The organism is Salipiger sp. H15, assembly GCF_040409955.1.
Lineage (GTDB): Bacteria > Pseudomonadota > Alphaproteobacteria > Rhodobacterales > Rhodobacteraceae > Salipiger.
On the sequence record NZ_CP123385.1, the window covers coordinates 333,244 to 390,045 of the forward strand.

The window sequence follows — 56,802 nt, forward strand, 5'->3', positions numbered from 1 at the left end:
GCCGGTCATGGCGATGTCCTTGCGCACCGGCAGGCCGGTCAGCACCGAGACGATCGCCGTCACCATCGCGAGACCGGCCGAGGGGCCGTCCTTGGGCGTGGCGCCATCGGGCACGTGGACGTGGATGTCCCACTTGTCGAAGCGCGTCGGCTTGACCCCGATCTGCGGCGAGATCGAGCGCACGTAGCTCGAGGCCGCCTCGATCGACTCCTTCATCACCTCGCCGAGCTTGCCGGTGGTCTTCATCCGGCCCTTGCCCGGCAGGCGCAGCGCCTCGATCTGCAGCAGGTCACCGCCCACCGAGGTGTAGGCGAGGCCGGTGACGACACCCACCTGGTTCTCTTCCTCGGCAAGCCCGTAGCGGAACTTCCGCACGCCGAGGAAGTCGTCGAGGTTCGCCGAGGTCACCTCGACATGCTTGGTCTCGCCCTTGACGATCTTGGTCACGGCCTTCCGCGCCAGCTTGGCCACCTCGCGCTCGAGGTTCCGCACACCGGCCTCGCGCGTGTAGTAGCGCAGGATGTCGGTGAGCGCCTCGTCGGTGACCGAGAACTCGCCCTTCTTGAGCCCGTGCGCCTTGATCTGCTTGTCGAGCAGGTGACGCTTGGCGATCTCGAGCTTCTCGTCCTCGGTGTAGCCCGAGAGCGGGATGATCTCCATCCGGTCGAGCAGCGGCCCCGGCATGTTGTACGAGTTCGAGGTCGTCACGAACATGACGTTCGACAGGTCGTACTCCACCTCGAGGTAGTGGTCGACGAAGGTGCCGTTCTGTTCGGGGTCGAGCACCTCGAGCATTGCAGAGGCCGGGTCGCCACGGAAGTCCTGGCCCATCTTGTCGATCTCGTCGAGCAGGATGAGCGGGTTCGTGGTCTTCGCCTTCTTCAGCGCCTGGATGATCTTGCCCGGCATCGAGCCGATGTAGGTCCGGCGGTGGCCGCGGATCTCGGACTCGTCCCGCACGCCGCCCAGCGAGATGCGGATGAACTCGCGCCCGGTGGCCTTGGCCATCGACTTGCCCAGCGAGGTCTTGCCGACGCCCGGCGGGCCGACGAGGCAGAGGATCGGGCCCTTCAGCTTCTGGCTGCGCGCCTGCACCGCGAGATACTCGACGATGCGTTCCTTGACCTTGTCGAGGCTGTAGTGGTCGTGATCGAGGATCTGCTGCGCAAGGCCGAGATCCTTCTTCACGCGGCTCTTCACGCCCCACGGGATCGAGAGCATCCAGTCGAGGTAGTTGCGCACCACGGTGGCCTCTGCGGACATCGGGCTCATATTGCGCAGCTTCTTGAGCTCGGCCTCGGCCTTTTCCTTCGCCTCTTTCGAAAGCTTGGTGGCCTCGATCTTCTCGGCAAGCTCGTTGATCTCGTTCTGGCCGTCCTCGCCGTCGCCGAGTTCCTTCTGAATGGCCTTCATCTGCTCATTCAGGTAGTACTCGCGCTGGGTCTTCTCCATCTGCGACTTGACGCGGGTCTTGATCTTCTTCTCGACCTGCAGGACCGAGAGCTCGCCCTGCATCAGGCCATAGACCTTCTCGAGCCGCTCGGAGATCGGCAGCGTTTCGAGAAGCTCCTGCTTCTGCTCGACCTCGATGCCGAGGTGGCCGGCGACGAGGTCGGCGAGCTTGGCCGGGTCGGTGGTTTCCGAAACGGCGGAGAGCGCCTCCTCGGGGATGTTCTTCTTGACCTTGGCGTAGCGCTCGAACTCTTCGGCCACGGTGCGCACCAGCGCGGTGATCGCGGCGGGATCACCCGGCATCTCGGAGAGATACTCGGCCTTGGCCTCGAAGAAGCGGGCGTTGTCGACATATTCGGTGATACGCACGCGCGCCTGGCCTTCGACCAGCACCTTCACGGTGCCGTCGGGCAGCTTCAGCAGCTGCAGCACGTTGGCGAGCACGCCGGTCTTGTAGATGCCGTCGGAATCGGGGTCGTCGACGGCAGGATCGATCTGGGCGGCAAGCAGGATCTGCTTGTCGTCCGCCATCACCTCTTCCAGCGCGTGCACCGATTTCTCGCGCCCTACGAAGAGCGGCACGATCATGTGCGGGAAAACGACGATGTCCCGCAGCGGCAGCACCGGATAGGATGTGTTGAGAGGCTGTTGCATACGCATTCCTTGCTACTGGCAGGACGGCCCGGCCCCGGATATCGGCGACCTCTGCCGTCCCCTGTCGAGGTATTCAGGTGGGGCGTTGGCGTTAACTTTTCAAGCACGCCGGGCCCGGTTCCCACCAATGTGACGCTCCGCTGCGCCGGGCGCAAGCGGGCAATTGGCGGAAGGCAGGAGATTGCGGGGGGCGCGGCATCAAAACCTTGCAACAGCCTTAACGGCAGCACGATGAACCTTCGCTGCCGCGCTCCCCGCCGCCGTGTCAGGCGGCTTCGGTCAGCGTCGGGTAGTCGGTATAGCCTTCCGCCCCGCCGCCGTAGAAGGTGCCCTGATCGCCGGCGTTCAGCGGCGCGGCGGTCTCGAGACGGGCCACGAGGTCGGGGTTCGAGATGAACGGACGGCCGAAGGCGACGAGGTCGGCCTTGCCCGAGGCCACGGCCTCGATCGCCATCTCGCGGTCATAGCCGTTGTTGCCCATCCAGACGCCCTCGTAGAGCGCGCGCAGCGCGTCGAGGCTCTCGCCCTCCTGCAGCGCGCGCGGCCCGCCGGTGGTGCCCTCGACGATGTGCAGGTAGGCCAGATTGTAGCCGTTCAACTTCCTGGTGACGTATTCGAAGAGCGGCTGCGGGTCGGCGTCGCTGATGCCGTTCGCGGGCGAGAAGGGCGACAGGCGCAGGCCGGTGCGATCCGCGCCGATCTCGTCCGTCACCGCGTCGAGCACCTCGAAGAGGAAGCGCGCGCGGTTCTCGATCGAGCCGCCGTAGCGGTCCTCGCGGTGGTTGGCGCCGGTCTTGAGGAACTGGTCGATCAGGTAGCCGTTGGCGCCGTGCACCTCGACCCCGTCAAAGCCTGCCTCGATCGCGGCGCGCGCGGCGTGGCGGTAGTCGGCGACGATGCCGGCAATCTCATCGGTCTCCAGCGCGCGGGGCGTGGAGGTCTCCTCGAAACCGTTCAGCGTGAAGGTCTTGCCGCCCGCCGGGATCGCCGACGGGGCGACCGGGGCCTGGCCGCCGGGCTGCAGCGAGGTGTGGCTGATCCGGCCGACGTGCCAGAGCTGGATGACGATCCTGCCGCCCTCGGCGTGGACCGCGCCCGTGACCTTCTTCCAGGCCTCGACCTGGCCCTGCGAGTAAATGCCCGGCGTCTGGATGTAGCCCTTGCCCTGCGGCGAGATCTGCGAGGCCTCGGTGACGATGAGCCCGGCGCCGGCGCGCTGGCGGTAGTACTCGACGTGCAGGTCATTCACCTCGGCGGTGACGTTGTCCGCGCGGTTGCGGGTGAGCGGGGCCATCACGACGCGGTTGGCCATCTCGATGGCGCCAGCGGTGAAGGGGGTGAAAAGGGCCTCGGTCATGGGGTCTCTCCCTTGCTTGGGATGTGGAGGGTCCGGGGTCTGCCCGGCATCGGAGTGCAGAGATAAGGGCCCGCCGCGCTGCGGCAAGCGCGCAGAGCGCTGTGCGGGAATGCACGGAGGGAATGTCTGCGTGCACAGGAGCGGAAAGGCAGAAGTGGCGCCGCGTTTCCACGGCGCCACCCAGGCATCTGAGAAATCTGTGCAAATCGCCCCGGTCAGAGCGGCGGGATGTCGCCCTCGGCGCGCTGCGCGTGGAACTCCGCCTCGAAGGCGGCAAACGTCCCGGCGGCGATCGCGTCGCGCATCCCCTGCATCAGCTCCTGGTAGTAGTGCAGGTTGTGCCAGGTCAGCAGCATGCCCGAGATCATCTCTCCGGCGCGGTAGACGTGGTGCAGGTAGGCGCGCGAATAGCTGCGGCAGGCCGGGCAGGTGCAGGCCTCGTCGAGCGGGCGCGGATCGTCCTGGTGCCGGGCGTTCTTGATGTTGACCATGCCGTGCCGGGTCCAGGCCTGGCCGGTGCGGCCCGAGCGCGAGGGCAGAACGCAGTCCATCATGTCGATGCCGCGCTTGACCGCGCCAACGATGTCGTCGGGCTTGCCGACGCCCATCAGGTAGCGCGGCTTGTCCTCGGGCAGCTGGCCCGGGGCGAAGTCGAGCACCTTGAACATGGCCTCCTGCCCCTCGCCCACCGCGAGCCCGCCCACCGCGTAGCCGTCGAAGCCGATCGAGGTCAGCGCCTCGGCGCTCTCGCCGCGCAGGTCTTCCTCGAGCCCGCCCTGCTGGATGCCGAAGAGCATGTGCCCCGGCCGGTCGCCGAAGGCATCGCGCGAGCGCTGCGCCCACCGCATCGACAGGCGCATGCTCTGCTCGATCCGCGGACGGTCGGCGGGCAGCGCCGGGCATTCGTCGAAGCACATCACGATGTCCGAGCCGAGCAGGCGCTGGATCTCCATCGAGCTTTCCGGCGAGAGCATGTGCTTGGAGCCGTCGACGTGGCTCTTGAAGGTGACCCCCTCCTCGGTGAGCTTGCGCAGCCCCGACAGGCTCATCACCTGGAACCCGCCCGAGTCCGTGAGGATCGGCCGCTCCCAGTTCATGAACTTGTGCAGCCCGCCAAGCCGTGCCACCCGCTCCGCGCCGGGGCGCAGCATCAGGTGGTAGGTGTTGCCGAGCAGGATGTCGGCGCCGGTCGCGCGCACCGATTCCGGCAGCATCGCCTTGACGGTGGCCGCGGTGCCGACGGGCATGAAGGCGGGGGTGCGGATCTCGCCGCGCGGGGTGGAGATCACCCCGGTGCGCGCCGCTCCGTCCCGCCCGTGAAGGGTAAAGGAGGTCTGGCTCATGCCGCTCCTCTGCCCCAAAGCGCGGGATTTGCCAAGAGGCCAGCCGGTCGCTGCGCGGCGCGGCGCCGGGACCGCGTTGCGCCGCGCGGTTTGCCTTGCCCTGCCCCGGCGCGCAGCTAAGCTTGGCGCTGACGCGGGGACATGCGGGCCGACCGGAGCGGAGGGGCGCCTTGAGGAACCTGGATTTCAGCTCCTGGGAAGGGCTGCTCAGCACGCTGCTGGGGCTCGTGCTTTTCACGATGCTCGCCGTCGGCATGCGGGTCTTCATGATGCTGACGCTGCAGCAGCGCCAGCAACGGATGAACCGCCAGATCAACGAGCGGCTTAAGACGCTGATCGCCGCCTACAAGGTGCTTGGCGGCTCCTTCACCGGGCAGCTCGAAGTCGATCCCAGCCACATGCGCGAGATCCGCGAGCGCAGCGCCGAGGCCGAGGCGGGTATGCCGGGTTCCGGCTCCGACCGCCCCCGCCGCATCCGCGACGCGGTCGAGGCGGCGCTTTCCGACATCCTGCTGCTGGGCACGGACGAGCAGGTGCGGCTCGCGGCGCAGGCGGCGAACCAGATGGCCGCGGGTCAGCCGATCCGGACCGGCGAGCTCGTCGTCTCGCTGCGCGATTACATCCGCAAGGCGCTCGACCTTTCCGAGATCCCCGGGGACGTGACCATCCCGCTGCAGGGGCCGACCCGGCCGGGTTCCGGCTCGGGCAAGTCCGGCAGCCGCGAGAGCGGCTCGGGCGGCAAGTCCGGCGGCGGTGGTGGTGGTGGTGGCGGCATGGGGATGGGCATGGGGCTCGGCATGGGCGGCGCGGGGCGCCACGCCGACGACGAGGGTTCCTGACCCGCCCTCCTGCCTCCGCCTGACCTCAGGCCTCCTCCGCCACGAGGTGGCCACCGCCGACATCGCGCAGCGCGAGCCGCGCCGGCGCATCCCCCAGCGCGCGGATCGGCGAGGGCATCTCGCCGGCGGGACGCACATGCGCCCGGCCCCGGCGTGCCGGATCGGGGATCGGCACCGCGTCGAGCAGGCGCTGCGTGTAGGGGTGGCGCGGATCGCCGAAGACCTGATCGCGCGTGCCCATCTCGACCACCTGCCCGAGGTACATGACCGCCAGCCGGTCGACCACGTTCTCGACCACCGCCATGTCGTGGCTGATGAACAGGTACGAGACGCCCATCTCCTCCTGCAGCTCCTCGAGCAGCGCCAGCACCCGCGCCTGCACCGACACGTCGAGCGCCGAGACGCTCTCGTCGCAGATGATCAGCTTCGGCTTCAGCGCCAGCGCCCGGGCAACGCAGATGCGCTGCCGCTGGCCGCCGGAGAACTCATGCGGGTAGCGGCTCATCTGCTCGGGCGTGAGGCCGACGCGCTGGAAGAGGTCGGCGGCGCGGGCGCGGCGCCCCTCGGCGCTGCCGACGCCGTGGATCAGCAGCGGCTCGGCCACCGCCTCGCCGACGGTCATGCGCGGATCGAGCGCCGCCATCGGGTCCTGGAAGACCATCTGCACGTCGCGGCAGATCTCCTTGCGGCCCTGCGCGGTCAGCTCCGAGAGCTTCCTTCCCGCGACCTCGATCAGGCCGTGATGCGGCACGAGCCCCGCAAGTGCCTTGGCGATGGTGGACTTGCCACAGCCGGACTCGCCGACAAGGCCGAAGGTCTCGCCGGGGCGGATGTCGAAGCTCACCCCCTCGACCGCGTGCACGCGGTGGGTCGGGCGGCCGAAGAAGTTCGCGCCGATGTCGAACCGCACCTGCGCATCGAGCAGCCGGGCGACGGGCACCGGCGCCTCGGGCGGCAGCGGCGCGGCGCGCTCGGCCCCTGCCCCGAGCCGCGGCACGGCGGCCAGCAGGTCGCGGGTGTAGGGCTCCCGCGGGGCCTCGAAGATCTGCGCCACCGGGCCGGATTCGACCACGCGGCCTGCCTTCATGACGACGACGCGGTCGGCGGTCTCGGCCACCACTCCCATGTCATGGGTGATGAGGATGATGGCGGTGCCGGTCTCGGCCTGCAAATCGCGCAGGAGGTCCAGCACCTCGCGCTGCACCGTGACGTCGAGCGCGGTGGTGGGCTCGTCGGCAATCAGCAGCGCCGGGCGCATGGCGAGCGCCATGGCGATCATCACCCGCTGCCGCATGCCGCCGGAAAGCTCGTGAGGGTATTGCCCCATGCGCCGCTCGGGTTCCGAGATGCGCACCCGCCGCAGCGCCTCGACGGCGGCGGCGCGGGCCTCGCGCAGGGGCAGCGCCTCGTGCGCGCGGATCGCCTCGACGAGCTGCGTGCCGATGCGGTGCACCGGGTTGAGCGAGGTCATCGGCTCCTGGAAGATCATCGCCACCCGCGCTCCGCGCAGCCCGCGCATCTCGGCCTCGGGCAGCGACGGCAGGTCGGTGCCCTGCAGCAGCGCCTGCCCGGCGGTGACCGAGACGTTGTTCGGCAAGAGCCCCATCAGTGCCAGCGAGGTGATCGACTTGCCCGAGCCGCTCTCGCCGGCGATGGCCAGCGTCTCGCCCGCGGCAAGATCGAAGCTCAGCCCCTCGACCAGCGGGCGCACGACGCCGCGGTCGCGCACCGAGACCGTCAGGCCGCGCACCGACAGGAGCGGCGTGGCGGCCGCCCCCGGGACGGGAGCAGCCATGGTTTGCGCCAGCATCATTCGAAGACCGCGCGCGGGAAGTAGAAGGACACCACCCAGTTCGGCGCGTCCACGATCTCGGAGATGCGCAGGTCGCCGCAGGTCGAGACCAGCATGTAGGCCTCGACCGCCGACATGCCGTGCTGCGCGCAGAGCAGGTCGACCATCCCGGCCACCGCGTCGCGCGCCCCGCTCATCAGGTCGGGCCCGACGCCCGTGGTCACCTCGTAGCCCTTGGCGTCGAGGTGATTGGTCACCGGGCCCGGCGTGGTGAAGCGCGGCATCTTGAGGTTCGCGCCCTTCACGAGGTCGAGCGTCAGCGTCACGTCCATCGGGCTTTCGATGGCGGTGCCGCAGACCTCGCCGTCGCCCTGCGCCGCGTGGGTGTCGCCCACGGAGAAGAGCGCCCCCGCCACCTCGACCGGCAGGTAGAGCACCGTGCCCGTCGAGATGTCGCGGATGTCGAGGTTGCCGCCGGTGCGCCGCGGCGGCACGATGGAGTGCAGGCCGGGCTCGGCCAGCGCGACGCCGATGGTGCCGGTGAAGGGCTTCAGCGGCACCTTGCCGGTGCTGCCCCAGAGCGCCGGGGCCATGGTATCGGCGTCGTACTTCCACATGGTCAGCGCCGGGTCGGTGAACTGGTCGGCGAGCAGGCCGAAGCCCGGGATGTTCGCCGTCCAGCCCCAGCCCGAGCCCTCCTGCACCCGCGGGGCAAAGCCCTCGAGGGTGATCTTCAGCGCGTCACCGGGCTCGGCCCCGTCGATGTAGATCGGGCCCGAGACCGGGTTGATCTTCGAGAAGTCGAGCGCGGCCACGTCGGCCACGGTGCTCGACGGGCCAAGCTGGCCCGCCGAAGAATCCATGCAGTTGAACAGGATCGTGCTGCCCGGCGCGACCGTCAGGGCCGGGGCAACGGAGTTGTCCCAGCCGAAATGGTGCTGCGCGCCGTGGATCGTGTAGTCGCAATGCTTGCACATGGGATCACTCGGTCACGTAGACGTAGTCGTAGTTCACCGGGATCGACACCGGATCGACGTAGAGCGCGTCATCGCCGCCCATGCGCTCGGACTTCATGGTGTAGCGCTGCTCGTTGAACACCGGCACCCAGGGCGCCTCTTCCATGACCTTCATGTAGACGTCGGACCACATCTTCAGCCGCTCGGGTGCCGAGGGATCGGTGAAGCTGTCGGCCTCGGTGGCCATGGCGTCGATGCTCTCGTCGCAGAACTTCGACCAGTTCCAGCCGCCCTCGCCCGCGCCGGCGCAGCCGAGGATCGGGCCGTAGAAGTTCGAGGGATCGGGGAAGTCGGCGATCCAGGCCATGCCGCCGGACCAGATCATCGGGGCCTCGCCCGCGCCGCCGGCCTCGATCACGTTGGCCTGCGCGAGCGAGCGGATCTCGACATCGACGCCGATCGCCTTGAGATCCTGCTGGATCGCCTGCGCGATGCGCGGGTTGGGATCGGTGTTCATCACGTAGAGCTCGGTCGAGAAGCCATCCCCCAGACCCGCCTCGGCGAGCTTGGCCTTGGCGCCCTCGACGTCGTAAGGGTAGCCCACGTATCCCTCGGTGTAGCCCGGCATCGACGGCGGCAGCGGCTGGGTCGCCGGCACGGCGCGGCCGTTGATGATCTGGGTGATGCGCTCCTTGTTGATCGCCATGTTGATGGCCTCGCGCACTTCGAGCTTGTCGAGCGGCTCCATGCCGACGTTGAGGGTGATGTAGCCGGTGTGAAGCTGGCCGCCCTCGACGACGCGCGCGGCCTGCGCCGGATCGCCCATGACCTCCTGGAACTTCGCCGGGGGGATGCCGTCGCCGGGCACGTCCACCTCGCCCTGCTGCAGGCGCAGCAGCGCCACGATCGGCTCCTGTCCGACCTCGAAGGTCACGCCGTCAAGGTAGGGCACGCCGTCACGCCAGTAGTCGGCGTTCTTCTCGAAGACGAGCCGCTGGCCGATGGTCCACTCGCCGAGCTTGAAGGCACCGGTGCCGACCGGGTGCTTGCCGAAGTCGGCGCCGAATTCCTCGACCGCCTCCGACGGCACGACCGAGGCGAAGTTCAGCGCCATCACGTGCAGGAAGGTGGCATCGGGGCGCGAGAGGGTGATCTTCACCGTCAGCGGATCGACCACCTCGACACCCGAAAGCGTGTCGGCCGCGCCCGAGGAAATCTCGTCGAAGCCCGCGATCGAGGCGAAGAAGCCCGCGCCGGGCGACTGGGTCTCGGGGGTGGTGACGCGGTCGAGCGAATATTTCACGTCCTCGGCGGTCATCTCGCGGCCGTTGTGGAACTTCACGCCCTCGCGCAGCTTGAAGGTGAAGACGGTGCCGTCCTCGCTCACCTCGTAGCTCTCGGCAAGGCCGGGGCGCAGCGTGGTGGTGCCGGGCACGTAGTCCATCAGCCCGTCGAAGAGCGACTTGATCATCGACCAGTTCTGCCAGTCGTAGCCGATCGCCGGGTCGAGCGTGGCGACGTCGTCCTTGTAGGTGACGGTGATCGTCCCGCCCGCCTTGGCGTTGGGATCGGGCGTGTAGTCCTGCGCGAGCGCAGGGATCGCCGAGGCGAGCAGGATCGCGGTGGAGGTCAGCAGTGCTTTCATCTTGTCGTTCTCCCTGTTGGTTTTCTTGACCGTTGTCCGTGAGTGGTGGCGCGGGTCGTTTTGCTGAGTGGTGGTCGGGTCGTGAGTGGTGGTCGTCTGGCCCCGGAAAATGCCGGGACTTGGGGTAATGGGGTCAGCGCAGGCGGATGCGCGGGTCGATGAAGGGCGTGATCAGGTCGGCCAGCAGATTGCCGAGCACGATGGCGGTGGCCGAGACCATGGTGACGCCCATGATGATCGGGATGTCGACGCGCTGGATCGCCTGCCAGGCAAGCTGGCCGATGCCGGGCCAGCCGAAGACGCTCTCGACCACGACGATGCCCCCCATGAAGATGCCGATGTCGATGCCGATCATCGCGATGATCGGCAGGATGGCGTTGGGCAGCGCGTGGCGCAGCAGCACCCGGCTGCGGGTCAGGCCCTTGGCGCGGGCGGTGCGGATGTAGTCCTGCCGCAGCACCTCGACCATCGACGAGCGCATCATCCGGCTGTACCAGCCCGAGCCCATTATCCCGAGCGTGACGGCGGGCAGCACGAGATGGGCAAAGGTGCCGTACCCGCCGATCGGGAACCATCCCAGCTGCACCGCGAAGAGATAGAGCAGCAGCAGCCCCACCACGAACTGCGGCGCCGAGACCGCGACGAAGCTGGTCACCATGAGCCCCTGGTCGAGCGGGCGGCCGCGGAACACGGCGGCGACGATGCCGAGCGTGAGCCCGATCAGCAGCTCGCAGAAGATGCCCCCCGCCATCAGCAGCAGCGAGGCCGGCAGCCGCGCCGAGATCAGCGAGGCGACCTCGGTCTTCTGCAGGTAGCTGCGGCCCATGTCGCCTTGCAGCAGGCCGGTCAGGTAGCGCCAGTATTGCACCATCAGCGGTTGGTCGAGCCCGAGCTGGTGACGGATGTTCTCCACCGTCTGCGCCGTGGCCGAGCGCCCGGCGATTTGCCGCACCGGGTCGGCGGGCAGCACGTAGAGCAGCAGGAAGGTGATGAAGCTCACCCCCAGCAGGATCAGCGCGGACTGGATCAGGCGGCGTGCGAGGTAACCCGGCATCAGTCGTTCCCCCTCTGGGTCGGGTCGAGCACGTCGCGCAGTGCGTCGCCGACGAGGTTGAAGGCCAGCGCCAGCAGCAGGATCGCGGCACCGGGGATGAAGACCAGCCAGGGCGCGGCCTGGAAGTAGGTCTGGTTCTCGAAGATGATGTTGCCCCAGCTCGGGGTCGGCGGCTGCACGCCCACGCCGAGGAAGCTCAGCGTCGCCTCGAGCAGCACGGTGACCGAGATGCCGAGCGTGCCCCAGACGATCAGCGTCGGCACGAGATGCGGCAGGATGTGGCGAAAGAGGATGCGGGTCTGCGAGGCGCCGAGGGTCTTCTCGGCGGCGATGAACTCGCGCTCGGCAAGGCTTGTGGTCTCGGTATAGACGACGCGGGCGGTCTGCACCCAGTTGACCAGCGCGATCACCATGGCGACGATCCAGAGCGAGGGCTGGAAGATCGCGGCGAGGCAGATCGCCAGCAAGAGCGCCGGGAAGGCCATCATCAGGTCGGTGAAGCGCATCAGCAGCGCGCCGAGCCAGCCGCGCACGAAGCCCGCCAGCACGCCGACCAGCGTGCCGATCACCAGCGCCACGCCATTCGCCACCACGCCGATCACCAGCGAGGTGCGCGCGCCGTAGAGCATCCGGCTGAAGAGGTCGCGGCCCAGAAGGTCGGTGCCCATCACGAACGGACCACCCGGGGGCAGCGGCTCGCCAATGAGCGTCAGCCCGTCGAAGAGCTGCTCCTCGGGCGGAAAGGGCGCGATCCACGGCGCGAGAAGCGCGCCGCCGACCACCAGCACGATGATCGCCAGCCCGAAGAGCGCCAGCTTGCGCCGCAGCAGGCGGCGCAGCGGACCCGCCGGTGCGGCCGGGACGGAAGGGGCTGCGGTGTCAGCCATGGATGCTGTCCTCGTCTTTCGGAGGGTTGGAGGCGGCGACGATCCGGTCGGCCGCCTCTTCGAAGCTGATCCGCCAGGCCATCGCCATGGAGCGCAGCTGCTCGTAGGCCTGGTCCTCGGTCTTGCCGCGCGCGGCCAGCAGCGCGACGGCGCGCACCACGGTCTGGCGCTGGCCGAGGCGGCGGCGCAGCGTGTCGATCTCGCCCGCCAGCTCGACGCGCGCGTCGAAGGTGGCGCGGGCGATGAGCAGAGCCGAGTAGACGCCGCCGTCGCCCACGGGCTTGAGAATCTGCGCATCGGCGCCGAAGTTCATCAGCCACTCGATGCGGCCCGGCGCCTCCGACCCGATCAGCGCGATGGTCGGCAGCGGCGCCTCGCCCGGCTCCCAAGGGAACTGCTCGTCATAGGCGGTGTCGACGTCGATGAAGAGGTAATCCGCCCCGCGCGCCGAGGCCGGCAGGTCGGGCCAGTGGCAGCTCACCTCGAGCCCGATCGCCTGCAGCTGGCGCACCAGCGCGGTCACTGTCGCATGCGGGCGGTGCAGGATCGCGGCCCGGGCGCCGCCCAGCTCGGGAATGTGCAGCCGCCGTCTCATTTGACCACCCGCAGCCGGGTCGGCGCGGTCTCGCGCTCGCGCGTCAGGTAGGGATCGCCCTCGACCGGCGCGCCGGTGCGCAGCGGCACGAAGGCCCCGTCCCGCACCTGCGCGATGGCGACCGGCAGGCGGGTGTGGTGGGTGCGCGCGCTCAGCCCCATGCGCGCCGCGCGCGGCTGCGCCAGCAGCTCCGACAGCGGCAGCGCCTCGGCGCCGGGCGTGCCCGAGAGCAGCCGCGCCAGCATCATCACCGAGGCATGGCCGGCCGCCTCGAGCGAGGAGCCGAAGTCCTCGCGCCCGAAATTGCCGGGCAGCGCCGGGTGTTGCCCGCGGAACCACGGCCCCGCCGAGATCAGCCCCTCGGCCGCCGCGCCCATGGCCGCAAGCTCGCATTCGGTGACGTTGCACGACAGCACCGGGCAGTTCCCGGCGCCGAAGTACGGATCGCGCTGCCGGAGTTCGGCCATCGCCGACAGGAAGGCGTATTGCGACGGGCCGATCAGCTGGTTGAGCACGAAGTCGGGCTTGAGGTCGGCGATCTCCTCGACGATCCGCGTGATCTCGGTGGAGCCGAGCGGCAGGTAGCGCTCGCCCAGCACCTCGCCCCCGGCGCGCATGCCGATCTCGCGCGCCAGCCGGTTCATCTCCCAGCCCCAGATGTAATTCGAGCCGGTCAGGTAGCTGCGCGTGCCGAACTGCGCGAAGACGTAGTCGAGCAGCGGCAGCAGGTGCTGGTTCGGGCAGGCATGGGTGTAGACGATGCGGTCAGACGCCTCGAACCCCTCGTAGGGCGTCGGGTACCAGAGCGCCCCGTCCATCCGCTCGAGCGCCGGGATCACCTCCTTGCGGCTCCACGAGGTGGTGCAGCCGATGACGTGGCGCGCGCCGCTGCCCTGCAGGATCTCCTCGCAGAGCGGGGCATAGGCGTCGATGTTGCCCTGCGGGTCGCGCTCGATCGGGCGGAAGGTGATGTCCAGCGACGGATCGGCGTTCACCTCGGCGACCGCCTTCAGCGCGCCGGTCCTGCTCGCCTCGGCAATGAGGCTGTAGGTGCCGGTGCGGGAAAACAGGATCCCAAGGTCGATCTCGCGCGTCACGCTGCCTCCAGAAACGAAAAAAGCCCCGCTGATCCCAGCCGTCCAGAGGGACGGAATGCGGGATCGCGAGGCGCTTTTGCCAACTATGTTCGGTAGCTTGATCCGCGCAGGAGCCGTGCCGTGTCAATGCCACGTGGGTCTCCGTCGCGGCATTATGGCAGAATTCCGGCCCTCATGCCCGAAAATTAGGCAACAGGCGTTACGTGGCGCTGCCTTCGGTCAAGTAGCGGGAGATGAGCGCCTCGTAGCGTGCCGCCTCGCTTAGCTCGGACATGAGGTCCTCGGGCTTTCCGGCAGCCGCTGCACCGGGCGTGGCGGCGAGGCTGTCCCAGGCGGCGGAGACCGCAGCGGGCAGGGTCCGGTGCGGCGTCAGGCAGATGCGCACGCCGAGCGCCGCGAGATCGGCCCCGGCCAGCGCGCCCTTCGGCTCGGGGATCACCAGCGGCAGGCGCGCCGCGGCCCGCGCGCTGGCGAGCAGCCGCGGATCGCGCGCGCCGGTGACGAAGAGCGCATCCGCTCCCGCCTTCCCGAAGGCGCGGGCGCGGGCGATCAGGCTGTCCTCGTCCTGCAGCCGCGCGTCGGTGCGCGCAATGATGACGAAGGACGGATCGCGGCGCGCGGCGAGCGCCGCCGCGATCTTGGCCGTGGCCTCGGGCAGCGACACGAGGCTGCCTCCCGCCGCGCCGAAGGGCCGCGGCAGGCAGGTGTCCTCCAGCGTCATCCCCGCGACCCCGGCCGCCTCCAGTTCCTCGACCGTGCGCATCGCGTGCAGCGCGGGTCCGAACCCGTGGTCGGCGTCGACGATCAGCGGCAGCGCCCCCACCCGGCAGATCCGGCGGCAGAGCCCGGCGAACTCGTCGAGCGAGAGCAGCGCATGGTCCGGCGCGCCGAGCACCGCCAGCGCCGCGACCGACCCGCCGAGCATCCCGAGCCGGAAGCCGAGCCGCGCGGCGGCGCGGGCCGTCAGCGCGTCATAGACGGACGCCGGGCGCACGCAGTCCCCGCCCGCGAGAATGGCCCGCAGCCGGGCCCGCGCCTCTGCCACGTTGATCGTGTCGTTCATGGTCCCTCTCCCGCGTCAAACCAATGAATACCATGGTGTACAATTGTGGAAACGGTTCAAGAGCTTCCTTCGAGAGGCCGTTTCGGCAGCGACATCCGGGTCGGTGAAGACGGGGACGCGAGGCGTTTTTCGTGTTATCAAGTTGATCTTGCTGGAGAAAATTTGCCGAGACTTGGGCAGGACGTGACCGCGACGCCCCCGCGTATGCGGCGAATCCTATGAGGCCATGGATAAGTTTCATGCATGCAAAGTTTCCTTATATAAATTTGATTTGAGAGACTCCCACTGACATCCTCCCCCTGTCGCCCGGCCTCGGCCACGGCGATCCCGCGCACGGGAGAGCACGGGGAACATTCGGGAGGAAAACATGAAACGTACCGCATTTGCCGGGACCGCCGCGGCGGCCCTGATGGCGACCGTGGCCTCGGGCACGATGGCCGCCGACTTCTCTGGAAAGACAGTCGAATACACCATTCCCTTCGCGGAATCCGGCGGCTCGGCGCAATGGGCGAACTTCTTCGCCCCGCTGCTGTCCGAGGCGCTGCCGGGCAAGCCGACCGTGGTCGTGCGCTACCGCCCCGGCGCGGGCTCGACCGAGGGGGCCAACTGGTTCCAGGGCGAGCAGGACAAGGGCGACGGGCTGACCATCTTCGGCGATTCCGGCTCGACCAAGTTCCCCTACCTGCTCGGCGATCCGCGAGTGCGCTACGATTACACCGGCTGGCAGCCGGTGCTCGCCTCGGCCACCGGCGGCGTGGTATACCTGCCGCCCGACCTCGGCGCGAAGTTCGACGGCGACATGGACGACCTCGGCGGCGAGATCTACCTCTACGGCTCGCAGGGCGCGACCACGCTCGACCTCGTGCCGCTGCTGGCCTTCAAGATGCTCGGGCTCGACGTGGACCCGGTCTTCGGCGTCGAGGGGCGCGGCGACGGGCGGCTGATGTTCGAGCGCGGCGAGTCGAACATCGACTACCAGACCTCCTCGGCCTACATCGCCAACGTCCAGCCGCTGGTCGACGACGGGCTGGCCGTGCCGATCTTCACCTGGGGCGCGCTCGACGACGCGGGCAACATCGTGCGCGACCCGACATTCCCCGACCTGCCCTCGTTCAAGGAAGTCTGCGCGGCGACCGCCGCCTGCCAGACCGAGGGCGTGGCCTGGGACGCGATCAAGGCCTTCATCATCGCGGGCTTCGGCAACCAGAAGACCATCTTCCTGCCCGCTTCGGCATCGCAGGAAGTGGTTGACGCCTACACCGAGGCGCTGCGCTCGATCGTGACCGCCGACGGCTTCGCCGACGCCGCGGCCGAGGTGCTGGGCGTCTACCCGCAGCTGGTCGGAGACGGCGCCGTCTCGGCCACCGAGCAGGCCACCGCGATCAGCCCCGAGGCCAAGCAATACGTCCTCGACTGGCTGCAGGAGGATTACGGCATCACGATGCAATGAGCCATCGCGCCGTGATCTGACCGCCCGCCCGGGGGCTTTCCGGGCGGGTCCGTCCATCCTCTACCAGTGGAGTCTCTCGTGGACACGATCCTGCAGGCCCTGCCTCACATGGGGCAGGCCTTGACCCTTATTTTCCAGCCGAAACAGCTGATGTACCTCGTGTGCGGCGTGCTGCTCGGCCTCTCGATCGGGGTTCTGCCCGGTCTCGGCGGCATCGCCGGCCTCGCGCTGCTGCTGCCCTTCATGTACGGGATGGAGCCCGTCGCGGGCCTTGCCCTCATGGTCGGGCTCATCGCGGTCATCCCCACCTCGGACACGTTCTCGTCGGTTCTGCTGGGCATCCCCGGCTCCTCGGCGAGCCAGGCCACGGTGCTCGACGGCTTTCCGCTGGCCAAGCAGGGCCACGCGGCGCGGGCGCTATCGGCGGCCTTCACCGCCTCGCTCTTCGGCGGGCTCTTCGGCGCGGTGATCCTGTCGTTCTTCATCCTGATCGCGCGGTCGCTGATCCTTGCCTTCGGGCTGCCCGAGATGCTGATGATCACCGTGCTCGGCATGTCGATGGTGGCGATCCTCGCCGGCCGCGTGCCGCTCAAGGGTGTCGTCGCGGCGGGTGCGGGGGTGCTCTTCGGCACCATCGGCGCCGCCCCGGCGGGTGGCAGCCTGCGCATGTCGACCTACGACATCCCCTATCTCGTCGACGGCTTCCAGCTCGTCATCGTCGGCCTCGGCATCTACGCCGTGCCCGAGATCGTCTCGCTGCTGCGCCAGGACCGGCCCATCGCCGAGGGCGGCACGCTGGGCGACGGCTGGGGCCAGGGCGTGCGCGACTGGTGGCAGCACAAGTGGCTCTCGGCGCGCTGCGCGGTGATCGGGGTGATCGTCGGGGTGATCCCCGGCCTCGGCGGCTCGGTCGTCGACTGGCTGGCCTACGGCTCGGCGGTGCAGACCGCCAAGGACCGCTCGAAATTCGGCCAGGGCGACATCCGGGGCGTCATCGCGCCGGAAAGCTCGAACAACGCCAAGGAGGGCGGCGGGCTCGTCCCGACGCTGATCTTCGGCATCCCCGGCTCGGGCTCGATGGCGATCTTCCTCGGCGGGCTGGCGCTGCTCAACATGACGCCCGGCCCGCAGATGGTGCGCAACAACATCGACATCACCTACACGATCGTCTGGTCGCTGGCGCTGGCCAACGTGGTCGGCGCGGGCCTGTGCATCCTGCTGTCGAAATGGATCGCGAAGATGACCACGATCCGCTTCACCATCATCGCGCCCTACCTCTTCATGATCATCGCCTTCGCCGCCTTCCAGTCGCGGCAGTCGGCGCTCGACCTCGCGGCGCTGGTGTTCATCGGCATCATCGGCATCATGCTGCGCCGCTTCGACTTCTCGCGCCCGGCCTTCCTGATCGGCTTCGTGCTGTCGCGGCAGACCGAGATCTTCGTCAACCAGGCCTACCAGATCTCGGCCTCGCGCTTCCACCGCTCGGCGGCGATGGGCTGGGACTACATCCTGTCGCCGATCACCATCGGGTTGCTGGTGCTGACCATCCTGTCGGTGGTCGTCGGCATCCGCGCCTCGAAGAACATCCGCGAGAACATCGACGCCCCCACGGGCGGCAAGCGGGCCCCGGCGATCTTTCTGGGGATCCTCGTGGCCTATGCCGCGCTCAGCACGATCGACGCCTGGGGCGTGGGGCGGCTGCAGGACCGGATCTTCCCGCTCACCATCGGCCTCGTGACGCTGGTCGGCGGGCTCTTCCTGCTGCTGCGCATGGCGCGGTCCCCGGCCACCGACGACGTCTTCATTGACATCGAGCGCGGGGCCGAGGGCGAGGCGCCGATGGGGCTCTGGTCGACGCTGGCCTGGTTCGTGGCGCTTGTCGCGATGACCTTCGCCTTCGGCCTCTTCATCGCGCTGACGCTCTTCCTGCTCGCCTTCTTCCGGGTGCGCGGCCGCTTCGGCTGGCCCGGAACTCTCCTGGCGACGGCCATCGGCCTCGCCTTCATCACCGGTCTTGCCTGGGTGCTTGGCCGCGATCTGCCGCCGGGCTGGCTGCAGACGCTTGCCGACCTGCCCTGGCCGCTCACCTGAGGAACGCTCCATGACGCAAACCGCGATCCCCTATCACTTCCTGCGAGGCGGCACGTCGCGCGGGCCCTACTTCCGGCGCGAGCACCTGCCCGCCGACCGCGAGACCCTGACCGAGGTGCTTCTGGCCGTGATCGGCGCGGGCCACCCGATCAACATTGACGGGCTCGGCGGCGGCAGCGCCGTCACCACCAAGGTCGCGATGCTCTCGCCCCCCAGCCGCGACGACTGCGATGTCGACTTCTTCTTCGCGCAGGTGGCGGTCGACAAGCGCGAGGTCGACTACCGGCCGACCTGCGGCAACATCCTCGTCGGCGTCGGCCCGGCGGCGATCGAGATGGGTCTCGTCCCCGCCCGCGACGGCGAGACGGTCGTGCGCGTCCACGCGGTCAACACCGAGGCGGTGATCGAGACCGTGGTGCAGACGCCGGGAGGCAAGGTCGCCTACACCGGCGACTACGCCATCCCCGGCGTGCCCGGCACCGCCGCGCCGATCCGGCTCAGCTTCATGGAGGCTGTCGGCTCGGTCACCGGCGCGCTGCTGCCCACCGGCAGGCTGCGCGACGTGATCGACGGGATCGAGGTCACCTGCATGGATGTCGCCATGCCGGTGATGATGGCGAGGGCCGAGGACTTCGGCCTCACCGGCTACGAGACGCAGGCCGAGCTCGACGCCAACGGCGCCTTCTTCGAGCGCGCCGAGGCGATCCGCCTCCGCGCCGGCGAGATGATGGGGCTCGGCGACGTGTCGAAATCGGTGACCCCCAAGATCGCGCTGCTGGCGCCGCCGCGCAACGGCGGCACGATCACCGCGCGCTACTTCATGCCCTGGGCCTGCCATCCCTCGATGGCGGTGACCGGCGGGCAGTGCATCGCCACCTGCACCATCCTGCCCGGCACCGTGGCCGACGGTCTTCCCGCCGGGCTGGGCGCGCTGCCGAGCCCGGTCCCGGTCGGCATCGAGCACCCCTCGGGCACCTTCGAGGTGGTGGTCAACCACGAGCGGCAGGGCGACGGCATCGCCGTGCAATCCGCCGGCGTGGTGCGCACCGCGCGCCTGCTCGCCCGCGGCGAGGTGCTGATCCCCGAGGCGGTCTGGCCCGGCGCAGGCTGAGCCGGCCTCCCCCGCGCGGTCGGCCCGCCAGCGCCGCGCCGCGCGGGACCCTCTTCCGGACCCGTCCACGCGCCCGCCCCGCGGCGGCGCGCCGGAAAGCGTGTCCGCTCCCGCCACCGTAAGGCGCCGCCGGACCCATGGCGCGCGCCGCACAGACCCACCGATCCAGAGGACAGCCGGCCATGGCCCTGCACGTTTTCGAACATCTCGCCGACTGCTTCGCCGCGGAACAGGTCGACACCTGCTTTGCCCTCCTTGGCGACGCGAACATGAACTTCGCCGCGGCGCTCGCGCAGCGCGGCACCCGGATGATCTACGTCCGGCACGAGCATTGCGCCGTCGCTGCCGCCTCGGCGTACGCGCGCAAGGCCGGCAAGGTCGGGATCGCCACGGTCACCTGCGGGCCGGGGCTGACGCAGGTGCTCACCGCCCTGCCCGCCGCGGTGCGCGCCCGCCTGCCGCTGGTGATCTTCGCCGGCGAGGCGCCAATCGGCTCGGCCTGGTACAACCAAGGGCTCGAGCAGGCGCCCTTCGTCACCGCCTGTGGCGCGCGCTATCACCGGCTGCACCACGTTCCGCGCATGGCCGAGGCGATCCGCGACGCCTTTGTCGAGGCGCAACAGGACCGCGTGCCGGTGGTCATCGGCGTGCCTTTCGACCTCCAGGCAAAGACCCTCGACGCCGCGCTGCCGCGCCCCGCGCCCTCGGCCGAGATCCTGCCCGCGCTGGCCCCGCTGCCGCCGCATCCCGACGCCGTGCCGACGCTCGCCGCACGTATCAATGCGGCGCGGCGCGTGGTCATCATGGCCGGGCTCGGCGCGGCCGACTCCGGCGCGGCGGGGGCCTGCCGCGCGCTCGCCGAAAGGACCGGCGCCCTCCTCTGCACCACCCTGCCCGCGCGCGGTCTCTTCCACGGCGAGCCCTATTGCCTCGGCGTCGCGGGGGGCTTTTCCTCGACGCTCGCGCGCGGGCTCTTCGCCGAGGCCGACCTCGTGCTCGCCTTCGGCTGCCGCCTCACCCAGCACAACCTCGACAAGGGCAAGCTCTTCCCCGCCGCCGACATCGTGCAGATCGACGTCGCGCCGCGCGCGGTGAGCCAGGGGCTCGTCGCCGCCCGCCACCACCTGCGCGGCGACGCGCGGCTGACGGCCGAGGCGCTGGTGGCTGCCACAGAGCCGCGCCCCGGCTGGCGCAGCCCGGCGCTTGCCCGCGCCATCGCCGAGGCCCCCGCCGACACCGCCAGCTTCCCGCCCGAGGAGGATGTGCTCGACCCCCGCGACGTGGTCGCCGCGCTCGACGCCGCCCTGCCGCGCGGCTGGCAGATGGTGAATTCCTCGGGCCATTGCTCGTTCTTCTTCGCGCACATGAAGCGGCCCCATGCGGAGTTCCTGACGATCCGCGAGTTCGGCGCGATCGGCAACGGCATCTCCTACGCCATGGGTGTCGCCGCCGCCCGGCCCGGCGACACGGTGGTCATGTTCGATGGCGACGGCTCGCTGCTGATGCACGTGCAGGAGCTCGAGACCTTCCGCCGCCACGGGCTCAACATCCTGATCTGCGTGCTCAACGACGGCGCCTATGGATCCGAAATCCACAAGCTGCGCGACGAGGGCCTGCCCGAGGACGGGGCGGTGTTCGGGCGCACCGACCTTGCCGCCATCGCCCGCGGCTTCGGCATCGGCGGCGAGCGCGTCACCGACCTTGCCGCGCTGCCCGCGCTCATCGAGGCTTTCGCCCGGCGCGGCGGTGCGGCAGTGTGGGACTTCCCGGTCTCGGACCGGGTCGTCTCGCCGGTGATCCGCCGCGCCCATCCGGGCGGGCACAGCGGCACCGAACATCCCGTTTCGCTGGAGGGCCTGCTGTGAAGGTTCACATTCTCGACGATTGGTACGATTCCCTGCGAGGCCTGCCATCCTTCGCGCTGCTGGAAGGCCATGAGGTGACGGTCTGGACCGACCGCGCGCCCGATGCAGCCACTCTGGCCGCGCGGCTGAAGGGGGCCGAGGCGGTGGTGCTCTTCCGCGACCGTACCGCGATCACCGCCGAGCTGGCCGCGGCGCTGGACGGGGTGAAGCTGATCGCCATGCGCGGGCAGCACAACCACGTGGACGCCGAGGCGCTGAGCCGCGCCGGGGTGCTCTTCTGCTCGAAGACCGGGCGCGAGGCGCCGTCGACCTCGACCGCCGAGCTGACCTTCGGGTTGATCATCGCGGCACTGCGCTACCTGCCCGAGCAGATCGCCTCGGCCCGCGCCGGGGCGTGGCAGGGTGAGGCGCCACTCGGGCGCACCGTGGCGGGCAGGACGCTCGGGCTCTACGGCTACGGCGGGATCGCAAGGGCGGTCGCCGGCTACGCCCGTGCCTTCGGCATGGAGGTGCAGGTCTGGGCCTCGGATGAGGGCCGTGCCCGCGCGCGCGCCGAGGGCGTGAGCGTCCCCGAAAGCCGCGAGGCGTTCTTTGCCGGCTCTGACGTGGTCTCGCTGCACAAGCGCCTGACGCCGGAGACCAAGGGCGAAGTGACGGAGGCCGACCTGATGGGCATGAGCCCCGACTCGGTGCTGGTGAACACCTCGCGCGCCGGGCTGATCGCGCCGGGCGCGCTGCTCGCGGCGCTGGAGGCCGGGCGGATCGGCCGCGCCGCGCTTGACGTCTTCCCCGCCGAGCCGGTGGAGAACCCCGCCGATCCGCTGCTGTCGCATCCGCGGGTCATCCCCACCCCGCACGTGGGCTTCGTCACCGCCGAGACGCTCGACCTGCAGTTCGGCGACATCTACGGGCTGGTCAACGCCTATGCCGCGGGGGCGCCGGTCGAGATGATCAATCCCGAGGTCTGGACGCCCGTTCCGAGCTGAGCGCGACATGCGCGCGGAACTTCTTCAGCAGCTCCCCCTCGATCCGGTCGAGCAGCGCCGCCGCGTTCTCCGAGATCGGCACCCCGCGCCGCGACACGATGCCGAGCGTGCGCTGCAGCCGCACCCCGCGGAAGGGCACCGCGACGAGCGAGGCGGGCGCCATGGCGATGGCGCTTTCGGGCAGGATGGTGAGCGCGATCCCCGCGCTCACGAGGCGCATCGCCAGCGTCGCGTTCTGCACCTCGAAATGCCACAGGATGCGGTCGCGCATCTCGCCGAAGGCCGACTCGAGCAGTTGGCGGTTCTTCGACTGCGAGCGGATGCGCGCCAACTTCAGCCCCGCGATATCCTCGAGCGTCACATGACTGCGCCGCGCGAAGTCGTGGTCCCCGGGCACGAAGAGCTGGTAGTCCTCGTCGACCAGCGGCCGCAGCCGCAGGTCCGACAGCTCCGCCGAGACGATGGTGATGCCGAACTCCGCCGCGCCGTTGCGCACCGCGCCCGAGATGCGGTCCACCGGGATGTCGAGCACCTCGAAGGCGATGTCGGGGCGCTCGCGGCTCAGGGTCTGCAGCACCTGCGGCATCACCGCGTTGGCGATCGACGGCAGGCAGGCGAAGGCGAGGTTCCGCGCCTGCCTCTGCGCCCCGGAGCGGACAGACTCGTAGGTGTCGTAGAGCGATTTCAGCAGCGCCCGCGCCTCGGGCAGCAACCCCTGTCCGATGGCGGTCAGCGACACCTCGCGGCTCGAGCGGATCAGCAGCGGCGAGCCGAGATCGTCCTCGATCTTGCGCAGCCGGTGCGAGAGCGCGGCCTGGCTGAGGTTCAGCGCCTCCGCCGCCCGCTGGAACGAGCCGTAATCGGCGATGGCGACAAAGGCCTCCAGCCCCAGGTAATCAACCCGCATCCCTTGTTCCCCCCCGCAATAGGTGAGACCCTACCGCACCTTACCTCAAGAGCAAGCCCGACATGATCCCTTCCCTGCTGCTGCCCGACGGCATGGCCGAAACCGTTTTCGCCGTGCTCATCGGCACGAGCTTCGCCGCCTCCTTCATCACCGTGGCCTTCGGCATCGGCGGCGGCGGCATCCTGCTGGCGGTCATGGCGACGCTGGTGCCCCCGGCGGCGCTCATCCCCACGCATGGGGTGATCCAGATCGGCTCGAACTTCGGGCGCGCGGCGCTGACCTTCCGGCACATCTTCTGGCCCGCCATTCCCGCATTTGCGCTGGGATCGGTGATCGGCGCGGCGGCGGGCGGCGCCATCGCGGTGACCCTGCCGCCCTCGATCATGCAGATCGGCATCGGCGTCTTCGTCATCTACTCGGTCTTCGCCACACCGCCCAAGGGGCTGCGCGACTGGCCTGCAATCGTCGGCGCGGTGTCGAGCTTCCTGACCATGTTCTTCGGCGCGACCGGGCTCTTTGTCGCCACCTTCACCAAGTCGCACAACCTGCCGCGCCATTCCCATGTGGCGACCCACGCCGCGCTGATGACCGTGCAGCACGGGGTCAAGACCATCGCCTTCGGGTTGCTCGGCTTTGCCTTCGCGCATTGGTGGGCCTTCATCGTCGCGATGATCGCGGCGGGTTTCGTCGGCACCATGGCGGGCAAGCTGCTGCTCAACCGGATGGACGACAAGCGCTTCCGCCTCGCGCTCGACGCGATCCTGATCCTGCTGTCGGTGCGGCTGATCTACGCCGGGCTGCGCGACCTGCTGGCCTGATCAGCGGCCCTGCGCACCGGCGGCGATCAGGTCGTGCAGCTTCTGCGCGTCCGGCGAGAGCCGCGCCTTCAGCCGCGTGACCTGCCAGAAGCCGCGCGTCACCTCGGGCCCGGCCAGATCGCAGAGCGCGTAGTCCTCGCCCCCGGTCAGCGGCACCGCCGAGAGCGGCAGCGGCGCGATCCCCAGCCCCGAGCGCACCATCTCCAGCGAGGTCGCTGTGCGCTGCACCTCGTAGCTCCAGTGCAGGCTGATCCGGTGCCGCGCCATCACCCGGTCGATCAACGCGCGGTTGCCGCTGCCCTGCATCGGCAGGATCAGCCGCTGGCCGGAGAGGTCGCGCCACTGCACCGGCCCCTTGTCGGCGAACGGGTGCTGGCGCGGCACCGCCAGCACGATCCGGTCCTCGAGCAGCGGCTCGAAATGCAGCCCCGGCTCCTGCGTCGTCAGCGAGCTGAGACCGAAATCCGCCTCGCCCGCCAGCACCGCCTCGGCGACCTCGTTGGCCAGAAGGTCGAGGATGCGCAGCCGCGCCGAGCCCGCGACGGTCGAGAAGAGCCCCGCCGCCGGGATCAGCAGCCGCGGGATCGAGCTTGGCACCGCGGCGACGGTGACGATGGTGGCGGTCTGGTGGCGAAAGCGCGCGGTCTCGTCCTGCATCTCGCGCAGGCTCTCGCGCGCGTCGTCGAGCATGGTCTGCGCGCGGGCCCGGAACCGCTTGGCCGCGAGCGTCGGCCGCACCGAGCGCGTCGTGCGCTCGAAAAGCGGCGTGCCGAGCTCCTCCTCGAGCGACCGGATCCGCCGCGTCAGGGTGGATTGCGAATGCCCGAGGTGCCGGGCCGCCGCGACGAACGATCCGGTTTCGCACAGGACGAGGAAGGCTTCGAGATCGGCGAAGTCGAAATTGATGCGCATGACGGCATAATCTCTCTGACAATTGCAATTATCAAGAGAGATCGCGGTTGCTAGCCTTTTCCCTGCAAGAGGAAGCACATCGTGACGACACAAGACGACAGATACGACATCGTGGTGCTGGGCGGGGGCAATGCCGCGCTCTGTGCCGCGATCACCGCGGCGGAGGATGGCGCGAAGGTGCTGATCCTCGAGGCCGCGCCGAAATCCTACCGGGGCGGCAACTCGCGCCACACCCGCAATTTCCGCTGCATGCACGAGGCGCCGATGTCGGTGCTGGTCGAGAGCTACGGCGAGGAGGAATACCTCGCCGATCTCCTGAGAGTGACCGGCGGGCGCACCGACGAGGGGCTGGCCCGCATGGTGATCCGCCAGTCGCAGGAGTGCCTGCCGTGGATGGAGGCGCATGGCGTGCGCTTCCAGCCCTCGCTCTCGGGCACGCTGTCGCTGGCGCGGACCAACGCCTTCTTCATGGGGGGCGGCAAGTCGCTGGTGAACGCCTATTACCGCACCGCCGAGGCGCTCGGGGTCGAGGTGCTCTACGACGCTCCGGTGCGCCATGTCGCGCTCGAGGGCCAGCGCGTCACGCGGGTCGAGTATGAGCACGCGGGCAAGCTCCACACGCTGCGCCCGCGCGCGGTGGTCGTCGCCTCGGGTGGCTTCCAGGCCAACATCGACTGGCTGACCGAGGCCTGGGGACCCCCGGCGCGCAACTTCCTCATCCGCGGCACGCCCTACAACCGGGGCACGGTGCTGAAGGACCTGCTGGATCAGGGCGTGACCTCGGTCGGCGATCCCACCCAGTGCCACGCCGTCGCCATCGACGGGCGCGCGCCGAAATACGACGGCGGCATCGTCACCCGGCTCGACTGCGTGCCCTTCTCGATCGTCGTGAACAAGAATGGCGAGCGCTTCTACGACGAGGGCGAGGACGTCTGGCCCAAGCGTTACGCGATCTGGGGCCGTCTGGTGGCGGCGCAGCCCGATCAGGTCGGCTATGCAATCATCGACTCGCGCGCCCTGCCGCTCTTCATGCCCTCGGTCTTCCCGCCCATCGAGGCGGCCACGCTCGACGAACTGGCGCGGAAGATGGAGCTGCCCGAGGAGAAGCTGCTTGCGACGGTCGCGGCGTTCAACGCCGCCTGCGGCGACACCTCAAGCTTCCACCCGACCGAGCTCGACGGGGTGGCCACCACCGGCCTCACCCCGCCCAAGACCAACTGGGCCCGGCCGATCGCCGAGCCGCCCTTCTACGGCTACTCGCTGCGCACCGGGGTCACCTTCACCTACCTCGGTCTGAAGGTCGACGAGACCGCGCGCTGCAGCACGGAGACGGGCCGGATCGAGAACCTCTGGGCCGCCGGCGAGACCATGGCCGGCTCGATCCTCGGCCAGGGCTACCTGGCCGGGTACGGAATGACCATCGGAACGGTGTTCGGCCGCATCGCCGGACGGGAGGCAGCGCGCCATGTACGATAACCCAATCGAGGAAGCCCGCCGACAGGCACAGATCTGCAACGCCTGCCGCTATTGCGAGGGCTACTGCGCCGTCTTCCCGGCGATGCACGCGGGGCGGTTCTTCTCGGACGGCGACCTGACGCAGCTCGCCAACCTCTGCCACAACTGCCAGAACTGCCACTACGCCTGCCAGTACACCGCCCCGCACGAGTTCGCGCTGAACCTGCCCGGCGTGCTGGCCGAGGTCCGGCAGGAAAGCTGGGAGGAGACCGCCTTCCCCGCCCCCCTGGGCCGGGCGTTCCACCACAACGGCACGCTCATCGCGGGGGTTGCCGTACTCGCCATGGCACTGCTCTTCTGGGCCGCGCGGCACCTTTCCAGCGGCGGCACGGGCTTCTACGCGGTGATGGCGCATGGCGCGATGGTGGCGATCTTCCTGCCCGCCTTCCTGCTGCCGCTCGCCGCGATGGGCGTGGGGCTGCGCCGCTACTGGCGCCGGGTCGGGGGCGGTCCGGTGACGCTGGCCGACCTGCGCGCCGCCTTCGGCTCGGCCGCCACCATGCGCAACCTCGCGGGCGGGCATGGCGACGGCTGCAACTTCGAGGAGGAGGACGTCTTCTCGCAGCGCCGCCGCGTGATGCACCAGCTGGTGATGTACGGCTTCCTGCTCTGCTTCGCCGCCACCGCGACCGGCACGATTTTGCACTACGGATTCGGCATCGAGGCGCCCTACCGGCTGCTGTCGCTGCCCAAGCTCTTCGGGGTCATCGGCGGGCTCATGCTCTGCGCCGGCACGCTGGGGATGATGCACCTAAAGGCAAAGGCCGCGCCCGACCTGCAGGCGCCCGAGGTGCGCGGCGGCGAGTTCGGCTTCATCGCGCTGCTCTTCACCGTGAGCGCCTCGGGGCTCGCGCTCTACGCGCTCGGCGGCACCTCGGCGCTGGAGGTGCTGCTGGCGCTGCATCTCGGGGCGGTGCTCGCCTTCTTCCTGCTCATGCCCTACTCGAAGATGGCACATGGCTTCTACCGCCTCGCCGCCCTCGTCCGCGACGCGCAGCGCAAGCGATGACGGCGGGGGGTGAGGCGGATCGGGGCATACCGAACGCTTATAGCCGTATCGGGATTTCGTTTTTGGCGCGATCACCCAAGCCCGCTAACACTGGACGAGACCCCGGAACCCCATCGCAAGCCACGAGAAATGTCGCTTGATCCCACCCCGACACAGACCGGCAGCGCGGCATCGGACCAGCCCCGTCCGGCGCTGCCGGAGCGCGTCGACCTGATCGTGCTCGGGAGCGGCGCGGCGGGGCTCGGCGCCGCGCTGACCGCGGCGCTCGGCGGGCTCGACTGCCTCGTGCTCGAGCACCGAGGCACCCTCGGCGGCACCTCGGCCCGGTCCTCGGGCACGGTCTGGGTGCCGGGAAATCCGCAGTCGGGCGGCGATGCCGATCTTGCCGAGGCGGTGCGCTATCTCGATGCCCTCGTCGGTGACAAGGCCCCGCGGGAGATGCGCGGCGCCTTCCTCGACAGCGCCCGCGAGATGCTCGCCGATCTCAGCACACATGCCGGGCTCGCGCTGCGCCCGCTCACCGCCTCGCAGGACTACCGACCCGAGCTGCCCGGCGCGGCGCCGGGATCGCGCGCGCTCGAGCCGCTTCCCTTCGACGGGCGGCAACTGGGCAAGGACTTCGCCACGCTGGCCGAGCCGCTGCGGGAACTCATGCTCTTCGGGCAGGTGATGGTCACCCGCGCCGAGGCGGCGCAGTTGCTCCGGGCCGACCGCTCCGCGCGTGGCGCGGGACTTGCGCTGGCGCTCATGGGTCGCACCGCCGCCGACCGGCTGCGCGGCTACCGGCGCGGCACGCGGCTGGTCATGGGCAACGCGCTGGTCGCGCGGCTCTACCGCGCCTGCCGCGACCGCGGCGTGCGGGTCCGGACCGGGGCGCATGTCACCGCGCTGACATCGGACGCAGGGCGCGTCACCGGCGTCACTCTTGCGGACGGCCAGCGGGTCACGGCGGCGCAGGGCGTGGTGCTTGCAGGCGGCGGTTTCCCGGCAAGCGCCCGGATGCGCGCCGAGCAGATGCCGGAGCCCGTGCCCGGCTTCACCCCCGCCGCGCCCGGCTGCGACGGCTCGACCCTGAAGCTCGGGCTCGAGGCGGGCGGACGGCTCGGCCCGCCGGGCGCCGACAATGCCCTCTGGTTCCCGAGCTCGATCTTCACGCGCGCCGACGGCAGCCACGTGCCCTACCCGCATATCGTGCTCGACCGCGCCAAGCCCGGCGCGATCATCGTCGGGCAGGACGGCCGGCGCTTCGCCAACGAGGCACTGCCCTACCACTACTTCGTCCGCGCCATGTACGCCGCCAACACGAACGGCCAGACCATCCCCGCATGGATGATCTGCGACCGCGGCTTCATCGCGCGCTACGGCTTCGGCGCGATCCGCCCCCGCACGCCCCATCTCGGGCGCTACATCGCCAGCGGCTACCTGATCACCGCGCCCGACGCCGGAGCGCTGGCACGCAGGCTCGACCTGCCGGCCGAGGCGCTGGCCACGACGCTGGCGCAGGTCAATGCCGATGCGGAGACCGGCACGGACAGCGCCTTCAGCCGCGGCGAAAGCGCCTATGACCGCGCGCTCGGCGATCCGGATCACGCGCCCAACCCCTGTTTCGGCAGGATCGGCCCCGGCCCGCTCTATGCGCTGCGGATCGAACCCACGCCGCTCGGCACCAGCCGCGGGCTGGTCACCGACACCCACGCCCGGGTGCTGGATGCCGCGGGCATTCCCATCCCCGGGCTCTACGCCTGCGGCAACGACATGCACTCGCCCTTCGGCGGCGAGTACCCCGGCGCGGGCGCCCAGCTCGGGCTGGCGCTGACATTCGGCTGGCGCGCGGCACGGCACGCCGCCGGCATCGGCACATGAGGACAGGCACTTGAGGGAGGAGACCCCATGACCACACGCAAGGGTGGCGAGATCATCACCGACCGGCTGATCGCCGAGGGCATCGACCATGTCTTCGGCGTCTGCGGTCACGGCAACGTCGGCCTGCTGGATTGCATGTACGAGCGCAGGGACGAGCTGCGGCTGGTCTCGCCCCGGCACGAGCAGACCGCGGTGCACATGGCCGACGGCTACTTCCGCGTCTCGCACAGGCCGGCCGCCACGCTGACCTCGACGGGGCCGGGCTCGGCCAACCAGATCATGGGGCTCGCGGTGGCGCAGACCGACAGCTCGGCGGTGCTGGCGATCACCGCCAACGTGCCCACCTCGCAGTTCAACCGGGGCGCCTTCCAGGAGCTGAACCGCCACCACCAGGCCGATTTCAACAATGTCATCAAGCCGGTGGTGAAACGCTCCTTCCAGCCCTCGCGGGTCGAGATGCTGCCGCTGGCGATGCGCCAGGCGATGCAGGAGATGACCACCGGCCGGCCCGGGCCGGTCAACCTCGACATCCCCTACAACCTCTTCCAGGAAGAGGCCGAGGTGCCCGACGAACCACCCGGAGGCGCTTTCGGCAAGCGTCGCAGCGGCGCCAGCGCCGAGGATGTGAGCCGCGCCGTCGACATGCTGCTGGGTGCCGAGCGCCCGGTGCTCTTCATCGGCCACGGCGTCACCCTGTCCGAGGCGGGCCCCGAGCTGACCGCGCTGGCGCATCGGCTGCGGATCCCGGTGATCTCGTCGCCGAATGGCATGGGCGCGATGGACATGGAGGACCCGCTGTCGCTCGGCTTCATCGGCCGCAACGGCGCCTACCAGGCCAACCATGCGGGACGGCACGCCGACCTCGTGCTGGCGGTGGGGGCGCGGTTCGACGACCGGTCCGCCTCGTCGTGGAAGCCCGGCTATTCGTGGAACTTCCCGCACACCAAGCTCATCCATGTCGACGTCGACCATGCCGAGATCGGCCGCAACTACCTGCCCGACCTGCCGATCCTCGCCGACGCGCGCAGCTTCCTGCGCCAGATCCTCGCCGAGTTGGAAGGCCGCGATCTGCCCGCCGAGGAGAGGCTCAAGGGCTGGGCCGCCGACATCGCCGGGTGGACGCAGGAATGGGACGCCTACATCGCCCCCAACTGGGGCAGCGAGGCGATGCCGATCTCGCCCTTCCGGGTGGTCGAGGAGTGCCAGAAGGTGCTGCCGCCCGACGCGATCCTGTCGCTCGATTCCGGCGTGCACCACAACTGGTACATGCAGTTCTGGAAGGCGCGGAACCCGCAGTCGATGCTGAACACCTGGGGCTACTCGGGCATGGGCTTCGGCCCGAGTTCGATCCTCGGCGCCAAGCTCGCCGCGCCCGACAAGGTCTGCGTGTCGATCTGTGGCGACGGCGGTTTCACCATGGTGCCGCACGTGCTCTGCACCGCGGTCGAGTACAACATCCCCGTGGTCTGGGTGGTCTGGAACAACTTCGCCTGGGGCGCGATCCGCGACCTGCAATACGGCTATTTCGGCGGGCGCGAATACGGCACCGCCTTCACCCAGGGCGACAACAAGACCCCCTACAATCCCGACTTCGCCGCCTGGGCGCGGGCGGCAGGGGTCGCGGGCTACACCGTCACCCGCCCCGGCGATTTCGCCGGCACGCTGGAAGAGGCGATCCGGCTGAACCGTCCGGCGCTGATCGACGTGCACGTCGACGCCGACATCCGCCCGCCCGCCACCGGCTCGTGGGAACTGCCGCCGCTGAAGCCCAAGGAGCCGGTCTTCGGCAGCCCTTGGCGGCCGTGACGATCAACGAGGAGGAGAGGAACATGACCGAGTACAAGACCGTCATCCGCAACATCGCCGAGGAGCCGTGGCAGCAGTTCCCGGCGCATTACGGCTCGGCCCTGTCGAAGGCGCTGGTGCACCCGGACACCACCGGATCGAGGCAGATCGACTACCGCATCTCGACCTACCAGCCGATGGCCTATGTCGAGCGCCACGTGCACAAGGTGCAGGAGCAGGTCTACCACATCCTCGAGGGCGAGGGTCTGATGGAGATCGGCGACGAGCGCCGCGTCGTGCGCCGGCACGACGTCATCTTCATCACCCCGGGAACCTGGCATTCGATCCAGAACACCGGGCTCGGCGATCTGACCTTCATCGTGGCGACCACGCCGGTCAGCGACGACTAGGGCTCAGGCCGTCTCCTTCTGCCCGATCCGGCCCAGCCGGACCGGTTCGGGCCGCGGCAGGAAGCCTATCCCGTCCGAGCGCGCGATGAGCTCGTCAACGACGATCTTCAGCTCCTGCGCCACCGCGGTCGAGGCCGAGGTGATCGCGTCGGCGGGCAGCGAATAGAGGTAGTTCGAGCGCCGCAGCTGCGCGTCGCTGACCCGCAGCCGCCGGAATCCCCGTCCCCGCGCCGTTTCCTGCATGATCGCGCCCATCGGCTTGATCGTCCCGCCGATATTGTCGTGCACGCAATTCATCAGCAGCGACAGCGAGTCGATTTCCGCCACCACGCTCGGATTGAGCGCGCGGCTTTCGAATTCCGCCTCGATCCGTTTGCGCAGCCCGTGGTCCGAGGTCGGCAGGATCAGCGGCACCTCGGCGATCTCGGCCATGGTCACGGTCTCGCGCCCGGCGAGGATGCGGCTGTCGGACGGCAGGATCAGGAAGAGCTCCTCGACCATCAGCGGATCGACCGACAGTTCCTCGGTCTTGTCGCGCGAGAACAGCACCGCGAGGTCGAGCCGGTTCTGCCGGATCAGCGTGTCGAGATGGCCGCTCATCGCCTCGACCACGTTGATCGAGATCCCCGGGTAATTGGCCCGCACCCGCCGCACCAGCGGCAGGCCGACCGCCGCGACCGTGGTCGCCGGAAGGCCGATCGACACCACGCCCTTGACCTGCCCGTCCTCGGAGCGGGCAATGGTCATCGCGTGGTCGAACTGGCGCAGGATCAGCTTGGCCTGGTGGTAGAGCGAGCGCCCCGCCTCGTTCGGCGTCACCCCCTTGGGCGAGCGCACGAGCAGCGCCTTCCCGACCTGGTCCTCGAGCTTGGCGACCTGCTGGCTCAGCGCGGGCTGGGCGATGTGCAGGCTCTTGGACGCCCGCGACAGGCTGCCCATTTCCACGATCTCGACGAAATAGCGCAATTGTCTGATGTCCATGGCCGAGCCTAGCACCGCCGAGGGCCATATGCATAGCTTATATCTCCTTCCGAATTCCCTATTTTTGCGGGAAATTCCGGGCTGATAGGCTTCCCGGCATGGGACCATTCAAATGGTCTCCATATCTGGGAGGAGAAAATGACAAATTATCAGACCTCGCGGCTGGCGGGCCCCAAGAGCGTGCTCACACGCCGCACGGCCCTCATGCTCGCGGGCGGCACATTCGCCGCCTCGACCCTCGGTGCCCCCGCGCTGGTGCGCGCGCAGAGCGGACCGATCCGCATCGGCCACCTCACCCCCATGACCGGCTTTCTCGGCACGCTGGGCGGTTGGGCGGTGGAGGGCGCCCAACTCGCGGCTAAGGAGATTAACGCCGCGGGCGGTGCCGCCGGCCGGCAGATCGAGTTGATGAGCGAGGATTCCATCAACCCCGAGAACGGCGCGACCAAGGCGCAGCGCATGCTCGAGCGGGACGGGGTGGATTTCCTGCTGGGCGAGATCAGCTCGGCCACGGCACTTGCCATCTCCGAGGTCGCGGCGCGCAACGAGAAGCTCTTCGTCGCGGTCGGCCCGCGCTCGGACGTGCTGCGCGGCGAGCGCTGCTCGCGCTACATGTTCTGCACCGACATCCCCAACACCGCCATGGTCAACGCCGTCGGCACCGCGCTGAAGCAGGACGGCATGGTCGAGGGCAAGAAGTTCTTCACGCTAACCGCCGACTACGTCTTCGGCCATGACCTGCTGGCGGCCGCCAAGTCCTTCTTCGCCGCCAACAACGCCGAGCTGATCGGCGACGAGCTCATCGCCACGGACGTGACCGACTTCAGCCCCTTCATCCTGAAGGTGCGGCAGGCGAACCCCGACGTGGTCTGCCTCAACCTCGCGGGAAACCAGGTCACCAATTTCGTCAAGCAATACGCCGAGTTCGGCCTGCCCTACCCGATGGTGGGCTTCAACCTCAACACCGCCGACGCCTGGGCGGCGGGGGTCGGGAACCTCTCGGGCACCTGGCCCACGGTCTGGCTCGACAGCGTCGAGACGCCGGAAAGCCAGGCCTTCGTCGAGCGCTTCAAGGCAGAATACGGCAAGATCCCCGAAAACCACGCGTGGATCTCCTACATCGCCGTGCAGATCGCCGCGAAGGCGATCAGCGAGACCGGCAGCGCGGCGACGCCCGAGCTGATCGACTACCTCGAGTCCGGCGCCAAGTTCGACATCATGAAGGCCCGGCAGGCCTATTTCCGGCCCGAGGATCACCAGCTCATCCAGGAGGCCTATGCCTTCACCGTGAAGGAGCCGGGCAGCTACGACGACGTGCAGACCATGCTGCAGCTCGACGGCGCGGTGCCCGCCCCGGACGCTCCGCTCGACTCGATCTACCCGTCGGTCGAGGGCGGCTCCTGCAAGCTCTGACGCGCCATTCCTGACACCAGGATCGCGGCGGCGCCCACCGCCGCCGCGACCCGCCAGCCCGGACATCACGGACCGCCATGCAAATCGTCTTTCTCCTCGAGCAGGTCGTCAACGGGCTCGTGCTCGGAGGCTATTACCTGCTCATCGCGCTCGGCCTGTCGCTGATCTTCAGCGTCGGCGGCATCGTCAACCTTGCCCATGGCGCCTTCTACGCGCTTGGCGCCTACGTCTTCGTGCAGCTTTCGGCGCCGCTCGGCTTCACCGCCGCCGTCGCCGTCTCGCCCATCGCCGTGGCGCTGCTCGGCATCCTCTTCGAGCGGTTCATCCTGCGCCGCTTCTACAACGAGGACCCGATCCTCAGCCTGCTGGTGACCTTCGGCCTCGCGCTGGTGGCCGAGCAGGCGATCCGTATGATCTGGGGCGCCGCCCCCCTGCCCGCCACGCTGCCGCAGGAGATCCGCGGCTCGGTGATCGTCGGCAACATGCTGTTTTCCAAGTACCGGCTGCTGATGCTGCTGGTGATCGCGGTGGCGCTGGCCGGCATCTGGCTGCTGCTCAACCGAACCTCCTTCGGCCGCGTGGTGCGCGCCGGCATCCAGGACCCGGACATGGTCGCCGCGCTCGGCATCCGGCTGCAGCCCTACATGACCGCGGTGGTGATGCTGGGCGTGGGTCTGGCCGCGCTCGGCGGGGCGATGTTCGCGCCGATCACCACGGTGCACCCGGCCATGGGCTCGGAGATCCTGACCATCGCCTTCGTGGTGGTGATCATCGGCGGGCTCGGCAGCTTCTGGGGCGTGGTGCTGGCGGCGGTGCTGGTCGGGGTGACCCGCGGCGTGACCATCTACTTCGCCCCCGCCGCCTCGGAGGCGTCGATGTACGTGCTGATGTTCCTCGTGCTGCTGCTGCGCCCGCGCGGCCTGCTCGGGGAATCCATCGCCAAGTTCGAGAGCTGAGCCATGAAGACCCAGACCACAACGCTCCTCGGCGCGGCCATCGCCCTCCTGCTGCTGCCCTTCGTGCTGCCGCTCTTCGGGCTGACCTCCTCGACCGCGACGCAGATCGTCGTGCTGACCATCGCGGCGCTGGGGCTCAACCTGATGATGGGCTTCGCCGGGCTCGTCTCCTTCGGCCATGCCGCCTGGTTCGGCATCGGCGCCTATGCCGCGGCGCTGGCGCAGAAGCACCTCTTCCCCGGGCAGATGATCCTGCCGATCCTCGCGGGGCTTGTCTTCGTCGGGCTGCTGTCGCTGGTCATCGGCGCGCTGCTGCTGCGCCGGCGCGGCGTCTACTTCGCGCTGATGACGCTGGCGCTCTCGGCGCTGACCTTCTCGATCGCCTTCCGCTGGACCGCCGTCACCGGCGGCGAGGACGGGCTCGGCGGGTTCGACCGCAGCACGCTGCTGCCGCTGAACCTTGCCGACAACCTCACCTACTACTTCTTCACCGCCGCCATCGGGCTCGGCGTGCTCTACCTGCTGATCCGCGTCGTGCGCTCGCCCTTCGGCCACGTGCTGGTGGCGATCCGCGAGAACCAGGAGCGCGCGCAGTTCCAGGGCTACCCGGTCAACCGCTACAAGCTGTTGGTCTTCGTGCTCTCGGCCATGGTCACCGCGCTTGGCGGCATCCTGTCAGGCTTCCAGCACTACATCGTCACCGCCGAGAGCACTTCGATCGAGTTCTCGGGAGAGCTGCTCGCCATGGTGGTGATCGGCGGGATGCGCGGGCCGATCCTCGGCCCGGCGGTGGGCGTGCTCTTCTTCGTCACCTTCCGCGAGCTGCTGTCGACCTACACCGGCGACTGGCTCTTCTGGTTCGGGCTGATCTTCGTCGGCTTCGTCATGTACCTGCCCGGCGGCATCGTCGGCATCGTGCAGAAGCTGCGCCACCGGATGACCCCGCCCGCCGAGGAAGGCGCGGCGATGAGCCGGCGCAAGATCTACGAAGGGCTGGACCTGCCGCAGACGCTCTGCCCCGCCCCCTCGAAGGCGTCGACCGTGCTTTCCGCCCGCGAGGTGTCGAAGAACTTCGGCGGCATCCGCGCGGTGAACAAGGCCGGGCTCGAGGTGCGGCCCGGGCAGATCCATGCGCTCATCGGCCCCAACGGCGCGGGCAAGACGACGCTCTTCAACCTGATCTCGGGCAAATACGCACCCACGTCGGGCGAGATCGAGCTGAACGGCGCCTCAATCGCCGGCAAGAGCCCCGAGGCGATCTGCCAGTCGGGCCTCGCGCGGTCCTTCCAGATCACCAGCCTTTTCGAGGGCGTCACGATCCGCGAGAACCTGCGCCTGTCCTTCCAGGCCAAGCACCCCGGACGGTTCAACATCTGGCGCGACGTGGACGGCTACGCCGACATCGACGCCGAGACCGCCGAGCTGATCCGCTTCCTCGGGCTCGAGGGCATCGAGGACACGCTCGGGGCAGACCTCTCCTACGGCGGGCAGCGGCTGGTCGACCTTGGCATCGCGCTCGCCAGCAAGCCCTCGGTGCTGCTGCTCGACGAGCCGCTGGCCGGGCTTGCCGCCGCCGAGCGCGAGCGCGTGGGGCGGCTGGTCACCACCGTGGCGCATCACATCCCGGTGCTGATCGTCGAGCATGACATCGACCGGGTGCTCGGCTTCTCGGACGTGGTGACGGTGATGAACGAGGGCGCGGTGCTGGTCGCCGGCAGCCCCGAGTTCATCCGCCGCAACGCCAAGGTGCAGGAAATCTACACCGGCACCGGCACCCCCTCCGTCACCGGCCGCGCCGAAGTCGGCACGGCAAGCGGCGCACCGGTGCTGAAGGTCGAGGGGCTGCACACCTTCTACGGCAAGAGCCACATCCTCAACGGTGCCTCGCTCGAGGTCCGTCAGGGCGAGATCGTCGCGCTGCTGGGGCGCAACGGAGCGGGCAAGTCAACCTTCCTCAAGACCGTCTCGGGGCTGGTGAAGCCGCGCGAGGGGCGCATCGACTTCGCCGGGCAGGACATCGCCGGATGGGCCGCGCCCGACATCGCCCGCGCGGGCGTCGGCTACGTGCCTCAGGGGCGCGGCCTCTTCTCTGGCATGACCGTGCGCGACAACCTCGCGCTCGGCCACCTCGCCCGCCCGGTCGGACAGGGCGGCGCGCACTGGACCGAGGAGAAGATCTTCGACTTCTTCCCGCGCCTGAAGGAACGCATCAACTCCCACGCCGACTTCCTCTCGGGCGGCGAGCAGCAGATGCTGGCCATCGCCCGGGCGCTCTCGGCCGACGTGAAGCTCTTGCTGCTCGACGAGCCCTTCGAGGGGCTCGCCCCCGCGGTGATCGAGGATCTCTTCCGCGTGCTCGACCGGCTGCGCCGCGAGGTGCCGGTGATCATCGTCGAGCACAACCTCGACCTCGTGCTCGCGCTCAGCGACCGGGTCTACGCCATGGAACAGGGCGCGGTCTTCCACGAGGGTCCGGCGCACTGCCTCCTGAACGACATCGACCAGCGAAAGGAAATCCTATGGCTGTGACCCCCGAGGAGCCCGCGATGCGCCAGGATGCGCCCGCCGCCGCGCCCCATGTCTACCCCGCCAGCCTGCCGCTGTTCCTCGCCGGGCGCGCGTTGCACGGTGCCGGTCCCGCCTTCGAGGTGATCGACAAGTTCAGCGGCGCGGTGATCGCCACCGGGCACGAGGCCAGCGACGCGCAGCTCGACCAGATGATCGAGACCGCCCATGCCGCCTTCCGCCGCGGCGCGTCCGCGCCCTACGAGCGCGGCGCGATCCTCGACCGGGCCGCGGCGCTGCTCCTGGAACGGGCGGACCAGATGAAGCAGGTGATCCAGGCGGAGTCGGGCTTCACCGCCGCCGACGCCAATGCCGAGGTCACGCGCTGCCTGCAGACCCTGCGGCTTGCCGGCGAAGAGGCGCGCAACCTCTCGGGCGAGATGATCCCGATCTCGGGCGCGCCGAACCAGGGCAACCGCATCGCCTTCACCCTGCGCGTGCCGCTCGGCGTCGTGCTAGCGGTGACCCCGTTCAACTCGCCGCTCAACACCGTCGCGCACAAGGTCGCCCCGGCGCTTGCCGCGGGCAACGCGGTGGTGGTCAAACCCTCGTCGGCGACGCCTGCGACGACGCTCCTGCTGGCGGAGATCCTCCGCGATGCCGGGCTGCCGGACGGGCTGCTGTCGGTGCTGCTCGGCGGCGGCGGAGTGACCCAGCGCGCCATCGCCGATCCGCGCGTGCGTTTCATCGCCTTCACCGGCTCGACCGGCGTCGGGCGGCAGATCCAGCAAAGCGCCGGGCTGCGGCGCACGCAGATGGAGCTGGGCTCGATCGCCTTCACCGTGCTCTGCGAGGATGCAGACCTCGACATCGCCGTGCCGAAGATCGTCGGCGCCTCCTTCCGCAAGGCCGGGCAGGTCTGCACCTCGGTGCAGATCGCGCTGGTCCAGCGCAGCCGCTTCGACGAGGCCCGGGCGCGTTTCGCCGAGGCCGTGGCGAAGGTCCGCTACGGCGATCCCGCTGTCGAGGGCACGGTGACCGGCCCGCTGATCAACCGGCGCGAGGCGGAACGGGTCGAGGGCTGGATCGCCGAGGCCGTCGAGGCCGGGGCCGAGTGCCTCGTCGGCGGCGCGCGCGAGGGCTCGGTGGTGCAGCCGACGCTGCTGGCCGGGGTCACGCCCGACATGCGGGTGATGAGCCAGGAGGTCTTCGGCCCGGTGCTCTCGCTCGTGCCCTTCGACAGGTTGCAGGACGCGATCGCCACGGTCAACGCCACGCCCTACGGGCTCGCCACCGGGGTCTTCACCAACCAGATCGGCCCGGCCTTCGAGTTTGCCCGCAAGCTCGAGGTGGGCGGCGTGCACATCAACGAAACCTCCAGCTCGCGGGTCGATCTCATGCCCTACGGCGGCAGCAAGGACAGCGGCTTCGGCCGCGAGGGACCGCGCTACGCCGTCGAGGAGATGACCGAGGAGCGGATCGTCACCATCAGCATCTAGGCCCGGCGGAACGACACGGGACCCAAGGAAAGGAACAGGATTTGACCAGCAGGACAGCACTCGTCTTCGGCGGCTCGCGCGGCATCGGCGCGGCCATTGTCGAGGCGCTCGCGGCGGACGGGTACGACGTCGCCTTCACCTATACCAGCGCGGCCCCCGCGGCGCTGCCCGGCGCGGGCTCGGGCCGGAAGATCACTGCGCACCGGGCCGATATCCGCAGCCCGGACGAGGTCGCCGCCGTCTTCGAGGCGGTGAAGGCCGAGCACGCGGGCCCGCTTGCCTGCGTCGTCGCCAATGCCGGGATCAACGTGCTGCCCGGTCCGGTGGGACAGTTCCCCGACGAGCGCTTCCGCGAACTGGTCGAGGTCAATATCGTCGGCGCGTTCAACGTGCTGCGGGCGGCGGCGCAGAACGTCTCGGACGGCGGCACGATCATCGGGCTCACCACCTCGATGGTGCGCGTCGCGATCCCCGGCGTCGGCCCCTACACGGCGAGCAAGGCGGCGGTGGAAAGCCTGCTGCGTTCGATGTCGAAGGAGCTTGCCGGGCGCGGCGTGCGGGTGAACGGCGTGGCCCCGGGACCGGTGGACACCGACCTCTTCCGCGCCGGCAAGGACGAGGCGGCGATCGCGCGCGCGGCCGGGCTCAGCCCCTTCGGCCGCGTCGGCGAGCCGGCGGAAGTGGCCGCGGTGGTGGCCTTCCTCGCCTCGGACAAGGCATCCTGGGTGCATGGGCAGATCGTCCAGCCGAACGGCGGGATGGTCTGAGCAGGATGCGCGCGGCCGTCCCTTCCGGGGCGGCCGCCAAATGGCGTCAGGTTCGCGGCATACCCTTCGGCGGCGCGAGCCGCTTCTGCGCGGCGATGCGGAAGGGCGAGTTCGGCGCGCCGTAGCCCGCGTATCCGCGCGAGCGGTCGACGATCTCGAAGAACAGCCCCCCGGCCACCGGGCGGCTGTAGAGCTGCCGGAAGGCGCCGTTCTCGTCCTCGTCGTAGAGGATGTTGTGGCGCTTCATACGTTCAAGCTCCTCGCCCGGAATGTCGAACCGGCTGGCAAGGTCGTCGTAGTAGTTCGCCGAGATCGGCAGAGCCTCGAACCCGGCCGCCTCCAGCGCCTCGGCGGTGGCGAACATGTCCTGCGTGGCGAAGGCCACGTGCTGGACCGGCGCGCCGAAGCTCTCGGCAAGGAAGGAGCCCGCGACGGTGCGATGCGTCTCGGCGCCGTTGAGCGTGATGCGGAAGGCCCCGTCCGGCGCCGCCAGCGCCTGGCTGCGGACCAGCCCGTCGGGGTCGATCACGTCGACCATCGGCGCCTTGGCCATGCCGAGAAGCGAGCTGTAGAACAGCGACCAGCTCAGCATCTCGTCATAGGTCATGGTCTGGGCGATGTGGTCCACCGACACCAGCCCCGCGCCATGCGGGCCCGAGCGCTCGACGCCGAATTCCTCGCGCCAGACCGAGGCATGCGAGGCGTCGAGGAAGTGCAGCAGGCTGCCGCCAAGCCCGCGGATGGCGGGAATGTCGAGCTGCCCGACCGCCGGCGCCTGCGCGAAGGCGGCGGCGCCGAGCGCGGTCGCGCGCTCCAGCGTGTCCGCCGAGGAGGCGACGGAAATGCCGATGTCGCAGACCGAGGTGCCGTGCATGTTGAAGGCGGAGCCGGCGAAATCGCCCTCCTCCTCGTTCACCACGATGCGGATGTCGCCCTGCTGCCAGAGCGCAATCGACTTCGCGACGTGCCGGCCGGTCTCGGCGAAGCCGAGCGCGGAAAGCTGCGCGCGCAGCCGGTCGCCGTCGGCGCCGCGGGTGGCGAACTCGACAAAGGCGGTGCCGTGCAGCACCTGCCGCGGCGGGATCACCGGCAGCTCGGCCTTCACCTCGGGCTCGGTCCGCCGCACGTCGTCGAGCAGCGTGACCAGCGAGCGGAAGCCGTCGCGCGCGATGGTGCGCGGGCTGCCGCCGCGGAACTGGTCGTTGAAGATCTCGAGGCTGACCGGCCCGGTGTAGCCCGCCGCCACGACCGCGCGCATGAAGTCGGTCACCGGAAGGTCACCCTCGCCCGGCATGTTGCGGAAGTGGCGCGACCAGTAGAGCAGGTCCATGTCGATCTTGGGAGCGTCGGCCATCTGCACGAAGAAGATGCGGTCGCCGGGGATCTGCCGGATCGAATTGGGGTCGAGGCCGCGGCTCAGCGTGTGGAAGCTGTCGACGATGAGGCCGATATTGGGGTGATCGGCGCGCCGGACGATCTCCCAGGCGTCACGGTGGTCGTTCACGAAGCGACCCCAGGCCAGCGCCTCGTAGCCGACGCGCAGGCCGCGCGCCGCGGCCCGCTCGCCAAGCTCGCGCAGGTCCTCCGCCGCCCGCTCGACGCCGCCAAGCGCCTTGGGGTGGACCGAGGAGCAGACCAGCATGAGGTCAGCGCCCAGCTCCTGCATGAGGTCGAACTTGCGCTCGGCGCGGTCGAAGGCCTTGGCGCGCAGCGCGCCGGGCAGGCCTTCGAAGTCACGGAAGGGCTGGAAGAGGTCGATCGACAGGCCCTTGTCGCGGATGCGCGCGCCGACGTCGCGCGCGCTGCCGCTGTCGGTGATGAAATCCTGCTCGAAGATCTCGATCCCGTCGAAACCGGCCGCCGAGATCGCCTCGAGCTTCTCCGACAACGTTCCCGAAATCGAAACCGTCGCGATGCAGGTTTTCATTCCGCGTCTCCCATCTCAAGCAGGTCGGCCCGCAGCTTGGCCTCGTCCAGCCCCAGGCCCGAGAACAGCGACCAGGCGTGGACACCCTGGTAGAAGTAGAGCTCCCAGCCGGAAATCACCTTGAGCCCGGCGGCGCGGGCGTCCTGCAGGAACTGGGTGTTCGTCGGGGTGTAGACCGCGTCGAAGGCCCAGGCCGCGCCCTGCATGGCCTCGGCCGCGAGCGGCGTGCCCTCGTAGCCGACCATGCCCACCGGCGTGCAGTTGATGATCCCCGCACTGCCCTGCGCCGCCTTTTCGGCGCTGAGCCAGATGCTGATCTCCATGTCCGGCGCGACCGAATGCAGCGCCTCGGCCAGCGCCTCGGCCTTGGCCGGGTCGCGGTCGACGAGGCGCAGCGTGCGCGCCCCCAGCCCCGCGAGGCCGAAGGCCACGGCGCGGCCGACCCCGCCGGTGCCGATCATCAGCACCGTGCCGGTGGGCTTGTCGCCCATCACCGAGCGGTAGGCGGACATGAAGCCCGAGTAGTCGGTGTTGAAGCCCTTCGGCGTCTCGCCGCCGAAGATCACCGTGTTGACCGCGCCGACCGCCCGCACGAGGGGATCGTCCACCTCGACCTTGGCGGCGGCGATCTCCTTGTAGGGATAGGTCACGTTGGTGCCGCGGTAGCCCTGCCCCGCGCAGCTGTCGAAGACCTCGTCGAAGCTGAGCCCCATGTCCTTCGGCACCAGCCGGTCATAGGTCACCTCGACACCGTTCTGGCCACCGGCCAGCCGGTGCAGCAGCGGAGAGCGGGAGCGCGCGATGTTGTCGCCGATCAGCCCGAGCTTGAGGGGTGCGGTCTTGGTCATTGTTCCACCTTCTCTGCCGGATCACCCAGCAGCTTTTTCTTGGCGCGTGCCCAGAACGGCGTCTGCGACACGAAGATCAGGATCACCGCGATGAACAGCACCAGCGACAGCGGGCTCGTCACGATACCATGGAAGAACCGTCCGAGATCCTCGCGTTCGGAGATGATCGCGCGGCGCCAGTTGTCGTCGAGCAGCCGCGACAGGATCACCCCGAGGATCACCGGCCCCAGCGGGTAGCCGTAGTGGCGCATGAAGTAGCCGAAGAAGCCGAAGCCGAGCATCCAGTAGACGTCGCTGATCGCGTTGTTCACCGCGTAGGCGCCGACGATCGACAGCAGCATGATCAGCGGGATGAGCACGGCGCGCGGCATCTCGACGATCTTGGTGAAGAGCTTGATGCCGGTCAGGCCGAACAGCAGCATGAAGAAGTTCGCCATCACCAGCGCGCCGACGATGAACCAGAACATGTCGGGCTTCTCGATCATCAGCATCGGGCCCGGGTTCAGGCCGTGGATGAACAGCGCGCCGATCATGATCGCGGTCACCGCGTCGCCGGGAATGCCCAGCGTCATCATCGGGATGAAGGCGCCGCCCACGGCCGCGTTGTTCGCCGTCTCGGGGGCGACGAGCCCCTCGATCGCGCCCTTGCCGAACGGGTACTCGGGCTTCTTGGTGACGCGCTTGGCATGGTCGTAGGCCATCAGCGCCGCGATGTCGCCGCCGGTGCCGGGAAGCGCGCCGATGATCACGCCGATGGTCGAGGTCTGCAGCGACAGCGGCAGGTGCTTGCGGATCGTGCCGAAGGAGGGAACGATGCGGGTGATCTTCTGGCGCACCGCGGTCTTGTCGACGTGGTGCAGCTGCATCAGCGCCTCGGAGACGCCGAACATGCCGATCATCACCGCGATGAAGCTGATGCCGCCCTGCATGATCGGCAGATCGAAGGTGAAGCGCTCGGTGAAGGTCAGCGGGTCACGGCCGACCGCGCCGATGGCGATGCCGAGCGCACCGGCGAAGATGCCTTTGACCAGGCTGCCCGTCGAGAGCGAGCCGACCAGCAGGATGCCCAGCACCGCCAGCAGCATGTAGTCGCGCGGCTGGAACTTCAGCGCGAAGTCCGACACCACGGGGGCGGCCAGCGCCAGCACCGCGATGCCGATGAAGCCGCCGAAGAAGGACATCACCGTGGTGATGCCGATCGCCGTGCCCGCCTCGCCGCGCTGCGCCATGGGATAGCCGTCGAGCGCCGTGGCGATGGCCGAGGGCGCGCCGGGGATGTTGAGCAGGATCGCGGTGCGCGAGCCGCCGTAGACCCCGCCCATGAAGATGCCGATCATCAGCGAGATCGCCGGGTAGACATCCCAGGAGAAGGTGAAGGAGATGAGGATCGAGACCGCCATGGTCACCGACAGGCCCGGGATCGCGCCGACATAGACACCGGCGAAGGTGCCGAGGCCGACGAGCAGCAGCAGCTCGGGCTGGGTGAAGACGGTCAGGAAGGCAAGAAGGGAGTCCATCACTGGCCTCCTGCGAAGAGGTTGCGGAAGGCCTGGATGACTTCGGCCTCGGGCACGATGCCCGCGGGCATCAGCACGGTGAAGACGATGCGGAAGACGATCCAGATGAGCAGCAGCGCGCCGAGCGCGACGCCGACGGTCCAGAACCAGCCGCGGCCGCCGAGCAGCTTGATCGCGGCGATCAGGAACAGCGCCGAGGTGGGCAGGAAGCCCAGCGGCTTGAGCAGGAAGCCGTAGGCGACCAGCATCAGCGCGACGATCAGCACGTTGCCCGGAAGGATGTCCTTCGCCACCGTCTCGCCGCTGACACGCGGCAGGCGCAGGTCGCGCAGGAAGATGACCAGCGAGGTGACGACCATGACGGCGGTCGTCGCCATGGGCACGGAGCCCGGCGCCGACAGTGCCTCGAAGCCGGAGATGCCGTAGGCGCTCCACAGGAGCACGAGGCTTGCGATCACCATGACCGCACCGAAAACCAGCTCTCCGGGGCGCCTCTGCCCCTCGTAGCCGCCCGGCGTCGCGTCGGACGTGCCGTCGTGGTGTTCCGTTTCAATTCGGGACATGGGACTCCCCTCCCTGGTTCGTATCGGTCTTGGATGGGAAAGGCGCCGCACTCCCGGTGCAGAAGTGCGGCGCCAGCGTGATCCTTGGCCGGCTGGCGCCGGCGCCCTGATCAGTTGCCCGGACGGGCGATGCCGAACTCTTCCGGCGAGGTCTTGGTGAGGCCCGCGTCCTGCAGCAGCCAGCTCGTGCTCTGCTGCCACTTGGTCAGGAAGTCCTCGGCCTCGGCGCCCGAGATCGACAGCATGGTGAAGCCGCGGGTGTCCATCAGGGTCTTGAACTCTTCCTTCTGGGCGCCGGCGGCATATGCCTCGGTCAGCTTGGCGACGACGTCATCCGGCGTACCCTTCTTCACGAAGACGCCGAAGAACGGGCCCCAGGGCAGGTAGGTGGCATAGCCCTCGTTGAACGAGGTGACCGCCGGAACCTCGGGCAGCTTGGCGCTGGGTTCGGTGTCGAAGATCGCCAGCGCCTTGATGTTGCCGGCGCGGATGCCTTCGATCGCGGCGCCGAGCACCGCGGGCATCACGTCGATCGCGCCACCCTGCAGCGCGGTCAGCGCCGGGCCGTCGCCATCGTAGGGCACCGAGATCACGTCCATCTCGCCCTCGACCGTGTTGATCATCGCTGTGACCACGGAGGGCAGGCCGCCCGGGCCGGTGGCGCCGAGGCGCAGCTCGCCCGGGTGCTCCTTGATGTAGGCCATCATGCCGGCGTAGTCATCGAAGGGCGCATCGGGGTTCGCCACCAGGATCGCCGTGCCGCGCGCCAGGATGTTGATCGGCGTGAAGTCCGAGTAATCCTTGTCGCCAAGGCCCATGACCTTGTAGAGCAGCGGGTTTTCCGCGCCCATCAGCAGCGTGTAGCCGTCTGCGGCCTGACCGGCCACCTGGTTGAGCGCGATGGCCCCGACGCCGCCGGTCACGTTCTGCATGACGACGGTGCCGCCGAGCACTTCCTCGGCGTAGGGGGTGACCGAGCGCATCACGGTATCGGTCGAACCGCCGGCGCCCCACTGGATGATGCCCTGGATTTCCTTGGTCGGATAGTCCTGGGCCGATGCGGCGGATGCAGCAAGAACAAGCGCCGAAACGGCACCAAACACAAATCGCTTCATGGATTTCCTCCCGTGAAAAGCGCCGAACGCCATCCTCCGGGCGTTCGCTGCCCAGTGTGATGCGCCATCGAGGGGCATAACGTCAAATACCATTTGTGAGCCGTGAATAACATGATGTTAATCACCCTCTGCGCTCGGGCCATCTCTTGCCGGCATCGTTCAACTCGCGGCGGAACTGCTGGATGCTGAACTCCGCAAAATTCGACAGCACCCGGTCCTTCTTGGTGACCACATAGATGTCGATCGAGGTTTCCTCGAGCAGCGGCTTGCGCACGACCCCGGGCAGGTAGACCTCCGAGACCGAGAACTCGTCGATCAGCGCGACCCCGAGCCCGTGGCGCACGAGGCTCACGATGGTCTGCGCGAAGCGCCCGCGCATCGAATGGCGCAGCTCGATCCCCGCCTCGCGGAACGGCCGCGACACGGTCCGGCCATAGGGATCGTCGGGGTCGATGCCAACCAGCGGCTCCTTCGCGAGGTCATGGACCGAGACCACGTCCTGCTCGGCCAGCGGGTGACCCTCGGGCAGGATCGCCACCACCCGCCCGTTCGCCAGCTTCTCGCTCTGCATGCCAGGATTGTGGATCGCCGAGCTCATGATCACGAATTCGCCCCGCTCGAGCAGCAGGTAATCCGCCGTCTCCTCGATCTTGAGGATGTTGAGGTCGATGTAGAGATCGGGGTAGCGCGCGCGGATCGACTTGATCGCCCGGGCGGCGATGAACTGCGCCACCGAGGGCGCCGAGGCGAAGGCCAGCTGCACCTCCTCGCCCTTCTGCAGCGAGCTGATCGCGCTCTGCAGGTTCTCGACGCCCTTGTAGACCTCGCGGACCTGGTCGAAGATCTTGCCGGCCTCGACCGACGGCACGAAGAGCCCCGCCTTGCGCTCGAAGAGCCGCAGGCCGAGCGCCTCCTCGGTGTGCTTCACCAGCCGCGAGATCCCCGGCGCCGAGACGCCGAGCAGTTCCGCCGCGCCGCCGATCGTCCCGCGCAGCATCACCGCCCGGATGACCTCGACCTGGCGCAAGGTGATTTCCCGCATCCTCTCCTCCCGAATAACATGGTGTTATCATGATCGCACAAAAGGTCATTGACGTTAATCCCACTTCGCACGGTATCCAACACGGGAAAGACGGAGGATGCCGAGATGGACCGCAGCGTGGATCTGATCGTGGTGGGCTCGGGCGCGGGCGGGCTTTCCGCCGCGGTGACCGCCGCCGCTAAGGGGCTTTCGGTTACCGTGCTCGAAAAGGCCGAGGTGCTGGGCGGCACCACCGCCTGGTCCGGCGGCTGGATCTGGGCGCCGCGCAACCCGGTGGTCCGCCGCGCCGGGATCGTCGAGGAGGTGGACGCCCCCCGCCTCTACCTGCAGAACGTCCTCGGCAACCGGTTCGAGCCGGAACGGGTCGACGCCTTTCTCGCCGCCGCGCCCGAGATGGTGGGGTTCTTCGAGACCGAGACCGCGCTCGAATTCGAGGGCGGCACGGCCATTCCCGACACCTACGGTCACCTGCCCGGAGCGGGCACCGGCGGCCGGTCGGTGATCGCCAGGCCCTTCGACGGGCGCAGGCTCGGCAAGGCGATCCGCCTGTTGCGGCGCCCGGCGCGCGAAACCACCTTCCACGGCATGACCATCCAGGCAGGGGCCGATCTGCGCGCCTTCATGACGATGACGCGCTCGCTTCCCGCCTTCCTGCACGCCGCCCGCCGCACGCTGCGCCACTTCCGCGACCTCGCGCTGCACGGCAGGGGCATGGACCTGCGCAACGGCAACGCGCTGGTCGCGCGACTGCTGCGCTCGGCGCTGGATCTCGGGGTCGAGCTGCGCCCGGGCTGCACCGTGGCGGGGCTGCTGCGCGAGGACGGGCGCATCACCGGCGTGCGGCTCGCCGATGGCAGCCTGCTGCCCTGCCGCGTCGGGGTGGTGCTGGCCTCGGGCGGCTACGCGCATGACGCCGCGCTGCGCGCCGGGACCTTCCCGCGCGACGCCGAGCACGAGACGCTGGCCACCCCCGAGGCCACCGGCGACGGCATCGCCATGGCCCGCGCCATCGGTGCCGGGCTGCGGCTTGACCAGGCGCGCGCGGCGGCGCTCTGCCCGGTGTCCGTGGTGCCCTGGCCCGATGGCAGCACCGGGCGCTTCCCGCATATCATCGAGCGCGGCAAGCCCGGGGTGATCGGCGTGCTCGCCGACGGCAGGCGCTTCTGCAACGAGGGGCTGGGCTATCACGACTACGTCGACGCCTTGCTCCGCGCCCTGCCCGAGGATGCGCCCGCGCGCTCCTGGCTGGTCTGCGACCACCGCTTCCTGCGCCGTTTCGGCCTTGGCGTGGTGCGCCCGCAGCCGCTGCCCTGGCAGCCCTGGGTGCGGCGCGGCTATCTCAAGACCGGGCGCAGCCTGCCCGAGCTGGCGGCGGCCTGCGGTATCGACCCTGAGGGGCTCGGCGCCACGGTGGCCGAGTGGAACCGCGGCGCCGAGCGCGGCGAGGACCCGCGCTTCGGGCGCGGGACCACGCCCTACATGCGCCTGCAGGGCGACCCCGAGCAGCAGCCCAACCCCTGCGTCGCGCCCATCGTGAAGCCGCCCTTCTTCGCCGTCGAGGTGGTGCCCGGCAGCTTCGGCACCTTCTCCGGCCTTGCCACCAATGGCAGGGCGCAGGTGCTCGACACCGAGGGCGCGGCGATCCCCGGCCTCTGGGCCGCGGGCACCGACATGGCCAGCGTCTTCGGCGGTTTCTACCCCGCCGGCGGCATCAACCTCGGCCCGGCGATGACCTTCGGCTTCATCGCCGGGCGCGACGCGGCCAATGCCCGGAAAGGCACCGAAGAATGACCAGGAAACTGACGGTCGCGCATCTCACGGCGATCGACGCCGCGCCGCCCGTGCTCATTCGCGCGGCGGCGGAGGCCGGGTTCGACGGCGTCGGCCTGCGGCTCGTGCAGGTGACCCCCGACAGCCCGGGCTACCCGCTGTCGAGCCGCGCCGAACTGACCGAGACGCGCCATGCGCTGCAGGAGACCGGGCTCGAGGTCGCGGACATCGAGTTCCTGCGCCTGACGCCCGAGTTCCGGCTGGAGGCCGTGCTGCCCACGCTCGACACCGGCGCGGCCCTTGGCGCGCGGAACGTGATCACCGCCCCCTATGACAGCGATCTTCCGCGGCTTGCCGACACGCTGGCGGCGCTCTCCGAGGCGGCCGAGGCGCGGGGCCTGCGCGCCCTGCTCGAGTTCTTCCCATGGACCCCGGTGCCGGATCTTGCGACCTGCCGGAAGGTGGTCGAGGCCGCCGGGACCTTGACCGGGATCCTCGTCGACAGCCTGCATTTCGACCGTTCCGGCTCGCAGATATCCGACCTCGCCGCCCTGCCGCCCGAGCGCCTACCCTTCGCGCATCTCTGCGACGCGACGGTGCAGCCGCGCTACACGACCGAGGAGCTGCTCGACACCGCGCGGCGCAAGCGCCTGGCGCCCGGAGAGGGCGGGATCGACCTCAGGGCCTTCCTGCGGGCGCTGCCGCCGGAGATCCCGCTGGGCCTCGAGACTCCCGAGGACCCAATCGGCGACGAGACGCTGGTGGCGCGGCTCACGCGCATTCGCAGGGCCACTCTCGATCTGCTGGCGGAGGTTGCGGCCGAGGTTCCCAAGATAGGATGAAGGAAGGGCCGCAAGGCCCTGCCCTCGCATAAAACTTCTCAAGAGCGATGCCCTCTCGGGGAACCCTGCCGCCCCTCCCACACTCGCAAACTGTTGACAGTTGACAGTTAGACACCCTAGCAAGGGAGGAGAGACAGCCTGAGGAGAGCACGACATGAGTGGCCACCAGCCCACCCCGCCCGGAACACCGGACGTCACCAGACAGCTTGCCGACTGGACCGTGCGCACCAGCGGCGCTTACATCCCCGCAGAGGTCCGGCAGGAGGGGCTGCGCACCTTCGTGAACTGGTTCGGCTGCGCCGTCGGCGGCGCCTCGCACGAGACCATGGACGCCGCGCTGACCGCGCTCCTGCCCTTCAGCGGCCCCGCCACCTCGACCATCATCGGCCGCGCCGAGCGGATGGACGCGCTGCACGCCGCGCTGATGAACGGCATCTCGTCGCATGTGCTCGACTATGACGACACGCATCTGAAGACGATCATCCACCCGGCCGGCCCCGTCGCCTCGGCGATCCTCGCGCTGGCCGAGACCCGGCGCGTCTCGGGCGCGGATCTGCTGACCGCGCTCATCCTCGGCATTGAGGTGGAATGCCGGATCGGCAACGCGGTCTATCCCGATCATTACGACCGCGGCTGGCACATCACCGGCACCACCGGCGTCTTCGGCGCGGCGGCGGCGGCGGGCAAGCTGCTGGGCCTCGACACGCGGCAGATGCAATGGGCTTTCGGCATCGCCGGCACGCAGGCCTCGGGCTTCCGCGAGCAGTTCGGCACGATGACCAAGAGCTTCCACCCCGGCAGCGCGGCGCGCAACGGGCTGGCGGCGGCGCTGATGGCGCAGGCGGGCTTCGACAGCTCCGAGCGCGTGCTCGAGGCGCCGCGCGGCTTTGCCTGCGTGATGTCCGACAAGCAGGACTGGAGCGAGATCCTGGAGGGGCTCGGCAGCCGCTGGGAATCCGCGCTCAACTCCTACAAGCCCTTCGCCTGCGGCATCGTCATCCATCCGGCCATCGACGGCTGCATCCAGCTGCGCGGCGAGCTCGGCGCGCGCGTGGCCGAGGTGGAGAGCCTGCACCTCACAACGCATCCGCTGGTACTGGAACTGACCGGCAAGCGCGACCCGAAGACCGGGCTCGAGGGCAAGTTCAGCGTCTTCCACTCCGCCGCCTGCGCGCTGCTGCGCGGCGACGGGGCCCCCACGGCCTTCACCGACGAGGTGGTGCGCCTGCCCGAGATCATCGCGCTGCGCGACAGGATCACCGCCACGCCCGACCCCGAGTGCCACGGCGCCTCGGTCGCCATCGACGTCCACTTCCGGGACGGCAGCACACTGCGCAAGGTGGTCGACCGGGCGATCGGCAGCCGCGAGGTGCCGCTCACCGATGCCCAGCTGACCGAGAAGTTCCGCGTGCAGTCGGCGCTGGTCGTCGGCGAGGAGCGGACGGCGCAGCTGCTCGACATGGCCTGGCGGACGGGCGAGCTTGCCGATGTCGCCGAGCTTGCCCGCCTCTCGGCTCCCGAAGCGGCGACTCCCGGGCGAATCGCCAGCTGAGCCATCGGCGGGGCGGCCACGTCGGGCCGTCCCGCCTCAATTCCCCTGCCTCAGTCCCCGCCGCCGCTCGACGCCGGCTGCGCGCGCCGTGCGAGGAACCGGCTCCAGACCCCTCCCGCCACCGCGTTGACCATCACCGCCCGCAATGCCTGGAAAGCGGCGACCAGCGCCACGTCCTGATGCAGCGCCTTGGCAGTCAGCACCATTTCGGCCATGCCGCCGATCGAGAAGGCGAGCACCAGCGTCGGGATGTCGGCCGCGAGCCATGTGGCCGCTGCCGCCGCCGCCAGCCCCATGAAGAGCATGATCGCCAGCAGCGCCGGCACGCCGGTGGCGATGGCGCGCGGGATCGAGGCGAGGCTCTTGCGCTCGAACCGCTCGCCGAGCGCGATGCCCACGATCACCTGCGCGGCGGCAAGAAAGACCGGCGGCATCCGCCCGCCGAGCAGCCCGGAGGCGGCCACCGCCCCCACCGCCAGCACCGCGCCCAGCAGCCAGGCCGCGGGCAGCTTCCAGCGCGCCCCGAGCCAGCCGCCAAGCGCGCCGATCGCCAGCGTCGCGGCCAACTCAGGCAGCGGCACCTGCGCCGCCTGCCCGCCGTCGGCGACCGGGTAGGACGGGAAGAGCGCGAAGAGCACGAGCGGCAGCAGGCCCACCACCAGCGCCACGCGGATCGCGTGGAGTGCCGCGATGGTGGTGCGGTCGCCGCCATGGCTCTCGCCGATGCGGGCCATCTCGATCACCCCGCCCGGCAGCAGCGAGAAATAGGCCGTGGCGGTGCTCATCCCGCCGGCGGTCGCGAGCAGCGGCGCGACCAGCGCCGCCGCGACGATCCCCAGCGCCCCGCCCACCACCATCAGCGGCAGCCAGCCGGCGACATGCTCGGCGATCTCGGGCGTGAAGGTCAGCCCGACGCTCGCCCCGACGATCACCAGCCCGGCGCGGTGCGGCAGCTTCGGCATGCGGATCGACACGCCGGACATGGCGAAGATGCCGGTGACCAGCGCCGAGCCCATCAGCCAGCCCAGCGGCAGCTTGAACGAGGACCAGAGCCAGCCGCCCGCGATCGCCGCGGGCAGCAGGATGAGCAGGGTCCGCAGCTGGCGCCGGTCCACCATCGGGCCCTCCCGCCGCAGCCGCTCAGGCGCCCCGGAACCGGGCGCCGCGCAGGCGGGCGACCTCGGCGATGGCCTCGGGCAGCGGCGCCTCGAGGTCGAGATCGGCGGCGGCGAGCGCCCCCATCCGCTCCTGCACCTCGGCGATCTCGCGCGCGAGCCCGCCGGTCAGGCCGAGCGCGTCGAAGGTCGCGCCGACCTCGCGCATCTCGGCGGCACGGCGCGCGCCGTGGCGCAGGGCGCGCTCGAAGCGGTAGGGCACGTCGGCGGCCCAGTCGAGCTGCGGGTAGCTGCGCTCGAGCGAGGGCATCACCCGGTCGTAGACCCCCGAAGCCGCGGCGGCGAGCGCGCATTCCACGGTGATCGCCTCGAGCCCCTTCACGAAGAGCGAGCGGACCATCTTGATCGCCGTCGCGTCGCCCGGGTTGGGCCCGGTCACGTCGAAGGAGAAGCCGAGCGCGCCGAGTTCGGGCCGCAGCGCCTCGGCGCAGGAGCCCGCCACCAGCACCGGCGTCGCGTGGCCGCGCGGGTGCACCGGGGCCATGACCGCCATGTCGAGGTAGCGCGCCCCATGCCCCTCGATCAGCGCCGCGGTCTCCTGCTTGCGCCCGGGCGAGACCGAGTTGATGTCGATGTAGACCTGCCCCTGCGCCAGCCCACCAAGCACCGACTGCGCGGCGACGAGGCTCTGGTCCGCGGTCACCGCCGCGATGATCCAGTCCGCATCGAGAAGCGCCGCCTCGGGCGACGCGGCGGGGGTGACGCCGCGCGACGCCATCGCCTCGGCCATCCCGGCCTCCTGCTTCACGTCGAAGGCGGCGAAGGACAGGTCCTGCCCCGCCGCCAGAAGCGTGTCCGTGAAGGCCCGTGCGGCCTCTCCGAAGCCGATGAACGCGATGCGCATGACTGTCTCCTCCCTGATCACCGCGGCCGGGCTCCTCCCCCGGCCGGTCCGTGCCCGCCGCCGCTAGGGCTCGGGCAACTCTTCGCTTTCCATGAGCCGACCGTGCTTGCGCAGCTGCCGCAGCCGGGTGCGCTGCGCCGCCTCCATGTGGGCGCGCATCGCCGCCTCGGCCCCGGCGCCGTCGCGCGCGCGGAGCGCCTCGACGACGCGGGCATGTTCCTCGATCGCCTCGGTCGCCCGGCTCATCTCGCGCAGGGTCGAGGGGCCGAGGATCTGCAAGGTCAACTCGATCGAGCGCACCGATTTCACCAGGTAGCGGTTGCGGGCGGCGGCGATGAGCGTGGTGTGGAACTGCCGGTTGAGCGCGTAGAGCGCCGCGCCGTCGCCCGCGTTGGCGGCCATCTCGTCGTTGATCGCGGCAAGCTCCTCGATCTCGACATCCGAGGCCGCCCGCGCCGCGAGCCGCGCCGCCGTGCCCTCGATCACCCAGCGCATCTCGTAGAGCTCCATCAGCTCGGGATAGCTGAGTTGGCGGACGACGACGCCGACGCGCGGCTTGTGGGTCACGAGGCCCTCGGCCTCGAGGCGCCGCAGCGCCTCGCGCACCGGGGTGCGGCTCATCTGCAGGCGCTCGGCGAGCTCGGTCTCGGTGATCCGGGAGCCCGGCTCGATGCGGCCGGTGCTGATTTCCTCGAGCAACCGCTGATAGGCGCCCTCGGTGTGCGGGGTGCCTGCGGAAACCGGGTTGAGATGGGTTGCGCTCCTCATGCATCCAATCGTATACAGGTGGATACAATGCGTCAAGACAAGCCCGATATCCTCGCGGTGGCCCCACCGCCGAAACCGCCGGTCCTGCGCCGCCGCGCGCTGACGGTCGTGCTGTCGATCGCCGGCACGCTGGCCTTCCTGCTGCTCTCGCTGCCGCTGCCCTTCCTGTTCGGCCCGATGACCGCCTGCCTGATCGCGGCGCTCTTCGGCGCGCCGCTGCAGGGGCTCGGGGTGATCTCGAAAGGGGCGCGCACCATCCTCGGCATCGCCGTCGGCGCCTCGATCACGCCGGAGGTGCTGGAGCGCCTGCCGCAGATGGCGGCCTCGGTGGCCTTCATCCCGCCCTACATCGTCGCCATCGCGCTGATCGGCGTTCCCTACTTCCACAAGATCTGCAAATACGACCTGCCCACCGCCTATTTCGCCGCCATGCCCGGCGGGCTCCAGGACATGCTGGCCTTTGGCCAGGATGCCGGGGCGAACGTGCGGGCGCTGTCGCTGGCCCATGCGACGCGGGTGCTGATCATCGTGACCGTCGCGCCGCTGCTGATCGTCAAGGGCTTCGAGCTGCCGCTCGATCACCCGATGGGGGCGACCGCCTCCGAGGTGCCGCTGACCGAGCTCGCGCTGATGGCCGCCGCCGGGCTGATCGGCTGGAAGGGCGGCGAGCGCATCGGTCTTTTCGGCGCGACCATCATCGGGCCGCTGATCCTGACCGCTGCGCTGTCGCTGGGCGGGTTCATCCATGCCCGTCCCCCGGCCGAGGCGATCAAGGCCGCGCAGTTCTTCATCGGCATGGGCATCGGCGTCGGCTATGTCGGCGTGACCCTGCACGAGCTGCGCCGCGACGTGCTGGCCGGAACGGTCTACGTCGGCATCCTTGCCGCGCTGGCGCTGATGGTGACCGAGATCGTGGTGCAGCTGGGTTTTGCCCAGCCGCTCGAGGGCTTCCTGTCCTTCGCGCCCGGCGGGCAGGCCGAGATGACCGTGCTCGGGATCATCGCCGGGGCGGATCTCGGCTTCATCGTGGTGCACCACCTGCTGCGGGTGCTGCTGGTCGTCGCGGGCGCCCCGCTCGCGGCGCGGTTCCTCGGGCTGCGGCTGCGCGGCGGCAAGTAGCCGCCGCGGGCCGGAACCCACAGCGGCCGCGCACCCGCCCGCCAGACGCATAGCGGGCATTCCGGAGTGCCGCTCCTCATCCGCGCCCGCAGGTCCTAGATGGGGATCAACCGAAGCGGACTTCTCCGAGGACACGATCATGATCTCTGCAGACAGCACCCAGACCTTCGCCCCCCGCGGCCAGCACGGCGCCGGCCATGGCTTCTTCTCGCGCCTGACCCGGATGGTTGCCGGCGCCTTCGCGGCCCGCGACGCCTTCGAGCAGCTCTCGCGCGAGAGCGACGCCTCGCTGCGCGCCCGCAACACCACCCGCGAAGGGGAATGCGCGCGCATCGCCCGCATGCTCTGACCCGGCGCCCGGCCCGGGCAGCTGACGAACGGAAGGCCGCTCACCACAGCCCGTGGTGGGCGGCCTTCCTGCATATGACCACCACCCGCCCCGCGGGACATCAGCCCGCGCTCCGCCCCTCGAGCCGGTCGATCAGCGGGCCGATGTCGAGCAGGTACATCTGCCGCGGCCCCTCGTGCACGCTGTCGATGCAGACCGCGCGGTTGTCGCGGCTCCAGCGCGGGTGCAGGTCGCAGCGGTTGTGCTTGCCGAGATCCGGCGGCGTGTGGAACGTGCCGAGATCGTAGCGCAGGTCCTTCTCGGTGTCGTAGAGGAACAGCACCCGCTCGTTGGTCACCGCGTCGGGATAGGTGTCCGAGAGCATCCAGCGCGGATCGCGCCCGTAGGTCATGTGGCCGTTCTCGTCGAGCAGCCCCGGCCCCACCGGCGTCACCTCTCCGGTGCGGTCGTTGTAGAGCTGGTAATGGATCTCGCCGCCGTGCGGGCCCCAGACGATCACCTCGTCGTCGCTCTTCCACAGCGGGTGCGAGATCTGCCACTCGGACTTCTCGTAGTCGAAGGTGCCATGCGCCGAGGGGTCGAAATCCTCGGCGAGCTGCGGCAGCGGGTGGTCGGCATCCTCGAGCAGGCGCAGGTCGCTGCCGTCGCCGTTGATCGTGTAGAGCCGGTGCAGGTAGCAGAACTCGTCGTCGGGCCGCTCGGTCCAGCGGTGCAGGAAGAGGAAGCGCGTGCCCGAGGGGTTCACCTCCATATGGGTGATCCAGTGGAAGGCCTTGTCCATCGAGGGCACGTGGCGATGCTCGAAGAGCCGCCGCAGCGAGCAGATGAGCCGGGTCTCGCCGGTCTCGATGTCCATCCGCCAGATGCCGTCATCCTCGGGCGCGCGGTCGAGCTCGGGCTCCTGCGCCGTGGCGGGATAGCCGATGGTCCGGTGCGTGCGGATGAAGCGCGAGTAGTTCAGCGTCAGGGCAAAGCGCCCGTCCGGGGCCATGACGTAAATCGGCAGCGGCAGCTCGCGCGCCGCGCCGGTGGCGGTATCGACCACGCGAGAGCGGAAATCGGGATAGATCGCGCCGGGCCCGCCGGGGCGCTCCGCGCGGACGTTGTAGATCACCCGATCACTTGTGCCGACCCATTGCGCCTGGCAGCCCATCTGCCAGTTCCAGGCGGTCGTGGTGCCGAGCCCGCGCCAGCGGTCACCGTCCGCAAGGTCGAAATAGCCGACCTCCGCCACCTCGGTGCCGGTGAGATCCCCGGTGAAGAGCGGCGTGCGGTTGCCCAGCAGGCGGCGGTCTGCGGCGTCGAAGTTCGACTTGTTGTAATAGCCGAAGAAGCCGTGCAGCGCGCCGTCGCCGACGCGGCGGATCGGCACTTCGGCCGAGACGTCGATGATGCTGTCTCTCATGTCACACTCCCTGCCCGGGGCCGCTCAGGCCAGGGCCGCAAAAAATCGGTCCATCCGGTCCATCGCCTCGGCGAGGACCTCGTCGCCGGTGGCGAAGGACATGCGGAAGAAGCCGGGCTGCAGGAAGGACGAGCCCGGAATGGTGGCGATCTCGGCCTGTTCGAGCAGCGCCTCGCAGAAGCTCACGTCATCGGTGATCCGCATGCCGCCGACGGACTTGCCGTAGGTCCCGCGGATGTCGGCGAAGACGTAGAAGGCGCCGTCCGGCGGGATGTGGCGCAGCCCGGGCATGGCCGAGAGCCGCGCGGTGATGAAGTCCTTGCGCCGCTGGTAGACCGCGCCCATGGCGTCGATCTCGGCCTGCCCGTCGCGCAGCCCGCCGAGCGCCG

The 56,802-nt window shown here is 69.6% G+C and carries 47 protein-coding genes (2 of these 47 cut by a window edge); 22 read left to right on the forward strand and 25 right to left on the reverse strand.

The annotated features are described in order from the left end of the window. The 3 genes from lon to tgt form a co-directional block, all read right to left on the reverse strand. Positions 1–2,106, reverse strand: the 5' portion of a protein-coding gene (lon, locus tag PVT71_RS15865; RefSeq protein WP_353475033.1) for an endopeptidase La. Its footprint begins 300 nt before the window's first position; the window shows 2,106 of its 2,406 coding nt (coding positions 1–2,106); its start codon is at positions 2,104–2,106; its stop codon lies off the left edge, out of view. Between the two features lie 265 nt (positions 2,107–2,371). Next, a complete protein-coding gene (locus PVT71_RS15870; RefSeq protein ID WP_353475034.1) occupies positions 2,372–3,463 on the reverse strand; it encodes an alkene reductase in 1,092 nt (363 codons plus the stop codon). Between the two features lie 215 nt (positions 3,464–3,678). Further along, a complete protein-coding gene (tgt, locus tag PVT71_RS15875) occupies positions 3,679–4,806 on the reverse strand; it encodes a tRNA guanosine(34) transglycosylase Tgt (RefSeq protein WP_353475035.1) in 1,128 nt (375 codons plus the stop codon). A 170-nt stretch (positions 4,807–4,976) separates the two neighbouring features. On the opposite strand from tgt, the gene PVT71_RS15880 reads away from it, so the two are divergent. Next, positions 4,977–5,645, forward strand: a complete 669-nt coding sequence (locus PVT71_RS15880) for a hypothetical protein (RefSeq protein WP_353475036.1) — start codon at positions 4,977–4,979, stop codon at positions 5,643–5,645. 25 nt (positions 5,646–5,670) lie between these two features. On the opposite strand, the gene PVT71_RS15885 is transcribed toward PVT71_RS15880, so the two are convergent. The 8 genes from PVT71_RS15885 to PVT71_RS15920 all read right to left on the reverse strand — a co-directional run bounded on the left by PVT71_RS15885 (position 5,671) and on the right by PVT71_RS15920 (position 14,734). Next, positions 5,671–7,440 (reverse strand): ABC transporter ATP-binding protein, encoded by a 1,770-nt coding sequence (locus tag PVT71_RS15885; protein ID WP_353475037.1) that lies wholly within the window; start codon positions 7,438–7,440, stop codon positions 5,671–5,673. 14 nt (positions 7,441–7,454) lie between these two features. After that, a complete protein-coding gene (locus PVT71_RS15890) occupies positions 7,455–8,414 on the reverse strand; it encodes an acetamidase/formamidase family protein (RefSeq protein WP_353475038.1) in 960 nt (319 codons plus the stop codon). 4 nt (positions 8,415–8,418) lie between these two features. Then, positions 8,419–10,038: an ABC transporter substrate-binding protein gene (locus PVT71_RS15895; protein ID WP_353475039.1), complete on the reverse strand. Its 1,620-nt coding sequence runs from the start codon at positions 10,036–10,038 to the stop codon at positions 8,419–8,421. A gap of 133 nt (positions 10,039–10,171) precedes the next feature. Further along, positions 10,172–11,092 (reverse strand): ABC transporter permease, encoded by a 921-nt coding sequence (locus PVT71_RS15900; RefSeq protein ID WP_353475040.1) that lies wholly within the window; start codon positions 11,090–11,092, stop codon positions 10,172–10,174. Then, positions 11,092–11,979 (reverse strand): ABC transporter permease, encoded by an 888-nt coding sequence (locus tag PVT71_RS15905; RefSeq protein WP_353475041.1) that lies wholly within the window; start codon positions 11,977–11,979, stop codon positions 11,092–11,094. The genes PVT71_RS15900 and PVT71_RS15905 overlap by 1 nt, the downstream gene beginning before the upstream one ends. Continuing rightward, complete coding sequence (locus tag PVT71_RS15910) at positions 11,972–12,574, reverse strand: ANTAR domain-containing protein (protein WP_353475042.1); 603 nt, start codon at positions 12,572–12,574, stop codon at positions 11,972–11,974. The genes PVT71_RS15905 and PVT71_RS15910 overlap by 8 nt, the downstream gene beginning before the upstream one ends. Further along, complete coding sequence (locus PVT71_RS15915) at positions 12,571–13,671, reverse strand: transporter substrate-binding protein (protein WP_353475043.1); 1,101 nt, start codon at positions 13,669–13,671, stop codon at positions 12,571–12,573. Before PVT71_RS15915 ends, PVT71_RS15910 begins: the two co-directional genes overlap by 4 nt. Before the next feature lie 199 nt (positions 13,672–13,870). Further along, positions 13,871–14,734, reverse strand: a complete 864-nt coding sequence (locus PVT71_RS15920) for an isocitrate lyase/phosphoenolpyruvate mutase family protein (protein WP_353475044.1) — start codon at positions 14,732–14,734, stop codon at positions 13,871–13,873. 367 nt (positions 14,735–15,101) lie between these two features. On the opposite strand from PVT71_RS15920, the gene PVT71_RS15925 reads away from it, so the two are divergent. From PVT71_RS15925 to PVT71_RS15945, 5 genes are all read left to right on the forward strand, one after another. Beyond that, positions 15,102–16,184, forward strand: coding sequence for a tricarboxylate transporter (locus PVT71_RS15925; protein WP_353475045.1), 1,083 nt, complete (start codon positions 15,102–15,104; stop codon positions 16,182–16,184). 108 nt (positions 16,185–16,292) lie between these two features. Continuing rightward, complete coding sequence (locus PVT71_RS15930) at positions 16,293–18,275, forward strand: tripartite tricarboxylate transporter permease (RefSeq protein WP_353475552.1); 1,983 nt, start codon at positions 16,293–16,295, stop codon at positions 18,273–18,275. Positions 18,276–18,285: 10 nt separating this feature from the next. Beyond that, a complete protein-coding gene (locus PVT71_RS15935) occupies positions 18,286–19,386 on the forward strand; it encodes a 4-oxalomesaconate tautomerase (protein WP_353475046.1) in 1,101 nt (366 codons plus the stop codon). Between the two features lie 182 nt (positions 19,387–19,568). Further along, complete coding sequence (locus PVT71_RS15940; protein ID WP_353475047.1) at positions 19,569–21,251, forward strand: thiamine pyrophosphate-dependent enzyme; 1,683 nt, start codon at positions 19,569–19,571, stop codon at positions 21,249–21,251. Continuing rightward, a complete protein-coding gene (locus tag PVT71_RS15945; RefSeq protein WP_353475048.1) occupies positions 21,248–22,237 on the forward strand; it encodes a D-2-hydroxyacid dehydrogenase family protein in 990 nt (329 codons plus the stop codon). The genes PVT71_RS15940 and PVT71_RS15945 overlap by 4 nt, the downstream gene beginning before the upstream one ends. Here the strand turns inward: PVT71_RS15945 and PVT71_RS15950 are convergent. Beyond that, positions 22,203–23,144, reverse strand: coding sequence for a LysR family transcriptional regulator (locus PVT71_RS15950; protein ID WP_353475049.1), 942 nt, complete (start codon positions 23,142–23,144; stop codon positions 22,203–22,205). The genes PVT71_RS15945 and PVT71_RS15950 overlap by 35 nt on opposite strands. 62 nt (positions 23,145–23,206) lie before the next feature. Here PVT71_RS15950 and PVT71_RS15955 point away from each other — a divergent pair, with 62 nt between their 5' ends. Beyond that, on the forward strand, positions 23,207–23,962 hold the full coding sequence (locus tag PVT71_RS15955; RefSeq protein WP_353475050.1) for a sulfite exporter TauE/SafE family protein: 756 nt from the start codon (positions 23,207–23,209) through the stop codon (positions 23,960–23,962). Here PVT71_RS15955 and PVT71_RS15960 read toward each other — a convergent pair whose 3' ends face one another. Further along, a complete protein-coding gene (locus tag PVT71_RS15960; RefSeq protein ID WP_353475051.1) occupies positions 23,963–24,874 on the reverse strand; it encodes a LysR family transcriptional regulator in 912 nt (303 codons plus the stop codon). A gap of 81 nt (positions 24,875–24,955) precedes the next feature. On the opposite strand from PVT71_RS15960, the gene tcuA reads away from it, so the two are divergent. The 5 genes from tcuA (at position 24,956) to PVT71_RS15985 (ending at position 31,456) form a co-directional block, all read left to right on the forward strand. After that, positions 24,956–26,350 (forward strand): FAD-dependent tricarballylate dehydrogenase TcuA, encoded by a 1,395-nt coding sequence (gene tcuA / locus PVT71_RS15965; RefSeq protein WP_353475052.1) that lies wholly within the window; start codon positions 24,956–24,958, stop codon positions 26,348–26,350. Continuing rightward, positions 26,340–27,398 carry a tricarballylate utilization 4Fe-4S protein TcuB gene (gene tcuB / locus PVT71_RS15970; RefSeq protein WP_353475053.1) on the forward strand — a complete coding sequence of 353 codons (1,059 nt, stop codon included), beginning with the start codon at positions 26,340–26,342 and terminating at the stop codon, positions 27,396–27,398. Before tcuA ends, tcuB begins: the two co-directional genes overlap by 11 nt. A 129-nt stretch (positions 27,399–27,527) precedes the next feature. After that, positions 27,528–29,261 (forward strand): FAD-dependent oxidoreductase, encoded by a 1,734-nt coding sequence (locus PVT71_RS15975; RefSeq protein WP_353475054.1) that lies wholly within the window; start codon positions 27,528–27,530, stop codon positions 29,259–29,261. Between the two features lie 27 nt (positions 29,262–29,288). Then, positions 29,289–31,067 (forward strand): thiamine pyrophosphate-binding protein, encoded by a 1,779-nt coding sequence (locus tag PVT71_RS15980; protein ID WP_353475055.1) that lies wholly within the window; start codon positions 29,289–29,291, stop codon positions 31,065–31,067. Between the two features lie 23 nt (positions 31,068–31,090). Continuing rightward, on the forward strand, positions 31,091–31,456 hold the full coding sequence (locus PVT71_RS15985; RefSeq protein ID WP_353475056.1) for a cupin domain-containing protein: 366 nt from the start codon (positions 31,091–31,093) through the stop codon (positions 31,454–31,456). A 3-nt stretch (positions 31,457–31,459) separates the two neighbouring features. Here the strand turns inward: PVT71_RS15985 and PVT71_RS15990 are convergent, their stop codons facing one another. Continuing rightward, positions 31,460–32,437, reverse strand: coding sequence for a LysR substrate-binding domain-containing protein (locus tag PVT71_RS15990; RefSeq protein ID WP_353475057.1), 978 nt, complete (start codon positions 32,435–32,437; stop codon positions 31,460–31,462). A 138-nt stretch (positions 32,438–32,575) separates the two neighbouring features. Between PVT71_RS15990 and PVT71_RS15995 the strand changes: the two genes are divergently transcribed. The 5 genes from PVT71_RS15995 to PVT71_RS16015 all read left to right on the forward strand — a co-directional run bounded on the left by PVT71_RS15995 (position 32,576) and on the right by PVT71_RS16015 (position 39,577). After that, on the forward strand, positions 32,576–33,850 hold the full coding sequence (locus PVT71_RS15995; RefSeq protein ID WP_353475058.1) for an ABC transporter substrate-binding protein: 1,275 nt from the start codon (positions 32,576–32,578) through the stop codon (positions 33,848–33,850). A 77-nt stretch (positions 33,851–33,927) separates the two neighbouring features. Next, positions 33,928–34,806, forward strand: coding sequence for a branched-chain amino acid ABC transporter permease (locus PVT71_RS16000; RefSeq protein ID WP_353475059.1), 879 nt, complete (start codon positions 33,928–33,930; stop codon positions 34,804–34,806). Between the two features lie 3 nt (positions 34,807–34,809). Next, positions 34,810–37,335 carry a branched-chain amino acid ABC transporter ATP-binding protein/permease gene (locus tag PVT71_RS16005; RefSeq protein ID WP_353475060.1) on the forward strand — a complete coding sequence of 842 codons (2,526 nt, stop codon included), beginning with the start codon at positions 34,810–34,812 and terminating at the stop codon, positions 37,333–37,335. After that, on the forward strand, positions 37,326–38,810 hold the full coding sequence (locus PVT71_RS16010; protein WP_353475061.1) for an aldehyde dehydrogenase family protein: 1,485 nt from the start codon (positions 37,326–37,328) through the stop codon (positions 38,808–38,810). The genes PVT71_RS16005 and PVT71_RS16010 overlap by 10 nt, the downstream gene beginning before the upstream one ends. Before the next feature lie 41 nt (positions 38,811–38,851). After that, on the forward strand, positions 38,852–39,577 hold the full coding sequence (locus PVT71_RS16015; protein ID WP_353475062.1) for an SDR family oxidoreductase: 726 nt from the start codon (positions 38,852–38,854) through the stop codon (positions 39,575–39,577). 46 nt (positions 39,578–39,623) lie between these two features. On the opposite strand, the gene PVT71_RS16020 is transcribed toward PVT71_RS16015, so the two are convergent. From PVT71_RS16020 to PVT71_RS16045, 6 genes are all read right to left on the reverse strand, one after another. Continuing rightward, positions 39,624–41,504: a TIM barrel protein gene (locus PVT71_RS16020; RefSeq protein WP_353475063.1), complete on the reverse strand. Its 1,881-nt coding sequence runs from the start codon at positions 41,502–41,504 to the stop codon at positions 39,624–39,626. After that, positions 41,501–42,352 (reverse strand): shikimate dehydrogenase, encoded by an 852-nt coding sequence (locus tag PVT71_RS16025; RefSeq protein WP_353475064.1) that lies wholly within the window; start codon positions 42,350–42,352, stop codon positions 41,501–41,503. Before PVT71_RS16025 ends, PVT71_RS16020 begins: the two co-directional genes overlap by 4 nt. Continuing rightward, positions 42,349–43,869, reverse strand: a complete 1,521-nt coding sequence (locus PVT71_RS16030; protein WP_353475065.1) for a tripartite tricarboxylate transporter permease — start codon at positions 43,867–43,869, stop codon at positions 42,349–42,351. Before PVT71_RS16030 ends, PVT71_RS16025 begins: the two co-directional genes overlap by 4 nt. Next, positions 43,869–44,432 (reverse strand): tripartite tricarboxylate transporter TctB family protein, encoded by a 564-nt coding sequence (locus PVT71_RS16035; RefSeq protein ID WP_353475066.1) that lies wholly within the window; start codon positions 44,430–44,432, stop codon positions 43,869–43,871. The genes PVT71_RS16030 and PVT71_RS16035 overlap by 1 nt, the downstream gene beginning before the upstream one ends. Positions 44,433–44,542: 110 nt before the next feature. Then, positions 44,543–45,547 carry a tripartite tricarboxylate transporter substrate binding protein gene (locus tag PVT71_RS16040; protein WP_353475067.1) on the reverse strand — a complete coding sequence of 335 codons (1,005 nt, stop codon included), beginning with the start codon at positions 45,545–45,547 and terminating at the stop codon, positions 44,543–44,545. Positions 45,548–45,668: 121 nt separating this feature from the next. Then, a complete protein-coding gene (locus PVT71_RS16045; RefSeq protein WP_353475068.1) occupies positions 45,669–46,589 on the reverse strand; it encodes a LysR family transcriptional regulator in 921 nt (306 codons plus the stop codon). 105 nt (positions 46,590–46,694) lie between these two features. On the opposite strand from PVT71_RS16045, the gene PVT71_RS16050 reads away from it, so the two are divergent. The 3 genes from PVT71_RS16050 to PVT71_RS16060 all read left to right on the forward strand — a co-directional run bounded on the left by PVT71_RS16050 (position 46,695) and on the right by PVT71_RS16060 (position 50,753). Then, on the forward strand, positions 46,695–48,380 hold the full coding sequence (locus tag PVT71_RS16050; RefSeq protein ID WP_353475069.1) for an FAD-dependent oxidoreductase: 1,686 nt from the start codon (positions 46,695–46,697) through the stop codon (positions 48,378–48,380). After that, on the forward strand, positions 48,377–49,201 hold the full coding sequence (locus PVT71_RS16055) for a sugar phosphate isomerase/epimerase (protein WP_353475070.1): 825 nt from the start codon (positions 48,377–48,379) through the stop codon (positions 49,199–49,201). The genes PVT71_RS16050 and PVT71_RS16055 overlap by 4 nt, the downstream gene beginning before the upstream one ends. Before the next feature lie 154 nt (positions 49,202–49,355). Continuing rightward, positions 49,356–50,753 carry an MmgE/PrpD family protein gene (locus PVT71_RS16060; protein WP_353475071.1) on the forward strand — a complete coding sequence of 466 codons (1,398 nt, stop codon included), beginning with the start codon at positions 49,356–49,358 and terminating at the stop codon, positions 50,751–50,753. A gap of 50 nt (positions 50,754–50,803) precedes the next feature. Here PVT71_RS16060 and PVT71_RS16065 read toward each other — a convergent pair whose 3' ends face one another. From PVT71_RS16065 to PVT71_RS16075, 3 genes are all read right to left on the reverse strand, one after another. Next, positions 50,804–51,871 carry an AbrB family transcriptional regulator gene (locus PVT71_RS16065; RefSeq protein WP_353475072.1) on the reverse strand — a complete coding sequence of 356 codons (1,068 nt, stop codon included), beginning with the start codon at positions 51,869–51,871 and terminating at the stop codon, positions 50,804–50,806. 22 nt (positions 51,872–51,893) lie between these two features. After that, positions 51,894–52,772, reverse strand: a complete 879-nt coding sequence (locus tag PVT71_RS16070; RefSeq protein WP_353475073.1) for a DUF1932 domain-containing protein — start codon at positions 52,770–52,772, stop codon at positions 51,894–51,896. Between the two features lie 63 nt (positions 52,773–52,835). Next, the gene (locus PVT71_RS16075; protein ID WP_353475074.1) at positions 52,836–53,540 is read right to left on the reverse strand and encodes a GntR family transcriptional regulator; all 705 of its coding nucleotides are present in this window, start codon (positions 53,538–53,540) and stop codon (positions 52,836–52,838) included. A 27-nt stretch (positions 53,541–53,567) separates the two neighbouring features. Between PVT71_RS16075 and PVT71_RS16080 the strand changes: the two genes are divergently transcribed. Both PVT71_RS16080 and PVT71_RS16085 read left to right on the forward strand, forming a co-directional pair. After that, the gene (locus tag PVT71_RS16080; RefSeq protein WP_353475075.1) at positions 53,568–54,659 is read left to right on the forward strand and encodes an AbrB family transcriptional regulator; all 1,092 of its coding nucleotides are present in this window, start codon (positions 53,568–53,570) and stop codon (positions 54,657–54,659) included. 139 nt (positions 54,660–54,798) lie between these two features. Further along, entirely contained in the window at positions 54,799–55,008 is a 210-nt protein-coding gene (locus tag PVT71_RS16085; protein ID WP_353475076.1) for a hypothetical protein, read from the forward strand. Positions 55,009–55,108: 100 nt separating this feature from the next. On the opposite strand, the gene PVT71_RS16090 is transcribed toward PVT71_RS16085, so the two are convergent. Next, positions 55,109–56,413, reverse strand: a complete 1,305-nt coding sequence (locus PVT71_RS16090) for a hypothetical protein (RefSeq protein ID WP_353475077.1) — start codon at positions 56,411–56,413, stop codon at positions 55,109–55,111. Between the two features lie 24 nt (positions 56,414–56,437). Continuing rightward, on the reverse strand, positions 56,438–56,802 hold the 3' end of the coding sequence (locus tag PVT71_RS16095; protein WP_353475078.1) for a pyridoxal phosphate-dependent aminotransferase. Its footprint extends 832 nt past the window's final position; only the last 365 of its 1,197 coding nucleotides appear in the window; its start codon lies beyond the right edge, outside the window; its stop codon occupies positions 56,438–56,440.

What these genes read in the sequence shown, in the direction of transcription:
- PVT71_RS15890 (WP_353475038.1), bottom strand. Translation starts at nt 8,414, where the DNA reads ATGTGCAAGCATTGCGACTACACGATCCACGGCGCGCAGCACCATTTC.
- PVT71_RS16000 (WP_353475059.1), top strand. Translation starts at nt 33,928, where the DNA reads ATGCAAATCGTCTTTCTCCTCGAGCAGGTCGTCAACGGGCTCGTGCTC.
- PVT71_RS15920 (WP_353475044.1), bottom strand. Translation starts at nt 14,734, where the DNA reads ATGAACGACACGATCAACGTGGCAGAGGCGCGGGCCCGGCTGCGGGCC.
- PVT71_RS16025 (WP_353475064.1), bottom strand. Translation starts at nt 42,352, where the DNA reads ATGACCAAGACCGCACCCCTCAAGCTCGGGCTGATCGGCGACAACATC.
- PVT71_RS16075 (WP_353475074.1), bottom strand. Translation starts at nt 53,540, where the DNA reads ATGAGGAGCGCAACCCATCTCAACCCGGTTTCCGCAGGCACCCCGCAC.
- PVT71_RS15995 (WP_353475058.1), top strand. Translation starts at nt 32,576, where the DNA reads ATGACAAATTATCAGACCTCGCGGCTGGCGGGCCCCAAGAGCGTGCTC.
- tcuB (WP_353475053.1), top strand. Translation starts at nt 26,340, where the DNA reads ATGTACGATAACCCAATCGAGGAAGCCCGCCGACAGGCACAGATCTGC.
- PVT71_RS15955 (WP_353475050.1), top strand. Translation starts at nt 23,207, where the DNA reads ATGATCCCTTCCCTGCTGCTGCCCGACGGCATGGCCGAAACCGTTTTC.
- PVT71_RS15940 (WP_353475047.1), top strand. Translation starts at nt 19,569, where the DNA reads ATGGCCCTGCACGTTTTCGAACATCTCGCCGACTGCTTCGCCGCGGAA.
- PVT71_RS15980 (WP_353475055.1), top strand. Translation starts at nt 29,289, where the DNA reads ATGACCACACGCAAGGGTGGCGAGATCATCACCGACCGGCTGATCGCC.
- PVT71_RS15925 (WP_353475045.1), top strand. Translation starts at nt 15,102, where the DNA reads ATGAAACGTACCGCATTTGCCGGGACCGCCGCGGCGGCCCTGATGGCG.
- PVT71_RS16005 (WP_353475060.1), top strand. Translation starts at nt 34,810, where the DNA reads ATGAAGACCCAGACCACAACGCTCCTCGGCGCGGCCATCGCCCTCCTG.
- PVT71_RS15885 (WP_353475037.1), bottom strand. Translation starts at nt 7,440, where the DNA reads ATGGCTGCTCCCGTCCCGGGGGCGGCCGCCACGCCGCTCCTGTCGGTG.
- PVT71_RS16010 (WP_353475061.1), top strand. Translation starts at nt 37,326, where the DNA reads ATGGCTGTGACCCCCGAGGAGCCCGCGATGCGCCAGGATGCGCCCGCC.
- PVT71_RS16035 (WP_353475066.1), bottom strand. Translation starts at nt 44,432, where the DNA reads ATGTCCCGAATTGAAACGGAACACCACGACGGCACGTCCGACGCGACG.
- PVT71_RS16070 (WP_353475073.1), bottom strand. Translation starts at nt 52,772, where the DNA reads ATGCGCATCGCGTTCATCGGCTTCGGAGAGGCCGCACGGGCCTTCACG.
- tgt (WP_353475035.1), bottom strand. Translation starts at nt 4,806, where the DNA reads ATGAGCCAGACCTCCTTTACCCTTCACGGGCGGGACGGAGCGGCGCGC.
- PVT71_RS16040 (WP_353475067.1), bottom strand. Translation starts at nt 45,547, where the DNA reads ATGAAGCGATTTGTGTTTGGTGCCGTTTCGGCGCTTGTTCTTGCTGCA.
- PVT71_RS16050 (WP_353475069.1), top strand. Translation starts at nt 46,695, where the DNA reads ATGGACCGCAGCGTGGATCTGATCGTGGTGGGCTCGGGCGCGGGCGGG.
- PVT71_RS15990 (WP_353475057.1), bottom strand. Translation starts at nt 32,437, where the DNA reads ATGGACATCAGACAATTGCGCTATTTCGTCGAGATCGTGGAAATGGGC.
- PVT71_RS16030 (WP_353475065.1), bottom strand. Translation starts at nt 43,869, where the DNA reads ATGGACTCCCTTCTTGCCTTCCTGACCGTCTTCACCCAGCCCGAGCTG.
- PVT71_RS15910 (WP_353475042.1), bottom strand. Translation starts at nt 12,574, where the DNA reads ATGAGACGGCGGCTGCACATTCCCGAGCTGGGCGGCGCCCGGGCCGCG.
- PVT71_RS15975 (WP_353475054.1), top strand. Translation starts at nt 27,528, where the DNA reads ATGTCGCTTGATCCCACCCCGACACAGACCGGCAGCGCGGCATCGGAC.
- PVT71_RS15960 (WP_353475051.1), bottom strand. Translation starts at nt 24,874, where the DNA reads ATGCGCATCAATTTCGACTTCGCCGATCTCGAAGCCTTCCTCGTCCTG.
- PVT71_RS15930 (WP_353475552.1), top strand. Translation starts at nt 16,293, where the DNA reads ATGGGGCAGGCCTTGACCCTTATTTTCCAGCCGAAACAGCTGATGTAC.
- PVT71_RS16085 (WP_353475076.1), top strand. Translation starts at nt 54,799, where the DNA reads ATGATCTCTGCAGACAGCACCCAGACCTTCGCCCCCCGCGGCCAGCAC.
- PVT71_RS15935 (WP_353475046.1), top strand. Translation starts at nt 18,286, where the DNA reads ATGACGCAAACCGCGATCCCCTATCACTTCCTGCGAGGCGGCACGTCG.
- PVT71_RS16080 (WP_353475075.1), top strand. Translation starts at nt 53,568, where the DNA reads ATGCGTCAAGACAAGCCCGATATCCTCGCGGTGGCCCCACCGCCGAAA.
- PVT71_RS16020 (WP_353475063.1), bottom strand. Translation starts at nt 41,504, where the DNA reads ATGAAAACCTGCATCGCGACGGTTTCGATTTCGGGAACGTTGTCGGAG.
- PVT71_RS16090 (WP_353475077.1), bottom strand. Translation starts at nt 56,413, where the DNA reads ATGAGAGACAGCATCATCGACGTCTCGGCCGAAGTGCCGATCCGCCGC.
- PVT71_RS15870 (WP_353475034.1), bottom strand. Translation starts at nt 3,463, where the DNA reads ATGACCGAGGCCCTTTTCACCCCCTTCACCGCTGGCGCCATCGAGATG.
- PVT71_RS15900 (WP_353475040.1), bottom strand. Translation starts at nt 11,092, where the DNA reads ATGCCGGGTTACCTCGCACGCCGCCTGATCCAGTCCGCGCTGATCCTG.
- PVT71_RS16060 (WP_353475071.1), top strand. Translation starts at nt 49,356, where the DNA reads ATGAGTGGCCACCAGCCCACCCCGCCCGGAACACCGGACGTCACCAGA.
- PVT71_RS16065 (WP_353475072.1), bottom strand. Translation starts at nt 51,871, where the DNA reads ATGGTGGACCGGCGCCAGCTGCGGACCCTGCTCATCCTGCTGCCCGCG.
- PVT71_RS15905 (WP_353475041.1), bottom strand. Translation starts at nt 11,979, where the DNA reads ATGGCTGACACCGCAGCCCCTTCCGTCCCGGCCGCACCGGCGGGTCCG.
- PVT71_RS15985 (WP_353475056.1), top strand. Translation starts at nt 31,091, where the DNA reads ATGACCGAGTACAAGACCGTCATCCGCAACATCGCCGAGGAGCCGTGG.
- PVT71_RS16045 (WP_353475068.1), bottom strand. Translation starts at nt 46,589, where the DNA reads ATGCGGGAAATCACCTTGCGCCAGGTCGAGGTCATCCGGGCGGTGATG.
- PVT71_RS16055 (WP_353475070.1), top strand. Translation starts at nt 48,377, where the DNA reads ATGACCAGGAAACTGACGGTCGCGCATCTCACGGCGATCGACGCCGCG.
- PVT71_RS15950 (WP_353475049.1), bottom strand. Translation starts at nt 23,144, where the DNA reads ATGCGGGTTGATTACCTGGGGCTGGAGGCCTTTGTCGCCATCGCCGAT.
- PVT71_RS15895 (WP_353475039.1), bottom strand. Translation starts at nt 10,038, where the DNA reads ATGAAAGCACTGCTGACCTCCACCGCGATCCTGCTCGCCTCGGCGATC.